The sequence below is a fragment of the Kitasatospora sp. NPDC085464 genome, from assembly GCF_044541955.1.
Taxonomy (GTDB): domain Bacteria; phylum Actinomycetota; class Actinomycetes; order Streptomycetales; family Streptomycetaceae; genus Kitasatospora.
In genome coordinates this window covers 55208-109347 of record NZ_JBITTM010000014.1, presented here as the reverse complement: position 1 = coordinate 109347, position 54140 = coordinate 55208, and the positions used below count along the sequence as shown (strand labels likewise).

The 54140-nt window shown below is 72.7% G+C and carries 54 protein-coding genes and 4 pseudogenes (2 of these 58 running past the window's edge); 34 read left to right on the top strand and 24 right to left on the bottom strand.

Annotated elements, in window-relative coordinates; all coding sequences use genetic code 11:
* On the bottom strand, positions 1-268 hold the 5' end (the start) of the coding sequence (locus ACIGG8_RS14860) for a LysR family transcriptional regulator ArgP (protein WP_350520801.1). The gene continues 644 nt to the left of window position 1, outside the view; 268 of the gene's 912 nt are visible here — the first part of the coding sequence; it begins with the start codon at positions 266-268; the stop codon falls past the left edge of the window.
* 67 nt (positions 269-335) lie between these two features.
* Between ACIGG8_RS14860 and ACIGG8_RS14855 the strand changes: the two genes are divergently transcribed.
* The gene (locus ACIGG8_RS14855) at positions 336-947 is read left to right on the top strand and encodes a LysE/ArgO family amino acid transporter (RefSeq protein WP_396548178.1); all 612 of its coding nucleotides are present in this window, start codon (positions 336-338) and stop codon (positions 945-947) included.
* A 60-nt stretch (positions 948-1007) separates the two neighbouring features.
* Here ACIGG8_RS14855 and ACIGG8_RS14850 read toward each other — a convergent pair whose 3' ends face one another.
* Positions 1008-1862: a helix-turn-helix transcriptional regulator gene (locus ACIGG8_RS14850; protein ID WP_396548176.1), complete on the bottom strand. Its 855-nt coding sequence runs from the start codon at positions 1860-1862 to the stop codon at positions 1008-1010.
* A gap of 163 nt (positions 1863-2025) precedes the next feature.
* Between ACIGG8_RS14850 and ACIGG8_RS14845 the strand changes: the two genes are divergently transcribed.
* Together ACIGG8_RS14845 and ACIGG8_RS14840 are read left to right on the top strand one after the other, a co-directional pair.
* The gene (locus ACIGG8_RS14845) at positions 2026-2397 is read left to right on the top strand and encodes a VOC family protein (RefSeq protein ID WP_396548175.1); all 372 of its coding nucleotides are present in this window, start codon (positions 2026-2028) and stop codon (positions 2395-2397) included.
* 183 nt (positions 2398-2580) lie between these two features.
* The gene (locus tag ACIGG8_RS14840) at positions 2581-3216 is read left to right on the top strand and encodes a hypothetical protein (RefSeq protein ID WP_396548174.1); all 636 of its coding nucleotides are present in this window, start codon (positions 2581-2583) and stop codon (positions 3214-3216) included.
* 49 nt (positions 3217-3265) lie between these two features.
* Here ACIGG8_RS14840 and ACIGG8_RS14835 read toward each other — a convergent pair whose 3' ends face one another.
* The 3 genes from ACIGG8_RS14835 to ACIGG8_RS14825 form a co-directional block, all read right to left on the bottom strand.
* The gene (locus tag ACIGG8_RS14835; protein WP_396548173.1) at positions 3266-3703 is read right to left on the bottom strand and encodes a hypothetical protein; all 438 of its coding nucleotides are present in this window, start codon (positions 3701-3703) and stop codon (positions 3266-3268) included.
* Between the two features lie 81 nt (positions 3704-3784).
* Positions 3785-3976 (bottom strand): hypothetical protein, encoded by a 192-nt coding sequence (locus ACIGG8_RS14830; protein WP_396548172.1) that lies wholly within the window; start codon positions 3974-3976, stop codon positions 3785-3787.
* A gap of 353 nt (positions 3977-4329) precedes the next feature.
* A complete protein-coding gene (locus tag ACIGG8_RS14825) occupies positions 4330-5382 on the bottom strand; it encodes a medium chain dehydrogenase/reductase family protein (protein WP_396548170.1) in 1053 nt (350 codons plus the stop codon).
* Positions 5383-5503: 121 nt separating this feature from the next.
* On the opposite strand from ACIGG8_RS14825, the gene ACIGG8_RS14820 reads away from it, so the two are divergent.
* Positions 5504-6160: a TetR/AcrR family transcriptional regulator gene (locus ACIGG8_RS14820; protein WP_396548168.1), complete on the top strand. Its 657-nt coding sequence runs from the start codon at positions 5504-5506 to the stop codon at positions 6158-6160.
* Between the two features lie 258 nt (positions 6161-6418).
* Here ACIGG8_RS14820 and ACIGG8_RS14815 read toward each other — a convergent pair whose 3' ends face one another.
* Together ACIGG8_RS14815 and ACIGG8_RS14810 are read right to left on the bottom strand one after the other, a co-directional pair.
* Positions 6419-7804, bottom strand: a complete 1386-nt coding sequence (locus ACIGG8_RS14815) for a histidine-type phosphatase (protein ID WP_396548166.1) — start codon at positions 7802-7804, stop codon at positions 6419-6421.
* A gap of 349 nt (positions 7805-8153) precedes the next feature.
* Positions 8154-9137 carry a DMT family transporter gene (locus tag ACIGG8_RS14810; RefSeq protein WP_396548165.1) on the bottom strand — a complete coding sequence of 328 codons (984 nt, stop codon included), beginning with the start codon at positions 9135-9137 and terminating at the stop codon, positions 8154-8156.
* Between the two features lie 261 nt (positions 9138-9398).
* Here ACIGG8_RS14810 and ACIGG8_RS14805 point away from each other — a divergent pair, with 261 nt between their 5' ends.
* Positions 9399-10235 (top strand): alpha/beta fold hydrolase, encoded by an 837-nt coding sequence (locus ACIGG8_RS14805; protein ID WP_396548163.1) that lies wholly within the window; start codon positions 9399-9401, stop codon positions 10233-10235.
* A 1-nt stretch (position 10236) separates the two neighbouring features.
* Positions 10237-10398 (top strand): SUKH-4 family immunity protein, encoded by a 162-nt coding sequence (locus ACIGG8_RS14800; protein ID WP_396548280.1) that lies wholly within the window; start codon positions 10237-10239, stop codon positions 10396-10398.
* Between the two features lie 41 nt (positions 10399-10439).
* Here ACIGG8_RS14800 and ACIGG8_RS14795 read toward each other — a convergent pair whose 3' ends face one another.
* Positions 10440-11138, bottom strand: a complete 699-nt coding sequence (locus tag ACIGG8_RS14795) for a TetR/AcrR family transcriptional regulator (protein WP_396548161.1) — start codon at positions 11136-11138, stop codon at positions 10440-10442.
* A gap of 173 nt (positions 11139-11311) precedes the next feature.
* Here ACIGG8_RS14795 and ACIGG8_RS14790 point away from each other — a divergent pair, with 173 nt between their 5' ends.
* Positions 11312-12322, top strand: coding sequence for a hypothetical protein (locus tag ACIGG8_RS14790; RefSeq protein ID WP_396548278.1), 1011 nt, complete (start codon positions 11312-11314; stop codon positions 12320-12322).
* Positions 12323-12454: 132 nt separating this feature from the next.
* Here ACIGG8_RS14790 and ACIGG8_RS14785 read toward each other — a convergent pair whose 3' ends face one another.
* The 3 genes from ACIGG8_RS14785 to ACIGG8_RS14775 form a co-directional block, all read right to left on the bottom strand.
* Positions 12455-13219, bottom strand: a complete 765-nt coding sequence (locus tag ACIGG8_RS14785; RefSeq protein WP_396548159.1) for an SDR family NAD(P)-dependent oxidoreductase — start codon at positions 13217-13219, stop codon at positions 12455-12457.
* Between the two features lie 84 nt (positions 13220-13303).
* The gene (locus tag ACIGG8_RS14780) at positions 13304-14056 is read right to left on the bottom strand and encodes a hypothetical protein (protein WP_396548157.1); all 753 of its coding nucleotides are present in this window, start codon (positions 14054-14056) and stop codon (positions 13304-13306) included.
* 148 nt (positions 14057-14204) lie between these two features.
* Positions 14205-14741, bottom strand: coding sequence for a DUF1877 family protein (locus ACIGG8_RS14775; protein ID WP_396548156.1), 537 nt, complete (start codon positions 14739-14741; stop codon positions 14205-14207).
* A 1330-nt stretch (positions 14742-16071) separates the two neighbouring features.
* Here ACIGG8_RS14775 and ACIGG8_RS14770 point away from each other — a divergent pair.
* From ACIGG8_RS14770 to ACIGG8_RS14760, 3 genes are read left to right on the top strand one after another with little or no spacing between them, the layout of a single operon-like run.
* A complete protein-coding gene (locus ACIGG8_RS14770; protein WP_396548154.1) occupies positions 16072-17175 on the top strand; it encodes a bifunctional DNA primase/polymerase in 1104 nt (367 codons plus the stop codon).
* The gene (locus ACIGG8_RS14765; RefSeq protein WP_396548153.1) at positions 17172-18857 is read left to right on the top strand and encodes a phage/plasmid primase, P4 family; all 1686 of its coding nucleotides are present in this window, start codon (positions 17172-17174) and stop codon (positions 18855-18857) included. Before ACIGG8_RS14770 ends, ACIGG8_RS14765 begins: the two co-directional genes overlap by 4 nt.
* Positions 18854-19258: a DUF6009 family protein gene (locus tag ACIGG8_RS14760; RefSeq protein ID WP_030240262.1), complete on the top strand. Its 405-nt coding sequence runs from the start codon at positions 18854-18856 to the stop codon at positions 19256-19258. The genes ACIGG8_RS14765 and ACIGG8_RS14760 overlap by 4 nt, the downstream gene beginning before the upstream one ends.
* A 120-nt stretch (positions 19259-19378) precedes the next feature.
* Here the strand turns inward: ACIGG8_RS14760 and ACIGG8_RS14755 are convergent, their stop codons facing one another.
* Together ACIGG8_RS14755 and ACIGG8_RS14750 are read right to left on the bottom strand one after the other, a co-directional pair.
* Positions 19379-20071 (bottom strand): hypothetical protein, encoded by a 693-nt coding sequence (locus ACIGG8_RS14755; protein ID WP_396548151.1) that lies wholly within the window; start codon positions 20069-20071, stop codon positions 19379-19381.
* 210 nt (positions 20072-20281) lie between these two features.
* Positions 20282-20899, bottom strand: a complete 618-nt coding sequence (locus ACIGG8_RS14750) for a TetR family transcriptional regulator (RefSeq protein ID WP_396548150.1) — start codon at positions 20897-20899, stop codon at positions 20282-20284.
* Between the two features lie 154 nt (positions 20900-21053).
* On the opposite strand from ACIGG8_RS14750, the gene ACIGG8_RS14745 reads away from it, so the two are divergent.
* Together ACIGG8_RS14745 and ACIGG8_RS14740 are read left to right on the top strand one after the other, a co-directional pair.
* Complete coding sequence (locus ACIGG8_RS14745; RefSeq protein ID WP_396548148.1) at positions 21054-21914, top strand: enoyl-CoA hydratase/isomerase family protein; 861 nt, start codon at positions 21054-21056, stop codon at positions 21912-21914.
* A gap of 23 nt (positions 21915-21937) precedes the next feature.
* Complete coding sequence (locus ACIGG8_RS14740; protein ID WP_396548146.1) at positions 21938-22117, top strand: DUF6210 family protein; 180 nt, start codon at positions 21938-21940, stop codon at positions 22115-22117.
* 60 nt (positions 22118-22177) lie between these two features.
* Here ACIGG8_RS14740 and ACIGG8_RS14735 read toward each other — a convergent pair whose 3' ends face one another.
* The 3 genes from ACIGG8_RS14735 to ACIGG8_RS14725 form a co-directional block, all read right to left on the bottom strand.
* Positions 22178-22825, bottom strand: coding sequence for a hypothetical protein (locus tag ACIGG8_RS14735; protein WP_396548145.1), 648 nt, complete (start codon positions 22823-22825; stop codon positions 22178-22180).
* Between the two features lie 119 nt (positions 22826-22944).
* The gene (locus ACIGG8_RS14730; RefSeq protein WP_396548277.1) at positions 22945-23484 is read right to left on the bottom strand and encodes a hypothetical protein; all 540 of its coding nucleotides are present in this window, start codon (positions 23482-23484) and stop codon (positions 22945-22947) included.
* Between the two features lie 679 nt (positions 23485-24163).
* On the bottom strand, positions 24164-24721 hold the full coding sequence (locus ACIGG8_RS14725; protein ID WP_396548143.1) for a hypothetical protein: 558 nt from the start codon (positions 24719-24721) through the stop codon (positions 24164-24166).
* Between the two features lie 1476 nt (positions 24722-26197).
* Between ACIGG8_RS14725 and ACIGG8_RS14720 the strand changes: the two genes are divergently transcribed.
* The 3 genes from ACIGG8_RS14720 (at position 26198) to ACIGG8_RS14710 (ending at position 27877) form a co-directional block, all read left to right on the top strand.
* The gene (locus ACIGG8_RS14720) at positions 26198-26512 is read left to right on the top strand and encodes an ArsR/SmtB family transcription factor (protein WP_396548141.1); all 315 of its coding nucleotides are present in this window, start codon (positions 26198-26200) and stop codon (positions 26510-26512) included.
* Entirely contained in the window at positions 26509-26916 is a 408-nt protein-coding gene (locus ACIGG8_RS14715; RefSeq protein ID WP_396548139.1) for an SRPBCC domain-containing protein, read from the top strand. The genes ACIGG8_RS14720 and ACIGG8_RS14715 overlap by 4 nt, the downstream gene beginning before the upstream one ends.
* Positions 26917-27298: 382 nt before the next feature.
* Positions 27299-27877: a DUF6939 family protein gene (locus ACIGG8_RS14710; RefSeq protein WP_396548138.1), complete on the top strand. Its 579-nt coding sequence runs from the start codon at positions 27299-27301 to the stop codon at positions 27875-27877.
* Between the two features lie 690 nt (positions 27878-28567).
* Here ACIGG8_RS14710 and ACIGG8_RS14705 read toward each other — a convergent pair.
* Positions 28568-28816 (bottom strand): annotated as a pseudogene (locus ACIGG8_RS14705) (ATP-binding protein); the annotation flags it as partial.
* 338 nt (positions 28817-29154) lie between these two features.
* Between ACIGG8_RS14705 and ACIGG8_RS14700 the strand changes: the two are divergent.
* The 13 genes and pseudogenes from ACIGG8_RS14700 to ACIGG8_RS14640 all read left to right on the top strand — a co-directional run bounded on the left by ACIGG8_RS14700 (position 29155) and on the right by ACIGG8_RS14640 (position 44724).
* A complete protein-coding gene (locus ACIGG8_RS14700; protein WP_396548137.1) occupies positions 29155-29733 on the top strand; it encodes a hypothetical protein in 579 nt (192 codons plus the stop codon).
* 54 nt (positions 29734-29787) lie between these two features.
* Positions 29788-29925, top strand: a pseudogene (locus tag ACIGG8_RS14695) (IS5/IS1182 family transposase); the annotation flags it as partial.
* A gap of 691 nt (positions 29926-30616) precedes the next feature.
* Complete coding sequence (locus tag ACIGG8_RS14690; protein WP_396548135.1) at positions 30617-31123, top strand: hypothetical protein; 507 nt, start codon at positions 30617-30619, stop codon at positions 31121-31123.
* A gap of 225 nt (positions 31124-31348) precedes the next feature.
* Positions 31349-31728: pseudogene (locus tag ACIGG8_RS14685) on the top strand (diguanylate cyclase); the annotation flags it as partial.
* Positions 31729-31855: 127 nt separating this feature from the next.
* Positions 31856-32977: a serine hydrolase domain-containing protein gene (locus ACIGG8_RS14680; protein ID WP_396548133.1), complete on the top strand. Its 1122-nt coding sequence runs from the start codon at positions 31856-31858 to the stop codon at positions 32975-32977.
* 201 nt (positions 32978-33178) lie between these two features.
* Complete coding sequence (locus tag ACIGG8_RS14675; protein WP_396548132.1) at positions 33179-33961, top strand: MerR family transcriptional regulator; 783 nt, start codon at positions 33179-33181, stop codon at positions 33959-33961.
* Positions 33962-34162: 201 nt separating this feature from the next.
* Positions 34163-34753 carry a DNA-binding protein gene (locus ACIGG8_RS14670; RefSeq protein WP_396548130.1) on the top strand — a complete coding sequence of 197 codons (591 nt, stop codon included), beginning with the start codon at positions 34163-34165 and terminating at the stop codon, positions 34751-34753.
* 7 nt (positions 34754-34760) lie between these two features.
* Positions 34761-37109, top strand: a complete 2349-nt coding sequence (locus ACIGG8_RS14665) for a hypothetical protein (RefSeq protein WP_396548128.1) — start codon at positions 34761-34763, stop codon at positions 37107-37109.
* Positions 37106-37804: a helix-turn-helix domain containing protein gene (locus tag ACIGG8_RS14660; RefSeq protein ID WP_396548127.1), complete on the top strand. Its 699-nt coding sequence runs from the start codon at positions 37106-37108 to the stop codon at positions 37802-37804. The genes ACIGG8_RS14665 and ACIGG8_RS14660 overlap by 4 nt, the downstream gene beginning before the upstream one ends.
* 448 nt (positions 37805-38252) lie before the next feature.
* Positions 38253-39773, top strand: coding sequence for a condensation domain-containing protein (locus ACIGG8_RS14655; RefSeq protein WP_396548125.1), 1521 nt, complete (start codon positions 38253-38255; stop codon positions 39771-39773).
* Positions 39774-39775: 2 nt separating this feature from the next.
* Positions 39776-41302, top strand: coding sequence for a condensation domain-containing protein (locus tag ACIGG8_RS14650; protein ID WP_396548123.1), 1527 nt, complete (start codon positions 39776-39778; stop codon positions 41300-41302).
* A 111-nt stretch (positions 41303-41413) separates the two neighbouring features.
* The gene (locus ACIGG8_RS14645; protein WP_350520366.1) at positions 41414-42163 is read left to right on the top strand and encodes a VOC family protein; all 750 of its coding nucleotides are present in this window, start codon (positions 41414-41416) and stop codon (positions 42161-42163) included.
* Between the two features lie 56 nt (positions 42164-42219).
* The gene (locus ACIGG8_RS14640; RefSeq protein ID WP_396548122.1) at positions 42220-44724 is read left to right on the top strand and encodes a Helicase associated domain protein; all 2505 of its coding nucleotides are present in this window, start codon (positions 42220-42222) and stop codon (positions 44722-44724) included.
* On the opposite strand, the gene ACIGG8_RS14635 is transcribed toward ACIGG8_RS14640, so the two are convergent.
* Positions 44691-45413: a GntR family transcriptional regulator gene (locus ACIGG8_RS14635; protein WP_396548121.1), complete on the bottom strand. Its 723-nt coding sequence runs from the start codon at positions 45411-45413 to the stop codon at positions 44691-44693. The genes ACIGG8_RS14640 and ACIGG8_RS14635 overlap by 34 nt on opposite strands.
* 47 nt (positions 45414-45460) lie before the next feature.
* Here ACIGG8_RS14635 and ACIGG8_RS14630 point away from each other — a divergent pair, with 47 nt between their 5' ends.
* From ACIGG8_RS14630 to ACIGG8_RS14620, 3 genes are all read left to right on the top strand, one after another.
* Positions 45461-45904, top strand: a complete 444-nt coding sequence (locus ACIGG8_RS14630; protein WP_396548119.1) for a VOC family protein — start codon at positions 45461-45463, stop codon at positions 45902-45904.
* A complete protein-coding gene (locus tag ACIGG8_RS14625; protein WP_396548117.1) occupies positions 45901-46662 on the top strand; it encodes an SDR family NAD(P)-dependent oxidoreductase in 762 nt (253 codons plus the stop codon). Before ACIGG8_RS14630 ends, ACIGG8_RS14625 begins: the two co-directional genes overlap by 4 nt.
* 395 nt (positions 46663-47057) lie before the next feature.
* Positions 47058-47807 carry a hypothetical protein gene (locus ACIGG8_RS14620; RefSeq protein ID WP_396548115.1) on the top strand — a complete coding sequence of 250 codons (750 nt, stop codon included), beginning with the start codon at positions 47058-47060 and terminating at the stop codon, positions 47805-47807.
* Between the two features lie 111 nt (positions 47808-47918).
* Here ACIGG8_RS14620 and ACIGG8_RS14615 read toward each other — a convergent pair whose 3' ends face one another.
* Together ACIGG8_RS14615 and ACIGG8_RS14610 are read right to left on the bottom strand one after the other, a co-directional pair.
* Entirely contained in the window at positions 47919-48764 is an 846-nt protein-coding gene (locus ACIGG8_RS14615; protein ID WP_396548113.1) for an RNA polymerase sigma factor, read from the bottom strand.
* 348 nt (positions 48765-49112) lie between these two features.
* Positions 49113-49880, bottom strand: coding sequence for a hypothetical protein (locus ACIGG8_RS14610; RefSeq protein WP_396548111.1), 768 nt, complete (start codon positions 49878-49880; stop codon positions 49113-49115).
* 293 nt (positions 49881-50173) lie between these two features.
* Between ACIGG8_RS14610 and ACIGG8_RS14605 the strand changes: the two genes are divergently transcribed.
* Positions 50174-51262: a VWA domain-containing protein gene (locus tag ACIGG8_RS14605; protein ID WP_396548109.1), complete on the top strand. Its 1089-nt coding sequence runs from the start codon at positions 50174-50176 to the stop codon at positions 51260-51262.
* Here the strand turns inward: ACIGG8_RS14605 and ACIGG8_RS14600 are convergent.
* Both ACIGG8_RS14600 and ACIGG8_RS14595 read right to left on the bottom strand, forming a co-directional pair.
* Entirely contained in the window at positions 51259-51795 is a 537-nt protein-coding gene (locus ACIGG8_RS14600) for an alpha/beta fold hydrolase (protein WP_396548107.1), read from the bottom strand. The genes ACIGG8_RS14605 and ACIGG8_RS14600 overlap by 4 nt on opposite strands.
* A gap of 170 nt (positions 51796-51965) precedes the next feature.
* The gene (locus ACIGG8_RS14595) at positions 51966-52430 is read right to left on the bottom strand and encodes a class I SAM-dependent methyltransferase (protein ID WP_396548106.1); all 465 of its coding nucleotides are present in this window, start codon (positions 52428-52430) and stop codon (positions 51966-51968) included.
* Positions 52431-52929: 499 nt separating this feature from the next.
* Between ACIGG8_RS14595 and ACIGG8_RS14590 the strand changes: the two genes are divergently transcribed.
* Complete coding sequence (locus tag ACIGG8_RS14590; RefSeq protein ID WP_396548104.1) at positions 52930-53352, top strand: hypothetical protein; 423 nt, start codon at positions 52930-52932, stop codon at positions 53350-53352.
* Positions 53353-53433: 81 nt separating this feature from the next.
* Here ACIGG8_RS14590 and ACIGG8_RS14585 read toward each other — a convergent pair whose 3' ends face one another.
* Complete coding sequence (locus ACIGG8_RS14585) at positions 53434-53577, bottom strand: hypothetical protein (RefSeq protein WP_396548102.1); 144 nt, start codon at positions 53575-53577, stop codon at positions 53434-53436.
* Positions 53578-53707: 130 nt separating this feature from the next.
* Between ACIGG8_RS14585 and ACIGG8_RS14580 the strand changes: the two are divergent.
* A pseudogene (locus tag ACIGG8_RS14580) lies at positions 53708-54046 on the top strand (DUF6000 family protein); the annotation flags it as partial.
* Positions 54047-54136: 90 nt separating this feature from the next.
* Here the strand turns inward: ACIGG8_RS14580 and ACIGG8_RS14575 are convergent.
* Positions 54137-54140 carry the end of a hypothetical protein gene (locus ACIGG8_RS14575; RefSeq protein WP_396548100.1) on the bottom strand. It continues 305 nt past the right edge of the window, so only the last 4 of its 309 coding nucleotides appear in the window; its start codon lies beyond the right edge, outside the window; it ends in the stop codon at positions 54137-54139.

Below are 54140 nucleotides of genomic sequence, written 5' to 3'. Positions count from 1 at the left end.
CCCCGGGCATCCCGAGTTCGTCGAGCGCGTCGCCCTCCAACCGGTCGAGCTGACGGGCGTAGCGCACCACGACCTGCCCCGACTCGGTCGCCTTGACCGGCCGCGAGCGGGTCAGCAGGACCCGCCCGGTGCGCTGCTCCAGTGCCTTGATCCGCTGGCTCACCGCCGAGGGCGTCACGTGCAGGGCCGCCGCGGCGGCGTCGAAGGTGCCCTCGTCGACGACCGCGAGCAGGGTCCGGACCAGGTCGTGGGGCAGCTCAGCCTTCATGACAGCTAAGGATACGTAAAAATGTTTAGCTGGCCTTGTGATGTGCCGATTGCCTACGGTGTCGGCCATGGGAAGCACGTTCACCGCCACGGCCGCAGGTTTCGGGGCCGGTCTGTCACTCATCGTCGCCATCGGGGGGCAGAACGCCTTCGTCCTGCGCCAGGGCGTCCGCCGGGAGGCGGTCCTGCCGGTGGTCGCGATCTGCGCGACCTCCGACGCCGTACTGATCGCCTGCGGCGTCGGCGGGCTCGGCGCGCTGATCACGGCGTGGCCGGCGGCGCTGACGGCGGTGCGCGCGGTCGGCGTCGTCTTCCTGTTCTGCTACGCGGTGATCGCCGCGCGCCGCGCCTTCCGGGCCTCCAGCCTGGAGGCCGGCGGACCGACCGTCCACTCCGGGCGCCGCGCGGTGCTCACCTGCCTCGCGATGACCTGGCTCAACCCGCACGTCTACCTCGACACGGTGCTCCTGCTCGGCGCCATCGCCGCCACCCACGGCACACTGCGCTGGGAGTTCGCGCTCGGCGCCGCACTGGCCAGCGTGTGCTGGTTCACTGCGCTGGGCTTCGGCGCCCGTCTGCTCACCGGCTTCTTCCGCCGCGCCTCCTCGTGGCGCGTCCTGGACGCCCTCGTCGCGACGACGATGCTGTTCACCGGCCTGTCGCTGGCCGCGGGCGCCTGACAGCGTCTCCGCTGCGCGCGCGTCGCACGCGGTCAGGTGCGCGCAGTCGGTCGCACGCGGTCAGACGCCCGCGGCAGCCAGGAGCCGGCGCAGCCTCGCCGGGGTGTGGCCCAGGTACTGGCGCATGGTCCGGGTCAGATGGGCCTGGTCGGCGTAGCCGAGTTCGGCGGCGAGGGCGCCGAGGCCCTTCTCGCCGGCCTCCAGGCGGTCGAGCGCTCGGCCGATCCGGACACGGTGGCGGTAGCGGGTCACCGAGACGCCGAGCTCGCGGGGGAACGCCCGGCTCAGGCGGTACGGCGAGACACCGAGCAACTCGGCCAGCGGGAGCAGCGCGTTCGAGGCCGGGTGTCCTTCGACGATCGCCTCGCGGGCGGCCGCCACCAGGCGCCGGTCGTGTTCGGGCGACGCGCGGCCGAGCGGGGTCGGTCCGGCCGCGGTACGGCCGATGGCCGTCGAGAGCAGGGTCAGCAGTTCCTCGGCGAGCGCGTAGTCGACGTCGCCCGAGCGGGCGGTGGCGATGAGGCGCCGGTGGGCCAGGTCGAGCCGCGGGTCGACGTAGAGCGCCTGCCCGGCTCGTCCGGCTCCGGCACCCACGCCCGTACCGGCACCGGCACGGTGACCCTCACCGGCCAGGGAGCGCCACAGCTCCGGCGTGACGCTGATCGCGGTGCAGTGGTCGCCGCCGTCGGGGTGGGCGAAGCTCTCCTCCTCGCCCGGCACGCCCACGTAGGCCACCGTCGCGTCGAGGTCGGCGGCGACGCCGGCGGCTCTCCGGCGGAACCGGCCGCGGCGCACCAGCACCACGCGGTAGTCGCTGCGGACTTCCGGCGCCGACCACCGGGTGTGGTCGGCGCGGCAGGCCACCGCGCTGATGCCGAAGTCGGGCCGGGTGGCGAGGGGAACGGCTGTGAGCACGTCGCCGACGCTACCCGGCGGGTCTGACAAACCCCCGGCCCCCGCAAGGATGTTCAAGACCGGGACCGGCCGTGACGGGCACGCTGACGGAGTGCGAGGGGCCGGGCCGGAAGGCCAGGACCGCTCGCGCCCCATTCAGTTCGGATACCGAGGAGTCATCGGCATGCCCGTTCTCAAGCAGCTCAGCACGATCGTCATCGACTGCGCCGATCCGGTCGCGCTCGCCGCGTTCTACCAGAAGGCCACCGGGTGGGAGATCACCCACAGCGACCAGGACTTCGCCTCGCTCGGCGACGGCACCCCGGTCCGACTCGCCTTCGTCCGGGTCGACGGCTACCGGGCGCCGGGCTGGCCCGGCGGCGCCGCGCACGTGCACCTCGACTTCACCGTCGCCGACGTGCACCGCGCGGCCGAGGAACTGCTCGCCTTCGGTGCGTCCCGGCCGGAGTTCCAGCCGGGTGAGGACGAGTGGATCGTCCTCACGGACCCCGAGGGCCACCCGTTCTGCCTCACCCCCGTCACCGGCGACGCATGAGCCCGTCCGGAGAGGAGAGCGGATTCTGATCCCGTCCGCCCTCGTCCAGGCCTGAAGGCCTACGGCCTGCGCCTGCGGCCTTCGGTCGTGCGCCGGGCTCGCGTGCCGTACCCCGGCCGCGAGCCCGCGCCGGGTCGGCCCGGGGAGGGGTGGATGTCAGGGACGGGTACTACCGTCCCGGGCATGGGATTCACCAGTATCTGGGCGATCAGCAGCCACCAGGACGCCTTCATCGCCGACCTCGCACCCCGGCTGCTGCCCGCGATGGAAGCGGACCGCACCGAGCCCCACGTCCAACGGCGATGGAAGTGGTGGCAGCAGGCTCCGCTGCCCGACCACCGTACGTGGTACGGCAGTTCGGGGCACCCGGCGGCGGATGACGCTGCCGTCCGGTCGTTCCTGGACCTCACCGTCCCGGGGCGTCACGTCGACGACCTGTGCTCCGGCACCGTCGATCCGGACTTCTCCGCCATCGAGAACGTGTGGACGGACCGTTCGGACGAGAATATCTTCGTCTCGGTCAATTCCAAGGACTACGCGGTCCAGTCGTTCTTCCATGCCATCGGCCCGGCCCGCGCCGCGCTCCTGCCGGGCTGGTGCGGCAACTTCCTCCTCACCTCGGCCGAGGTCCGCCGGACCCTGCCCGACGTGGAGCGCGCCCTCACCTTCACCGACACGGAACGCGCCGCTGCGGACGCCCGGAACTGGCTGGGCTACCTCCCCCGAGAGGAGTGCGTCCTGGACGGCCCGCTGCGGCTGTGGCGCAGCGCCGCCGCGAGCGGTCTCGGCCTGTGCGGGCTGGCCGTTCACATCTCCTGACCTGCCGCCGGCGCCGGAGGTTCGGCGACGCGGCCGCGCGGCGACTTCGTCAGTCGCCACCCAGCAGATCGCGCAGTCCCTCCTCGAAGTCCGGGAGCGCGTACCGCTCCGTGCCGCGGCCCGGCACTTCGAGCTTCTTCAGCTGCCCGCCGACGACGTGGGACACCAGGGGTGCGGGCAGCGCCTCCGGCCAGAGGCCGGTCCGCTTCCCTTCGGAGAGCACCCGGCGGAATGCCCCGGTGGATCCCCGGAGGCTCCGACCGTTCGCCTTCAACTCGTCCGCAGCACACTCGCCGTCGCCTTCGACGACCTGGAGCAGGATCTGCTGCGCACGGGGCGGCAGACGCTCGTAGTACGAACGGGCCCGTTCCGGAGTCCAGCGCTCGTCGGCCACGGCGGTCACGACGGCGGCCGGCATGGCGGCCAGGGCAAGCAGCTTCTCCAGCGCCTCGGGGGTCGGATTCTCCACGGTGATCGTGATCTTCATGGCGGACACAGTGGCAGCTCGAAGCATTGAGCACAAATAACCTCGCAAACGCGCTGCAGACAAGAAGCGGTCGGCGCGGCGTCAGGATCGGTCGTCTTCGAACAGCGGGTCGAGCGGCTCGCCGTCGTACCCGACGACGAGGCACGTCGCCGCGACCGGCCCCCGGGACAGCTCGGCGAGCCGGGCGAGGGCCGCCGCCTCGGAGGGCAGCGCGGCGGGATCGAGACCGAGCACCCGGGCCGCGCGCTCGCGCCGCCGGTCAAGGTCGGGCACGTCCTCCCGGTAGTCGTCGGCGACAGCGCGGAGCCCGTCGGCCGTCCGCCCGGGGGCATCCCGCCACCACGGTGCCACGAGACACAGCTCCACCAACCGGTACCGCCGCCTGCGGTCGTGGATCCGTTCACCCGGCCACCGTAACCGAGGGCACCGGCAACGCCACCGGCGGCCGTAGCGGCAACGGCAGAGGCATCGGCAGCGGCAGCGGCCTCGGCAGCGATCATTGCGGCGGCCTGCCACCGGATCGCCTCGCCCGGGAGCGGCGGGCTCCCCCATCGGTGGGCGAACGCCGCCCGCGCCCGGGGGGAGATCGGCCCGGGCTGGCGGCGGGTGGCGGCCAGTCACCCGGGTCACTCGCCGGGGACGATGACGACCTTGCCGGTGACCGTGCGGGACTCGGCGAGTTCCAGGGCGGCGGCCGCGTCGGCGAGGGGGATGCGGGCGGCGATCTGCGGGGTGAGGACGCCGTCGGCGAGCAGGCGGAGCACCTGGGTGAGGTCCTCGCTGAGGCGGCGGCGGAAGGTCGCGGGGCGGCGCCGGCCGGCCCAGATGTTGAAGAAGTGCGCGCTCCGGCCGTTGGGCAGGTAGTTCCAGAGGAGGAGCCGCGCGAAGACCTTCAGGACGGGCAGTCGCGAGTTGCCCGTCTCGTCCTTGGTCGCGGCGGTGCCGTAGGACACGAGCGTTCCGCCGCGGCGCAGCAGCTGCCAGGACTGCACCAGGCCGGGGCCGCCGACGTGGTCGAACACCGCGTCGACGCCCTGCGGCGCGAGCCGGCGGATCCGGGCGTACATGTCCGGGTCGCGGTAGTCGACGGGGGTGGCGCCGAGGACGCGGACGGCGTCGTGGTGGCGCGCGGAGGCGGTGCCGATCACGGTGATGCCGGCGTGCCGGGCCAGCTGGACGAGGGTGGAGCCGACGCCGCCGTTGGCGCCCAGGACGACGACGGTGCCGCCGGGGCGGACGGCGGCGAGGCGGTGCAGCATCTGCCAGGCCGTGATGCCGTTGACGACCACGGTCTCCGCCGCGTCCGCGGCCACGCCGTCCGGGACCGGCACCAGGTCCGCGGCCTCGATCAACAGGTGGCTGGCCCAGGAGCCGGTCTTGGTGACCGCGGCGAACCGGCGGCCGGTCAGCGCCGGGTCCACTCCGGGGCCGGTGGCGGTGACCGTGCCGACGACGTCGTAGCCGGGCACGAAGGGGAAGGGCGGCTGGTCGTAGTACTTGCCGCGGCGCATCTGCTGTTCGGCGAACGAGACGCCGGTCGCGTCCATCCGCAGGACGACCTGGCCGGTGGCGGGAGCGGGCAGCGGGCGGGTGCGGACCTGCAGGCCGTTCGGCTCGACCACGCCGGGCAGGACGACCTCGGTCGCGACGGTGGTGGAGGTGGAAGTGGTGCCGGTCATGGCGGGCTCCTCGGGGCGGGACGGGCTGTCGGCCGTTGTGCCTACGGCCGTAAAGTTACACACGTAAGACTACGGCCGCAAGGCTTCACGCCCGTAAGCTTCACGGCGTAAGGTGACAGGCGTGAACGAAACCAGCACAACGGAAACGGCCGCACCCAAACCGGCCCGTGCGCGCAACCGCCGCGGCGAGGGCGGGCGCCTGCGCGAAGAGATCATCACGGCCGCGGTCGCGCTCCTCGACGAGAACGGCGACGAGCGCGCCATCACCCTGCGGTCGGTCGCCCGGCGGGTCGGGATCGCCGCCCCGTCCATCTACCCGCACTTCCCCGACCAGCCGGCCATCCTCCTGGCCGTGGTGCAACGCGAGTTCGCCGAACTGGAGCGCCATCTGCGCGCCGCCGCCCAGGACACCGAGGGCGACCCCCGGCAGCGGCTGCGCGCGCTCTGCGACGCCTACCTGGACTACGCCCGGACGAACCCCGGGCGGTACCGGACCATGTTCGGTGGCCTCTGGACACCGACCCTCGGCGAGAGCTCCATCACCGAGGCGGACCTGACCGCGCTCGGCGCGGAAGCCCTGGAGGTCTTCGCCACGGCCATCGGCGACTGCGTCGCCGCAGGTCAGGCCACCAGTACCGACCTGTCCAGCGACGCGGTCGCGCTGTGGCTGGGCCTGCACGGCCTCGCCCACCAGCGCGCGGTCACCCGCGCCTTTCCCTGGCCGGCGGACATCGCCGACCGGCTCGTCTCCGGCCTCGCGCACCTGAAGGACGGGTAGCACGGCACCCCGGCGCGTGCGGGGTGGGGGCGTGTCGCGCGGCCACCCCGCACGCACCGCCGAGCCGCCCGCTCCGCCGCACCGCACGCACCGCCGCCCCGTGACCTCGGCGTCCCGTGACCTCGGCGTCCAAGGCCCCGGGGCGACCTGCGCACCTGTCACAAGGCAGGTCCCCTGAGGACCGATCCGCACACCCGCCGAACGCACCTCCGGCCGGGGCCGTACAGGGCACGGACCCGGCCGGAGGCCCCGAGGGCGTCAGCCGTGCACGAGGCAGTGCTTCAGCTCGTCGAGCTCGTAGAAGTAACTACCCTTGGCGACCGGCTCGCAGGACGACGCGAAGGCCGTCTCCTTCTCGTTGTAGAGCATGCGCACCAGGTAGGTGGCCGGCCGCCCCTCGGAGGTCGTGTTCGCGAACAGGTCCCACTGGATGTTCGCGGCCATCGGCGAGACCTCCGCTCCGCGCCACGGGTTGTTCCCGTACGCGTACGGCTGCCCGGGTTCGGCGGGCTCGGTGCTGCCGGGCAGTCCCATCAGAGCCGCGAGCGGTTCGATCTCCTCGGCGTGGGTGAAGCGCAGCACCGCGCCGTTGCCGTTGGTGCCGTCGGCCTTGGCCTGGGCCTGGGCGAGGAGGTCGTCGAGGAGGACCCCGGCCATCCGGTAGGTGATCGTGCGTCCGCTGAACGCGGGGCCCTTCTGGTAGAACTCCTCGGCGTCGTCGAGGTAGGCGAGCCATTGGGCGTCGCGGCGGGCCAGGAACGGGGTGAGGTCCACGTCCGGCGCCTCGACGTTCAGGTCGGGCGCCGCGCTGTAGAGCTGGTACAGCGAACGGGCGAAGGCGACCTGCTCCGCGCCGGACAGCGCAGCGGCGAAGTCGTCCCGGAACAGGCGCGCCACGACCCGGTGCGCCGTTTCGGCGGTGCGCGGGTCACCGTCGATCCCGGCGAGGACCTCGGCCAGCTGCGGATCACTCTTCACGTACGCCTGGTAGTCGGCGTTCTGCGGCTGCTTGTGGAAGTACAGCAGGTTCTTGTCGGTGACCGGCGCCTTGATCAGGCCCGCCAGTGCCGGGTCGCCGGAGGCCAGAGCGCCGGTGAACGCATCAGCGCTCGCCACGGTGCGCGCCACCCCCGACGTCTCCACCGCGATGGGCTCGTGCCGGGCGGCGATGTCCGCGAACAGGCTCGGCAACCGCTGCTCCAGGCGCAGCGCGGTCTGCCGGTGCTCCTCCGCTCCGCGGGCGGAGAGGTTGCCGTAGCCGAGCGCGGCGGCCACGGTCAGCAGCGACTGCACCTGCGGGCCCAGCTGCGCACCGAGGCCGGTGAGGGCGCCCCGGTCCTGCGCCTTGCGCAGGACGGCGAGCACGGCGTCGCCGTCGCCGCTGTCCGTCATGGCGCGGGAGCCGTGGCGGGCGACGTTCTCGGTGAAGACCGGCACGAAGCCCTTCGGTGCCTTCTGGTAGTGGCCGGGCCTGCCCTGCGGGGCGTACGGGGTCTTGGTCCCGTAGACGTCGCGCCCGGCGTGCGACGGACCGGTGTGCGACGGACCGGACCGATCCCGCGCGGAGGCGGTGCCGGCGGTGAACAGCACGCCGGCGGCGAGGCAGACGGTCATGGTGGCGGACAGGGGGGCGGTGCGCTTCACGGCGGCCCTTCGGGTCGGGGCGGGCTACCTGTCGGTAGCTGTGGTCTGCCGCAAGGTGGCATGGCCACGCAAAGCCCTGCCGACGCCGCGTCATGGCCCCGGTGAAGGACGGCTGAACGCTCACCACCGGACCGCCGGACCGGTGCGCGGCCGCCGGGTCGCCTCGGGGCGCGTGCGCGCGGTGCGCCGGAACCGTCGGCCCCGGCGCACCGCATCGCCCTCATCCCGCCGGGCGAGCGGTCAACGCTGACCGGTCAGCGGTCGGCAACCGGTCAGCGAGCGCTGGACAGCTGTTCGACGCCCAGTCGATGCCCGGTCGATGCCCGGTCGATGCCCGGTCGATGCCCGGTCAGAAGTTCGCCTCCCGCCGCGATTCGGCGACCGCGAGGCCGGCGATGGCCGTGAGCATCAGCACCGTGCCGACGACCGTGGCCGCGGTGAGCCGCTCGCCGAGGAGCAGGACGGCGAGCACCGCCGCGCCGACCGGCTCGATGAGCATCACCACCGACGCCGTGGCAGCCCGGACGGCACCCGCCCCCACGAAGTACAGCGGGTAGGCGACCGCCGTCGTCACGGTGGCGACGTAGAGCATCAGCAGCACGACCTGGCCCGGGTGGGCGGTGTGCGGCATCAGGCCCTCGGCACAGGCGAAGGGCAGCAGGACCGCCGCGCCGACGGCGAAGGACCCCACCGTGAGGGTGTACGGGTCCTCGCCGTCGCCGTGCCGTCCGGTCCACCGGCCGAGGACGTTGGACACGGTGAACCCGGCGGCGGACAGCAGGGCCATCCCCACGCCGACGGGGTGGACGACGGCGGTCCCGTTGCCCAGCACCAGGACGGCGAGGCCGGTCAGCGCGCCGTCGACCGCGAGCAGTCCGGCGGGCCCGGTGCGCTCGCCCAGGAACAGGCGCCCGGCCGCCGCCGTGAGCACCGGGGCCGCCCCGAGCGTGACGATGGTGCCGACCGCGAGCCCGGTGTCCTGCACGGCGGCGAAGTAGGCGGTCTGAAAGACCGCCAGGCCGATGCCGGTGCCCGTGAACAGCAGCACGCGGCGGCCCGAGGGCCACGGAGTCCGGCGCGCTCCGCGGGCGGGCCGCACGGCACGAGCCGGCCGGAGGGCCCGGGCGGGCCGCACGGCGCGGGCCGCCAGCAGCAGCGCCACGCCGGTCAGGAGCCGCCAGAACGAGACGGCCACGGGTCCGAAGTCACTGGACCGGTAGACGATGTCCACGGCGGCTCCGGTGGTGCCCCAGGTGAGGCCGGCGAACGCCAGGCAGGCGAGGCCGCGGCGCACGGAGCGTGACGCCGTCGTGGTGGCAGGGGTCGGTGCCACAGCAGTTTTCGACACGGAGGAATCTCCAGACGGAGCAGATGGTCGTGGTCTCGCGTCTGCGGGGCACGACCGATCAGCGCGTACCGGCCCACGGCCGACCTACGCGCCGGTGTCGACGGCGACCCGCCTCAGAGGGCGGGCGGCGAGAGAACTGCTGCGAAAGACATGGTCCCCACCGTACGCCACCCGGGCGGAGCCCCCTGTGCGACTCCGGGCGCTGTACCCTTCCCGTCGAGAAGTCACGGGGGGCGAGGGGCGCCGATGGAGCACGCGGCCGAGCACGGGACCGAACATGGAACCGAGCACAGGACAGAACACGCGACGGCGCCCGACGGGGTCCGGATCGCCTACCAGGTCCGAGGCGCGGGGGCGCCGCTCGTCCTGCTGGCCGGCCAGGCGAACAACCACCACTGGTGGGACGGGGTGCGCGACGACTTCCACGCCGCCCGCAGCACCGTCACCCTCGACTACCGCGGCACGGGCGGGAGCGACAAGCCCGACCGGCCCTACAGCACCGAGGGCTTCGCGCGGGACGTGATCGCCGTGCTCGACGAACTCGGCGTCGACCGGGCCGACGTCTACGGCACGTCCATGGGCGGGCGCGTGGCCCAGCAGCTCGCCGCCCGCCACCCCGAACGGGTGGGCGCCCTGGTGCTCGGCTGCACCTCCCCCGGAGGCCCGCACGGCGTCGCACGCGACAACGATGTGCGCAGGTCACTGGCGCAACCCGAACCGGCGGCCGCCCGGCAGGCCCTCCTGGAACTCATGTACACCCCGGACTGGCTCGCGGACCATCCGGGCCCCCACCGGACGCTCGGTGACCCGGGCATGCCCGCCCATGCCCGGCGCCACCACCTGGCGGCCAGCAACCGGCACGACGCGTGGGACCTCCTGCCGCGCATCGGCGCACCCACCCTCGTCGTGCACGGAACCGACGACCGGCTCAACCCCACGGCCAACGCGCCCCTGCTCGCCGACCGGATCCCCGGCGCCCGACTGCACCTGGTCCCCGGCGCACGGCACGCCTACTTCGAGGAGTTCCGCGCCCTCGCGAGCCCGCTCGTCCTGGACTTCCTCACCACCGCGCGGCCGGCCTGAGATCCGGACCGGCCGGAGCGAGGACGACGCAGCCTACGAGGACTACGCCGCCGACCTCCTGGTCCGGGCCCGGCAACAGGATCCGGCCGCGTTCAGCGACGAGGACGGTTGGTGGTCCCGGGTGTTCGAGGAGGTCGAGCTGGGCGTGCTGGGCCCCGAATGACGGGACCGACTCTCACTTCTTGAGCCACCGACTCGTCGCCGTCAGGGCCGGGCGCCTCGCTCGGCGGCGTCGAACGCGGGGGCGAGCGGGGCCAGTGCGGCCCGCAGCTGGTCGGGCAGTGCGCCGGTGGGGACGACCAACCCTCCGGTGCCGAGAGTCCCGGCGGACTCCGCCGCCTCCGCTGCCTCTGCGGTCCCGGCGGTCCCGGTCGGCCGGAGCCAGCCTTCCAGCGCGATGCGTACCGCCACGGCCACGCTCGCCGCGAGGACGCGGGCCGTGTGCACTCCCGTGTCACCGAGGCGTTCGGCGATCACCGCCGTGAGCGGGGCCTCGATGCCGGCGGTGGTGTCGAGGAACGCTTCGCGCAGCGCGGTCCGGGCGGTGATCAGCAGCAGCGCCCGGGGTTCGAGCTCGCCGGTGGTCGTGTACTGCTCGACCACGGCTTCGGTGACGGCGTCGGCCAGGCGCACGCCCGCGGGCCGGGCCGCGACCGCCGACGCGATCCTCACCTCCCGGTCCGAGGTGACGGCGGAGACGATCGCCTGCTCGCGGCTGGCGAAGTAGTTGTTGTAGGTGCGCGGTGAGACCCCGGCGGCCTCGGCGATGTCCTCGACCCGCACCTGGTCCGGTCCGCGCTCCACGGCCAGGCGCAGGGCCGCTTCGCGTAGCGCCGTGCGCGTGGCCTGCTTCTTCCGCTCCCGCAGCCCTGCCGGTGGTGGTGCTGGTGGTGGTGTCGTCACGGGTGCCAGCATCCCACACTGATTGCGCGCACGCACTCTTACGCACGCGCAATCTTGCGTGCAAGCAATCTTGCGTGTGCGCAATTTTTCTGTCAGCCTCGACCCGACCGACGCCCCAGCCGACGCCCGGCCGGGGCCCCGACGGAGAGGACGACACCGTGCGAGCACGAGGAATGACCTACGACACCGGATTCGTCGTTCACGGCCGGACATCCCGCGAACACGTCGACCCCGCCGTGGTCCGGCGCGAACTCGCGATCATCCGCGACGACCTGCACTGCAACGCGGTCCAGATCATCGGCGGCGACCCGGACCGACTGGAGTCGGCCGCCCGCGCCGCCGCGGAGCTCGGCCTGGAGGTCTGGTTCTCGCCCTATCCGCTGGAACTGGACCCGGAACGGATCCTCGCGCTCCTCCGCGACTGCGCGGAGCGCGCGGAACGGCTCCGACAGCAGGGGGCCACGGTCGTGTTCGTCGCAGGGGTCGAGCTGAGCGTGATGAACCGCGGGTTCCTGCCCGGCGGGAGCCCCGAGGAACGGGTCGAGCAGCTGATGGGCCGACCCGAGCGGCGGGCGGACGCGATGCGCGAGCTCGGCGTGCGCCTCAACGCGTTCCTCCGCGAGGCCGCGGCCACGGTCCGCGAGCGCTTCGGGGGCAGGCTCACCTATGCCTCCATCCAGTTCGAGCAGGTCGACTGGGCCCCCTTCGACATCGCGACGTTCGAGCTGCTCCGCTCCGCCGAGGTCGCCGACCGGTTCCGGGAGGCGGTGCGCATCCTGGCGCAGGGGCCGAAGCCGCTCGCCATCACCGGGTTCGGCACCGCTGCCTACCGCGGCGCGGGAGACCGCGGCGGGCGAGTACTGGAGGTGGTCGAGCACGACCCGGAGACCAAGGCACCCACCCGACTGAACGGCGTCTACGAGCGCGACGAGGCCGGCCAGGCGACTTACCTGAGCGAACTGCTGGAGATCTTCCAGACCGAGGGCGTGGACAGCGCGTTCGTCTTCCTCTTCGCCCTGCCCGGTTACCCGCACCGCCCGGACGGCGATCCCAGGGACGATCTGGACCGGGCCGGCCTCGGCATCGTCAAACTCCTCGAAGGACGCCGGGGGCAGACCTATCCCGACATGGCATGGGAACCCAAGGCCGCCTTCGCAGCAGTGGCACAGCGGTACCGGAGGTGACGCCCCGGCCGTGGACCGCGACCTGAGGCGCTGTCACCCGCCGAGGCCGGGCTCGGCGGACGCCGCTGCCGCACACGGGCGGTGTCCTCGGCGCCGGGGACACCGCCCGCGCGACGGGGACGTTGGAGGTCGTCACAGGCCGACGCCCCCGGTGACGTCGATCCTGGCGCCGGTGATCCAGCGGGCGTCGTCGGAGGCGAGGAAGGCGACGGCGTCGGCGATGTCCGGCACCCGGCCGATCCGGCCGAGCGCGGTCAGGCCGATGTTGCGCTCCAGGTTCGCCGGGTCGGCCAGCACCTCGGCGGTCATGTCGGTGCTGGTGAATCCGACGACGACGGAGTTCACCGTGATCCCGCGCGGGCCGAGGTGCTTGGCCAGGGTGCGGCTGAACACGTCGAGCGCGCCCTTGGTGAGCGGGTACGCGATCCCGTGGGCGGAGGCGAGCCGGGTGGAGACCGAGGAGATCGTGATGATCCGGCCGCCGTCGCGCAGCCGTGGCAGCAGCCGCTGGGTGAGGAAGAACGGTGCCTTGACGTTGACCGCGACCATCCGATCGAACTCCTCCGGGGTGAGGACCTCGATCGGTCGCCCCATGAGGTTGAGTGCCGCGTTGTGCACGAGGACGTCGATCGTCGATCCCCCGTGCGCGCGCAGTCCGGCCTCCAGCCCGGTCACGAGGGTGTCCACGTCGCCGGGGACGCCCAGTTCGGCGCCCACGACGAACGCCCGGCCTCCGGCGGCGGCGATGCTCGCGACGGTCTCCTCGGCCGCCGACGCGTTGCTGCCGTAGTGCACGGCGACCAGGGCGCCGTCCCGGGCCAGACGTTGGGCGATGCCGCGTCCGATGCCCCGGCTGCTGCCGGTGACCAGTGCGGTCTTCCCGCTGAGGTCTCCCATGCCCGCTCCTCGATCGTGGCCGGTGACGTCCTCCCGACAGGATAGTAAGGCTAGGCTCACCTAACTAGACTCGGTCCGGTGACATCAGCCCGGACCCACCGGCCGACGGGACGGAGCCGACGACACCGGGCCGACCGCACCGGGGCCGTTGGCGGAGGCGTACTCGTCCGCGACGGTGAACACGCTGGCGCAGCGCGGGCATTCGGCCCTGCCGAAGAGGTGGGCGATCCCGTCGGCGAGCTGCGACTCCCCGTCGCGGAGGGCGGTCTCGTACATCCACCGCCCCACGCCCGAGAGCTCCTCGCGGAGCGCCGGCCGCAGGTCGCGCCGGTCCACGTCCCCCAGGTTCCAGTCCCGGATCGCCGAGTAGCGGCCGTGGTCCCCGATCGCGACGGTCACCGTCACGGCGCAGTGCGGGCAGGCCACGTCGTAGAAGTCATCGGTGAAGTCGGCCAGGTCGGCGCTCCAGTGGAACTGCTGCTCGGCCGCGAGCAGGGCGCGGTAGCTCGCGAGGTAGTCGGCCGGCCGTGACCGCAGATGCCGGTCCAGCAGTTCGCGGAACTCGGCGATCGCATCGGCGCACTCCGCCAACAGGTCGTCGCAGCCGTGGTGTCCTGCTGCGCGGCACAGGATGGTCCCGGCCAGGGCACGCGCCCGTGCGCTCCCGGAGGCGAGGCGCACCAGGCGCGGAAAAGCGGCGAAGCTGGCGGGGTAGAGGAGGTCGTCTTCGAGGCACAGGCGGAAGCCCAACTCCTGCCACGCCTCGGCGTCGTCCTCACGCTCCACCCGTTCCAGCAGCCCGGGGACCCGGTCGACCTCGCCGTGACAGTCGTACATCCCCGCCCGGTTCACGAAGTGGCCATGGGGAGGAGCCGATCCTCCGGGAAGGGCCCGGGCCGACATCCGGCGCTCATCGATTTTCCGCGGAAAATCCCACCGCTCAGCGTGCCGCTGCCGCTGCTGCCGCACGGCCGCGGGGGCCGGGTCACGTGGACTCGAACTTGATCACGGCGTCGCCGACGGCTGCGGCCCCGGCGAAGAAGCCCTTCAACTCGCGCAGGTCGGCCGCCAGGGCCGAGGACCACTTCTCGCTCCACGGGGTGGCGGAGCCGAGCGACACGACCTCCGCTGCCAGGGCTGCATCGGAAGCGGCCAGCAGGTCGTCAATGTCCACGCCGTCCAGGAAGGCCGATGCCGTCCGCACCTCGTCCGGTCTGAGCACCAGGACCTTCCACTCGCGGAACCCGTCGCTGCCAGGGTCTCCCCCGGACTCGACCCGTTCCTCACCACCGAACACCGGGAACTGCGCCGCCGCCGGATCCGTACCCGCGCCACCGGGCGCCCCGGTCAGGGCGACGTGCATCAGGTAGCCGTTGCGCTCCACGCCCAGCACCGCACCGGCTTCGCGCAGAGGCCCGAACTCGCTGTCGAACCAGTGCGGCACCAACGCGACGAGCCCCTTCGGCGACAGCTCGGCCAGGGACCGCTCGGCCACCCGCCGCCAGAAGAAGTCCACGCTCATCCCCCGCACTCCGCCCCGTTCCGCACCGGTGTGCCCGTCGGCACCCGTCGTACCGAGAGGCTAGATGCGACCACTGACAATCCGGTCCCGCGCCCGAGCCGGGGCCACACCCGTCGTCACCCCGTACCGTTCATCGACGCTGCATCCGCCCCTCCCGGTTGCAGGACGACTCGACGCCCCGGCAGCTTTCGCGCCGTGGCCGGAGGCCACGGCCGGCAACACCGGCCCCTCCCGGACAGCGACCGAGTCCGCGAGCGCGGAAGGCTCCCGGTTCCGATCGCCCACGGTCAGCACCACCACGCCCATCTGCAGAGGTCCTCACGTCGTCGGGTCGGTGACCCTCGCCCAGCGGCATCCGCCGGAACAACGACCGGGGGGCGGGAAGGTCACGCGTGTCCCGGAGGATTTCTTCGGTCGCTGCACCGGGCGGCAGCGACCGAACCGCGACGAGCAGGTCCCAGCCGGGGCGGTCGCTGCTCGGTCGCTGGTCCGTCACTGCGCTTTTCAATCCGCGGCCAGAGTCGCTTCGGTCGCTGTCGGCGTCAGATGCGCGGTGCCTCGGGGGCAAGAGGCCTGGTGGGAGGGGCGTTCCCGGCACTTCCATCATCGGGCGGTGGCGGAGCGACCGAAGCTACGGAAGCGATCGAAGCGACCGAAGCGACTCAACGAAGGAACTCTTTCTGAAGCAGGGGGGGCACCCCACCAAAGAGGGCCCCAGGGGCGGCCGAGCCGTTTCCCACCGGCAGCGAGCGACCGAAGCGACTCAAGCGACCGAACTTCAGACCTTCCTGCGCTTCAGGCACGGTCCTGGCAGGCGCGACACGCCGAGCGACCGGGCGGGAGAGACTCGGTAGCTTTGGTCGCTGAGCTTCAGTCGCTGAATAAAACCCCAGGTCAGAGGCGCTACACTCACCCCAACAGCGACCGAAGCGACTCAAGCTTGGGTATATGAAGACATTCCCGTGTGCGTGTGCGCGTTATAGACCCGGGCTTCAGTCGCTTCAGTCGCTGTTGGGCTTGGAAAACGGCTTTGACCTGCGGAAACGTCAGCGGACCGAAAACAGCGACCGAAGTGACTCGGTCGCTCCCCCGAGGTTGGGTAGCTGAGTTTCCCCGCAAGGGCCGCCACTCCGGGTGCGTACGTGCTCGCTCGGATAGTCTGTGTGAGCTATCTTCTGGACTTCAGTCGCTTCAGTCGCTGATCTGGCGCTCACCAGTGCCCTGACCTGGCTTTTTGCCCTCAGCGACTAACCGAGCGACTCAAATCCGGGCAGCTACCGAGCGACTGGAGCTGCTGAAGCAGCTACTGAACCAAGGGGGAGGGACCAGCGTGACGGCGCCGCAGGCCGTGGGGAGCGACCGAACGGGCCGCCAGCCTGATGCGCTGGCTGTTGCCCGCTGGTGCGCAGCTCAGGGCTGGCCGGTCCATCCGCTGGCGCCCGGGCGCAAGACCCCGCCCGCCAACTGTCAGAGCTGCCAGGAGTCCCCGCACTCCCCCGGCGACTGTGCCTGCCCCCGCTTCGGTCGCTGGTGCCACGGCTTCCACGCCGCCACCGTCGACCAGGACGTCATCACCGCCTGGTGGCGGACCAACCCGGACTTCGGTACCGGTGTCGCCTGCGGCCCCTCGGGCCTGGTCGTCGTCGACGTCGACAGCCACCCCGGTACCGTCCCCGCCCGGGACCGGATCCTTCCCGGCATCCCCATCCACGAGCACGTCGACCTCGACGGCCTGGAGAACGGCTACCACACGCTCGCCCTGCTCGCCGCTCTCCGCAGCTCCCCCGATCCCGCAGAGGACACCTCCACACTGCGCGTCCGTACGCCCTCCGGCGGCCTGCACATCTGGTACCTGGACGACGAGCACCGGGGCTTCACCTGCTCCACCGGCTCCTCCACCGGACGGGCCCTCGCCTGGCAGGTCGACATCAGAGCTCATGGCGGCTACATCGTCGCCCCCGGCACCACCACGAGTGCCGGCACCTACACCCCCCTGCCCGGCGCCATGACCCCCGCACCCCTCCCCCGGTGGCTCGCCGAGGAGCTCGTCCGCACCGGGCACCTCAAGGAGAGGCCGGAGACCCGTCCGGCCGCGCCGCCCCCCGTGCCCGACCGTGCCCGTCAGGCCGTCGTGGCCGCGGGCGGCGGGAAGCGCGGAGCCGAACGGGTCCTCGACACCGTCCTGCAGGAGGTGACCGACTGTGCCACCACGCCCGAGGGCGCCGGTTTCACCGGCAAGCTCAACCGCGCCGCCTACACCGTCGGAGGCCTCGTCTCCGCCGGACACCTGACCCACACCGCCGCCGAGCAGCTGCTCCTCGATGCCGCTCGCACCGCCCGTCCCGCCCAGGACAGGCAAAGCTCCGCCGTCATCCGTTCCGGCCTCGCCGCCGGCGCCCGGCAGCCCCTGCACATCGGGAAGGCCCGCGGATGACCGACAGCACCCGCAAGAGGACGGTCTTCGACCCCGTGGCCGCAGCCCAGCAGATCCTGGCGTACCCGCCGGTCCCCGGTCCCTCGCAGGCCCCCTGGCACGGCGCCGCCGTCCAGGACAGCCTGCTCGACGACCCCGCCGAGACCGCCCAGTCACCGGTGCCGCCGGGGCAGTCCGAGCAGTCCGAGCAGTCCGAGCTGCCCTTCCACGGGGCCCCCGCGCGGACCGCAGCGGCGCCGCAGGCCGCCCAGGCAGCCCGAACGGCCAAGGCCGCTGCGGGCCCGCAGGCGAGCCCGCACGGCCTGCTGCCCGACTCCCTCTCCGACCGCGGCAACGCCAAGCTCTTCGTCCACCTCTACGGACGCGACTACCGCCACGTCCCCGGCATCGGCTGGTACCGCTGGTCCACCCACCGTTGGCAGCTCGACGAGGACGACACCGTCCTGTGGGCCGCCGGGGAGATGGCCGAGAGCATCTCCACCCACGACCCGCGCGGCCTCTACACCAACACCGACCTGCGCCGGCACCGCCGTCGCGCCCTGTCGACCTCCGGCATGAACGCCATGCTCGCCCAGGCGAAGTCCGCCCCCGGCATGGTCCTCAACGCCGCCCTCCTGGACGCCGACGCCTACGCCCTGTGCACCCCCGGCGGCGTCGTCGACCTGCGCACCGGCGCCATCGTCCCGCCCGACCCCAAGGTGCACCACCACTCCCGGTCCACCACCCTCGCCCCCGCCCGGATGCCCACCCCGCGCTGGAACCGCTTCCTCACCGACACCTTCGGCGACGACAAGGAAGGCCGCCAGACCCGCGACTTCCTGCACCTGCTGCTCGGCTACTCCATCAGCGGCGACGTCGGTGCCCAGGTCATGCCCTTCCTCTACGGGCAGGGCAAGAACGGCAAGTCCGTCCTGCTCGACGTCATGATCCAGCTGCTCGGCGACTACGCGGACGCGGCCCCGCCCGGCTTCCTCATGGCCAAGACCTTCGACGGCCACCCCACCGACCTCGCCGAGCTCCACGGCCGCCGCATCATCGTGTGCTCCGAGCTCAAGCCCGGCGACCGCTTCGACGAGGCCCGGGTCAAGCTGCTCACCGGCGGCGACAAGATCAAGGCCCGCCGGATGCGCCAGGACTTCTTCTCCTTCGAGCCCACCCACAAGCTCTGGCTGCTCGGCAACCACCGCCCCGAGGTGGGCACCGGCGGCTTCGCCTTCTGGCGCCGCATGCGCCTGATCCCGTTCGAACGGGTCGTCCCCGAGGAACGCAAGATCGACAACCTGGCGCACGTCCTCGTCGCCGAGGAGGGCCCCGGCATCCTCGCCTGGCTCATCGACGGCGCCCGACGCTACTTCGCCGGCGAGAAGGACCTCGCGGGTCCCCAGCGCGTCCAGGTCGCCACCACCGCGTACGCGGAGACCGAGGACCACGTCGGCCGCTTCCTCAAGGAGGCATGCATCACAGGCGAGGGCATGCGCGCCGAACAATCCCAGCTCTTCGGCGCCTACACCCGTTGGTGCGGCTTCGAAGGGGCCAATCCCGTATCCGGGCGTGCCTTCGCCGCACGAGTCCGCGAGACACTGGGTATGACCTCTCCCAAGGAGATGGTCCTGTCCAACAGCCGCAAGTACTACCCGGGCATCGGCCTGATCACCGACGACACAGAGGAGCAGAACGCGTGAGCGCGCTGATCGACCCGGCCGAGCTCGCCCACGAAACCGACCTCGTCTGGCTGGAGGACACCTCCGACCTCGACTACGTCCGCCAGTCGCTGGACCGCCTCACCACGCGCCGCGGCCGCCCCGCCTACCACCGCGACGGTCGCATGGTCGGCTACGCGATCCTCGGCCCCGACGCCAAGTCCTCGCGGGCCTCCGGCACCTTCCGCCGGCGCGTCTTCTGGCTGCTGCCCCACGACCGCGACCAGGACCCGGACGGCCTGTACTCCACCGGCGCCCCGTCGGAGGCCGTCGACCCGCGCACCGTCGCCCCCGGGGTCAAGGGCTACAAGACCGAGCGCTCCGAGGGCGGCCCGGCCTCGCCGGCCATGCTGGAGCTGGGGATAACGCTTCCGAAGGCCTGAGGCGCGCGGGCGTGACGCCCGGGCCCGGGCCCGGGCTAAGGCCCGAGTCCGAGTCCGAGGCCGAGGCCGAGGCCTGATCGTGGGGCCGACCGCTGCATCCGGTGCGTTCGGCCCGGGTGGCTAGCGGTTCTCGCGCTGCGGCTCCTCCGGGAGGACCGCCTGGCCTGCCAGAAGGCTCTCCAGGAATTGGCTGTGCCGGGCGGGCGCGCTGGTCCGGGCCTCCAGGGGCCGGGTGCGGAGCACCTGGGTCGGCTGCTCGGCCCGCTCGGCCCGCTCGGCCCGCTCGGCCCGCTCGGCCCGCTCGGCCCGCAGAGCCCGGTTGGCCCGTTCGGCCCGTACTGCCTGCTCGGACCTCATGACGCCGAGGGCGTCGGCGAGGCCGGTCATCGACTGGTGAAGCTCGGCCCGGTCGGGGCGCACGGCGTCCGGCGCCGGCGTGTGCGCGTGCGCGGTGGAGCCGGCCTCCGTACCGCCCCGGTCGGCTTTCGCCGTCACCGTCGTGGCCCCTGCCGTCCTGCCGTCCGTGCCCGTGGCCGCGCCCGTGACTGTGACCGCGGCCGGTGCCTCGCGCTTCGCCACCCCACACCTCATCGCGGTGCGGGCCTCCGCCGTGCGTCCCCCTGTCGTGCGTCCCCCTGCGGTGCGGGCCTCCCCGGTGCGCACCGCGGCCGTGTGCGCTGCCGCGGACTCCGCGCGCAGGCGGCCCACCTCGGCCTCCAGCGCGGCCAGCCGTGCCCGCAGTTCGTCCAGCTCGCCCTGCTCGCCCATCTTCTCCACTGCCCAGAACCCTCCCCGGCCGCCGTCCACGGCCATTGACGTGCGGCTTCAGCCTAGAGGTCGCGCAGATGGGTGCTGTGGGGGCGCCGCACGGCTGCGTGTGGACACCGTCCGCTTCGGCCGGATCGACACCCCACTCCCGCACTCGCGGCCGGGGCTGGACTCCGACGACGCGATCACCGCCGCCGGGTCGATCACTCCTTTCGGCCGCTTCGGCACCGCTGAGGAGGCCGCCGCTTCGGCCCTCTACAACGGAGCGTCCGTCTGCCGGTGTGCCGGGGTCGAGAAGGCGGCGAACGCAGCGTCCAGCAGTTCGCCGAGGTCCTCTTGGCCGTCGCTCGCAGCCCATTGCCCGAGGACGATCCACAGGATTTCGAGCGCCGCCGCTACGCGAACGGTGGCGATGACCGATGACCCGTCGGTCGAGGAGGTTGTCCTCTGCAGTCGGGCGACGATCTCCGGTCGCCATTCAGCCTGCTTCTCGCGGAGGCGTGCGCACAGGGCCGGGGTCTGCTCGATGAGGCCGAGGATCGTCACGAGTTGCTGAACGTCGCCCACGAGGAACCTCACGGCTGACTCCAGGGCGTTGCGCAGCCTGCTCCAGTCGTCCTGGTTGGCCCGCTCGGCATCGAGCGCGTCAGTGATGACGCCACCGACAGGGTCGAAGACGAACAGCACCACGTCTTCCTTGGTGCCGAAGTAGCGCAGGAAGGTGCTCCGCGACACTCCGGCGGCTTCGGAGAGGTCGGCGAAGGTGACCTGGTCGAAGCCCGTGAGGCAGAACCGGTTGAACGCGACGCGGGCCAGCTCTGCTCGCACCGCGTGGCGGCTGATCTCACGGGTACCGACTGGTGCTGCACTCATGGGGACGAGTGTACTCCGACACACTTGTTTGCTTATTCGGACACAGGTTCCTAATCTGATACTCAGTGTCAGTCGTGATGCTGAGATTCGCGACACTGTCCCCAGCCGGCGGCCCGGTCACGGACCGTCCCTTACCGCGATACGGAGCCACCTCATGAGCTACGAAGACCTTCCCGCCCTGACGATCGACGTCTCGGACGGGGTCGCGACCGTGACAATCGATCACCCGCCGCTCAATCTGATGGACGCGGTCCTCCTGCCGTCACTCCGGGCATTCGTCGCACGTGTGCGGGACGACGCCGACGTCCGCGTCATCGTCTTCGAGAGCGCTGACCCGGAGTTCTTCGTTGCACACGGTGACATGGCGTACCTCACCGACCCTGACGCGCTGCCTGCAGCCACTCGCGCTGCGATCGCGGCCGCGCCGGGCTCGACCGTCCCGGAAGGCCTGAACATCCTCCAGGCGATGAGCGAGGAGGTCCGCTCGCTGCCGCAGGTCACCATCGGCAAGCTGGCGGGCTTCGCGCGCGGCGCGGGCAACGAGTTCTTCATGTACCTGGACATGCGATTCGCGGCGATCGGCAAGTCGGGGCAGGGGCAGCCGGAGTCCTTGATGGGGATCCTCCCCGGAGGCGGCGGCACGGTGAACATGACGCGCCTGGCAGGAAGGGCCCGCACGCTGGAGCTCATCCTCGGCGCCGAACTCGTGGGTGCGGAGCTCGCGGAACGGTACGGCCTGATCAACCGTGCCCTGCCCGCCGCAGAACTCGATTCCTTCGTCGACACCCTCGCCCGACGGATCGCCGGCCTCCGGCCGGAGGTCATCTCCATCACGAAGGCTGCGGTCGACGCGGTCGCGCCGCCGATTCCGCATGCGGCGTACGCCGTTGAGAACGAGGGCCTGTTCGCGGCGTTCGGCGATGAGGTCACCGAGCTCGCCCACAAGCTGCTCGCCGCTGGTATCCAGACCCGCGAGGGCGAACGGGACCACGAGCGCATCGCCAACAGCATCTGAGTGCCCAAGCTCTCGCCATCCGTGTGCAGAGGCCTCGTGGGAAGAGTTCCTCAGCCATTGCCGGCACGCGCGTTGTCGAGTGGTCAGGTCGACCACCCTGGCTGCAGTTGGACGAGAGCCGGATCGGCGAGGCCGACGAGGCCTGGGTACCGGTGATCACGCCGGACGGCCCCGGGGTCCTGGTGTGGCTCAACTCGGACTGAGCGCGGGGATCGGCTGCGGTGTTCACTCCAGGGCAGGGATCAGCGTCCGGGGCATGGGGATCAGCGCCGAGGACCAGGGTCACCCCGTCGGCTGCGCCAGGGCTTGGTGCGCGGCGTCGCGTACGTTCTCGTCCTCATCGGCGGTGAGCCGAAGACGGTGCCGAGGGTCGTCATCGCGTGGGCGCGTATCGCAGGGTTCGGGTCGCGGGCCGCGTCGGCGATCAGCCCGAAGTACGTGTCTCCGCCGAAGTCGATGACGGCCAGACTCCAGAGACCCACCATCCGTGTCCCGGGGTCGTCGGAGGCGGCGCACTCCAGTGACAGCCTGAGCGAGGTCTCGGGCCAAGCCGTGAACAGGTTGAGGACGTCGAGCTGCAGTGTGGCTTCGTCGTCGTTGCGATCGGTCACCATCGCACGCAGCAGGGCGGGCAGGGCATCCTGGCCACAGGCACCCGCCAGGGCGTGGGCGATCCGGTCCCGGGCGAAGGAGTCGCCGGCATCGACGTGACGGGCGAGGCGTCGCTCCAGTTCCGGTCGAAGGAACGCGGCGGCCGGTGTGCGCAGCTGCTCCACCAGCTGCTCGCACCGACGGCGGGCGTCGTGCCCGCGCTCGGCATCCGTGGCAAGCCGCGCATCCAACTCGCTCAGCGCGCGCTCCAGCGCCGCACGTTCCGTTGCCGTGTTCCCCGTCCCGCCGGTGCCTGTCATGCGCCTCACCCTACGGGCGGGTGGTGAGGGCCTTCGGTCCGGATGACGGTGACCGACCATGGCGGGGACGCTCCCGCGGGGAGGAGTGACCTGTGGGGGTGACCTGTCGGGGCGAGCTGTCAGGGCGTCACGCGTGCCCAGTCCGCGAGGAGTGAGAAGTCGTCCGCCGTCATTCCGGTCTTCGGATCGATGCGATGGAGGAGCGCCGGGCCGTGGTGGTGGGCCCGGACCCAGCCGCGGTCCGCGTCCGTGATCTGGTCGTCGACCCAGGCGAACGGGCGGCCCTGGGCCCAGGCCACGATCTCCGGTGTCTTCCAGAACACGCCCCCTCCGGGCTGGGGACGCGGATCGGGCCAGGTGATGACCGGCAGGGTGGGAAGCCCCAGGAGGGGTGAGAGGAAGGTGTTGGCCTCCTCCTCCCACGTCGTCGCCCAGACCAGGTCGTACGGCAGGGCGGTGAGCGCCGGCCCGTGATCCGGGTTGAGCCAGACCCGCAGTGGCTTCGGCGGCTTGTTCGGAAGGCCCCACTCCCGGAGCCTGCGCCGCTCGGCCGCCTCCCACTGCGGGGTCATCAGCCGGTGCGTCTCGTAGCCCTGGGGCCTCCGGTACGGCTTCGCCGCGGTCGGATTCAGTGGACCGTCGACGTCCATCAGCAGCATCGGCCGCATCAGCCACCCCCGGATGATCGTCCCCGTACGGTAGCGGTCGAGCGGCGGAGGGCCCAGCGATTTTCCGGCCCCGCCGACTGCCGGCCGGGGCAATGGCCGGTGCCGCGCCGCGTGCGCTCCGGGCTGCGATTGCTCGGGGCTGCGATTCGCCGGACCTCTCCCCCGCTGAGTACCGCGGATCGGCCGGACGATTTTCCGCGGAAAATTCGGATCCCGCGCTCCCTCGGATCCAACCGAGGGACGGGACAGGTGGAGGCCCGCGGGACTGACAGCCGGGGGCGCGGCGTCCTGTCCGTGATCGGGGAGGAGCTGCTGCAGCCGCCACCGGATCGGCTCGCAGGCACGGGACGCACAGCGTCGCTGATCCAGCGGGGCTGGTGCGTTCGGCGATGTCGATGGGCTCAGGATTTTCCGCGGAAAATTTCGTGGCGCGGAGAACGCGGAGAAGACGGAGAACGCGGAGAACGCCGGGAGCGCGGACAGTCCGGCGCTACGGGGTGTCCGCGACGCGCCGCCTCACGGTCGGACAACCGCCCTCGATGCGGCATCCCGACGGTCCCGGATTTTCCGCAGAAAATTTCCGAGCCGGGGTCGCCGGGTCCCACGGGTCGATGACAGGGCGCTGGTCGCCCCGGTTGTTCCTGTCCTCTCCCCGGGCACAGCGCGGAGGTCAGGACAACGGTTGCCCGCCGCGGCCGGTCTTACTGACGCCACGTGGTGAGAACGTCATCGGGCCGATCCAGCCTCGGCGGACGAGAACAACCTGGGAGGGCAGCGGGGTCACCGGGTCGAGCGCCCTCCCCCGGGACCAGTTCTCGAAGAGGCCCTGGGTGGAGTCGACGGCGGACACCACCATGGTCACCTGAAGGCCCCCGTCGTCCCAGGTGTTCCACAGCGCCCAACCCTCCGGCCGTGCGTCGACACCGATTCGCGCGCACGCCTCCTCGTAGTCCTCGTCCATCCCGGCCAGCATGACTCCGGGCTTCAGCCCCGTGGCGCCGACGAGCCTGACCAGGGGACGATCCTGCTCCGTACAGCCGTCGCCTTCGAAGTGGTAGCTACGCAGGACGCGGGCGAGCGCGTTGACGCTGCGTTGGAGAGACGTCGCATCGTCCGGATCAGGGGCGAACGAGAGCCAGTCCTCGTTGGACGCCTCGACGGTGACACGGTAGGCGAGACGCTCGATCTCCCGAAGGTAGTCCAGTTCGCTGAGCTCAGGTGTGGTCATGCCGCGCAGTCTCGCACCGGGAGACTCCCCGTCGACACGCGCTTTTCCCCCGCCGGCAGCGGCCTTGGCTGCTGCCCTTGCCTGGGTTGGACGGCCTGGAGGTTGTGCAGGCGGGCGATGCCGAGCACTTCGTGGTGGAGGCCCTCGCCCTTGAGGCGCCCGCGGCGGAACAACAATCGCGCAGGACTCCCAGGGCTTCATCTGGGCGAGAACGTGCTCAGCGCGAGCTCGGACCTGCTTGTGCTCGGTTGTGCGCGGCCCGGCGTTCGGTGGGCTCGCCGCCTTGGGCCCGCGGCGCGGGATGAGCAGGCCGGTTCCCTAGTAGCCGCCGTCGGCGGGCGTCGTGGTTTTGCCGATGGTGGCTGCGGTACGACCTGCACGGCGCGGTTCGGCCCGCACGCTGTCGGCCTCCTCACTAGCCTGACGGGATGCATGAGAGTGGACCACCGCTGCTTGGGGACGTCTATCCCCGGCTGGTGTCGTTCGTGGAGGCGGCGCTGATCGCTGAAGGGGAATCCGCCCTGGCCGGGGCCGTCGGGCGGTTGCGCTTTCACGGGTGGTGCGGTTGTCGTCCGACCTGCACCTACCTCCGAACGGCTCCGGCTTCCCGTGCCGACAGCTCATGGCTTCATCTCGACGACGACGATGCGCCTCGCGTCTGGCTTCAGTTCGACCGGGACCACACGTCGTTCGCCGGGATGGAGATCTGCGAGTTCGACCTGGGGCCTGTCCCAGCGCTCGACTCGAACCGCCCTTCCGGGCTGGGGTAACCCCTCGGTGATGTGACCACGATCCGCGCGGAGAATTTTCCGCGGAAAATTCTGGACCGTCCGGGGCCGGTCTTCGAGTTGTGGATCAGTGGGCAGGCGCCCGGTCGGCGGGTCATCCGTGGTGGACCGGGCGCGTCGGCAGGATTGTCTGGACAGGCCTCGGTCGGGCCGCGTTCCGGTGCGCGCGCACGCCTGCAGGCCGGCGCCCCCATTGCTCGCACCGGGTCGGCGCGGCCGGTTCGCCCCGCTCCCCCGCCGGCGTCGGCGCTTCGACCGGCTTTTGAATGGTCCCGATTTTCTGCGGAAAATTCTCCGCGCGGCTTGGGGTCACTCCCCGCGGGCGCTGTGGCTCCCCCGGCGTCCGGATGTCGGTCGGAGGAGGAGCGGGTGCGCTTCGCGCGCGCCTCGAAACTCAGTGAGTCCGGCAGCCGCCAGGACCCATCGAATTTTCCGCGGAAAATCGACGACCCCATGCGGGGAGTGGGCCAGGGCGCCACCGCGGTCGTACCTGTGGTTCTGCCGCATCGCGCCGCCGGGCCGGGCCGGGGCGAGGGTGGGGTGGCGGCGGCAGCGGGTTTGCCGCTGCCTCATGCCCCTGATGCCCACCTCCCCGGAGCCGAGAGGACGGCCCCTGCCGCCAGGGCGCGCGGAGGGATCGCGTCGGACAACGTTGACGCATCGGAAATCTCCGACGTAAATTGGCGGCATGCCTACCGACGTGTTCGGCGTACTGGCGAACCCCGTGCGCCGCAAGCTGCTCGAACACCTGCGGGAGGGGCCGCGCTCCACGGGTGAGCTGGCCGCACTGTTCGAGCTCGGACGGCCGGCGGTCTCCGAGCATCTTGCGGTGCTACGCGGCGCCGGACTTGTCCGCGAGGAACCGCGCGGTCGCCACCGGTACTACCACCTCGAAGCGGCTCGGCTGGCCGAAGTCGGTGAGTGGCTGCACCCGTTTGAGCACTACTGGAACCAGCGCCTGACCGCGCTGGCAGATTTTCTGGATGAGGAGAGCACCCCGTGACCGAGGACACCGAGATCCGCTGCGAGAAGTTCCTGGCCCACCCACCGGCGGCGGTGTGGGCCGCACTGACCGATCCAGCCCTGCACGCCCGCTGGTGGGCCGCAGGCGACATCAAGCCGCTGGTGGGTCACCGGTTCACCCTCGACATGGGCCCCTGGGGTGCCCAGCCGTGCGAGGTGACCGCCGTGGAGCCAGAGCGGCTACTGCGCTACCGCTTCGCCGAAGGATCGCTCGACACGTCGATCACCTGGCGGCTTGAGCCGGAGGGCAAGGGCACCCGCCTCTTCCTGGAGCACGCCGGCTTCGATCTCGATTCACCGATGGGCAGGCAGGCGTACCAGGGCATGGGCGAGGGCTGGCCGCACGTCCTGGACCGACTCGACTCGGTCCTGGCCGACGCCTGATCCCGGCATCCGAAGCACGCTCCCGGCCGGATGTTCGCCCGGACCTCGGGGGCATCCGTCGCAGCAGCGGCCTTCATGGCTCACGGCTCTCGGCGGTCACTCCGGGGCGGTTCGGCCGGCGCCGAGTCCGCTCGGGCCGGGCAGCTCGCCAGGGGCACGAATTTTCCGCGGAAAATTTCCGGGCTTTGATCCCGGGCTGATCCGGCGCACGAGTGGCGGGGTGTCTGGGCTCATGAGCCCTGTCCGCCTCGCGTCGGACGGCCGCCGGACTCCGTGCGTCGGCTGCTCGTCGACGGCGCCCGGCGCCTCGGGCGGACGGGATGTCAGTGGCATCGGGGATGCTCGGTGGTTGATGTCATCGAACCAGGGGAGGGGCCTCCAGATGCCGATCCGAATTGCCAGCCGTCGCCGTACGACGGCGTCACTGATGGCCGCCTTCCCCGGCGCGGAGATCATCGACGTGACCTCCAAGGCGCCGGAGCCGTGGGTGCGGCTGAGCCCCTTCTACCCGCACGGCGGCATCCCGGTTCCCTTCAGCGAGGGGTTGACCAGCCAGTCGGTGGAGGGAATCTGGCAGGCCCTCAAGGTCTTCCAGGACTCCGACGTCGACCCCGCGAGGCTCGCGATCACCACGATGAAGGGGCTGAAGCGGACGGTGAGTCGATACGGCCCCGTCCATGGCCACCGAGCCGGCCTGCACGGCGACCGGCTGCTGCCCTATGAAACGGCTCGCCGCCGGATCTACCTGCCGGCCTACCGGTGGATCCTGGAGCACCGAGTCGCCGACCTGGTCGAGCTGATCAGGAACAAGGAGGACGTCGTCCTCCTCGACTACACCACCAACGGGGATGTCACCGACCCCAGCAGCCCGCTCTCACACGCCGCACTCATCCAGCTGTACGTGGAAGGGCGCTGGCCGAGCGAGGACGATGCCGAGGTTCGTGGCGCCGACGGTGCGTGAAATGGCTTGAGGATTCCGAGGCGGGGGCGGTGCTCATGCGATGTGCAGAGCACCGTGCAGCCGTGGCCGGGATCCGCTGAGCGCGGTCGGCGGCGGCACCGGTCGCGCGTTCGGCGATACTGCCGGGCCGAGGTCGGACCCGATCGGCTCACCGATTTTCCGCAGAAAATTCCGGGGAGGTCTGCGGACGGTTGGAGCCGGGTGCTGGGGGAGTGCCCCCACGGCGACGCCGGCAGCCCGGTACTCCCGTCGCGAGAAGCCGGACTTCCGACGGCCGCGAATTTTCCGCGGAAAATTCTGTGGCGCCTCCGGCACGTGGAGACCAACGGCGACGGCGGGGATGCTCGGCGGCGGGGCAGCGGACTGACTGCGGGGGAGAGGCTCGTGGCGATGTCACGCCGGCTCGGCTGGAGTGAGTCCCGGTCTCTGGACCGACCTGTTCCACCGCTGGCGGGGACCGGGTTCGAGGGCCGCCCAGGGGTCTCCGAATTTTCCGCGGAAAATTCGGAGACCTGGGATGGGTCTGAGGGGGTGCTGCCCGGAGCCGCCCCGGTGGGGCTGCCACCCGGCCGGGCTTCGGCTTCGCAACCGCGCGCTGCGGTGCCGACCGGCGGGCGGCCGATCAGTGGCGACGACAGGACGGTGGTGCGGGCACACGCGGTACGGCTGCGTTGTCGTGGGCCGCAGCACTCACGCGAACGACAGCCACCGGTCGGCGGCCCACTCCCGCCAACCCACCCAGCCGGGCGGCGGGCCGGAGACCTCGACCTCGTGGCCCTCCAGCTCCACCGCGTCGGGCTCCTCAAAAAGCGCCCGCCCGTGCAGGATGTCGGCCTCGGACATCGAGAACGTCTCCTCGGGGGTGGTCGCCCAGCGATGGGCGATACGGGCGCGTTGGGTCTCATCGTCCACAGGCAGGTAGACCATGCGGAAGCACGCACATCAGGAACAGCGTCGTCATCGCCAGACCGTGGCAGGGAAGCCGAACAGCCGGCGACTGCGTTATCCGCCCGCCCGATCACGGGCCGGCCGGCTTCCTCGGCGCCTGCGGTTGGCCGCTGGTCCTTCGGCTCGTCCGCTCGTTGCCTGTCAGGTCACCCCGCCCCACGACCAGAACAATGGCCCCACATGCGGGGCGGCCACCTGTTCCGCCGGACAGGCCCCGGCCGCCGGAGAGGGCGAGCAGGCAGTGTTGACTGATGGTCAGCCGACGAGCAGATCGTCCCGTGGCCGCTCACGGCAGCCCCGGACCAGACCGAGGACCAGGACACCGCTTCATGACTTCGAACCCGGACGCCCTCCGCGCCCGCGCCGCCGCTGTCTTCGACCTCGATGCCAGGTTGCCCGCGCAGGTTTTCCGGGGACTCGCCGACCCTGCGGTGTTCTGTGAGTTCGATCTGCTGCTCACCCCGGTCGCCTGGCCGGCGCTCGCGGCGCTGGCCAGGCTGCACGGCGACCGGCAGGTCGACCTGCTCGTCGTCGAAGCGGACGGCATGGCCGGGCCGGCACTGTCGCTGTCCGTCGAGGCCACCCCGGACGACTACTGGGCGGAGATCGGGTTCGATTCGGATCGGGAAGCCCTGGAGTCGATCACCATCGCGGCGCGCACCGTCGCACTCACCGGTCCGTCCGGCCGCTGGGGTTGTTGGGGCGAACGCGACCCGGAAGTCGCCGTCGTCCGAGGCTTCCCGGACGAGATCGCGCGGCAGGACTGGCACGTCCGGTACGGGCCGTGCGTCGACGCAGCCGGCGCGCTGGCGTCCTGGCTGCCGCTGGTCTTCCGCGGCCGGCCGATCCCCGACGCCTATGCCGCCGAGCTGACGGCCAACTACGGTGCACCGCCGCGGAGCAGCTAGGGCGTTTCTTTCCGATCATCGGATCGTTGGTCTGGTCGTGCCGTTGACTGAGCCCACAAGAAGCGCAACACCGTGGAGCGCTGCATCAACCGTCTGAAGAACTGGCGCGGCCTGGCCACCCGTTACAAGACCGCCACCGTCTTCCAGGCCGCACTCCACATCGCGGGCATCTTCGCCTGGTCCTCCCGCTGATCCAAAAGAAAGGACCCAGGGAGCATCTTGGCGATCATGTGAGCCAGGTGACGGCTTGCTCGGTACTGGTCGGGGGCCTGTCGTCGCGGGTGGCGGTGCCGCGCCGGCGCAGGTAGGCGCGGAAGGCTCGGGAGCTGTGGCCCTTGTCCGCGGTGACGCGCTCGGGTCAGGTGTGTACCGGGCCGGGGTCGGCACACACCTGGACGAGGGCGATCACCGTTTCGGCTTGGGTGCAGTCGTTGCGAGTGCCGGTCAGGCGGACAGCGGGCGCGAACCTCTCACCTCCGTCCGGCGCGGAGCAAGTTGACGCATGCATGAAGACTTTTGGTCCCAAGGTGGGCTTTGGAGCCCGAGAGCGGCCGATGTCGTCCGCGAAGGCGCGTTTTCGCGCCGAACGGTGCTTTGCGGTGGGCGCGTTGAACATAAAAGACGCAGTAAACGCTTGCTAGACATGAAGCATATCCGGACCCTCTCCGCGTCCGTCGGGGCGTGTGCTCCGCTCGGAAGGGCGGAGGGCGGTCGAAGCTCCCGGAGGACCGACGGTTCGCCGAGCTCGGTCGGCCCCGCGTGAGCGACGAGAGCTCCGGCGCCTCCGCTCGCCGGAGGCCGCAGAAACTCCGCCGCACGAATGTGCGCTCAGTCAGCACAATGGGGCCGAACCGCGAGAGTGGACGAGAGGACCCGGACACCCATGCTGAACCCGCTCGCTGCGCCGGACGCAGTGGAAGCCGCAGCGGAACCCCTGCTGGACCTGCTCCAGGACTGCGACCACGAGCCGTTCATCGAAATGCTTCACGTGGTCCCCGTGACCGGGACGGCATCCGGTCATGACCGGATGCAGAGTCTCGCTCAGGCCGTCTTCGACGCCGGGGGCTGGGGCAGCGGATACCAGGTGCCGGCACCGATACGCCCGTTCACATCACCCGGGGCCTGGCGGGACATTCTCCGTCGACAGGTGACCGAGGGGTTCATGCAGCCCGCCCGGAGGTGGCCGGCAGTCAACCTGCGCACGCCCGATGAGATCCGGCGGGCCGGCGAACTCGCCGATGGCGTCGCCGACCTCATCGAGGCACACCTGGGTCCCGCCCGAAGCTCCGGTGATGTCGGAGGCCCGCACTCGCACTACATCTGGTGGCGCAACCTGCTGTTGGTCAGCGACGGGTGGGCCACGATCCTGCATCTCGCACTCAGCGACTGACCCGACCGCCTCTCCGTCGGCGGCAACCCGCCGGCTTCCTGGGGTCGCGTCCGGACGCGCGGGGTGAGGTGTTCGAATACCGCAGCCCTCCCGGCCCCCTTGCGGGCCGGACGTGCTTGCCCGGCCCCCGGCCCCCTGGGATGGGCGACCGAAGGGCCTCTGAGGGGCTCTCAGGGGCTTTGGAGGGCTCTGGGGGCTCTGGGAGAAAGGGGCTGCTTCGGGGGAGAGGCTCGGCGCTTACTGGAGGCCCACGGCATCACCGGTGAGCCCGCCCAGCGGGTCCGGACCGCGATCGCCCTGCACACCACCCCGGAGATCCCGCTGCACATGCGCCCGAGATCGCGCTGGTCACCCGGGGTGTGGAACTGGACGTCCTGGGCATCGGCTACCACGCCGTCACGGACGGGCAGCGCGCCGCCGTGATCGCCGCCCACCCCCGCCCCGACTTCAAGAACCGCATCCTCGCGGCGTTCACCGACGGCATCAAGGACCGCCCGGACAGCACCTTCGGCACCGTCAAGGCGGACGTCCTCGCCCACTTCGTCCCCGGCTTCGAGCGCGGCGACTTCGTCGAGGTCATCCAGGGCTCCGCCTGGCCGGAGTGACACCAGTCGCTGCCCGGGCGCCGGGAGGTGTGAGCCGGATCACTGTTGAGGTTGACCCTGGGGCGGGGTGGAGGCTCGGGGCAGCGGCCCGGCGGGGAGTCGGGCACCACGGCTGTGAAGGAGCGACATGTCCACCACCTCGTCCGAGCAGGGGCAGGACCGTCCGGAGTTGCGGGAGGCGATCGAGGAGATCGTCCGGTCCGGCATCCTCGGGGTGCAGTTGCGGGTGAACGACGAGCGGGGCGAGTGGGTCGGCAGTGCCGGGGTGCGGGAGCCGGACGGGGGCGCGCAGGCGTCGGCGGACGGGCACTTCCGGATCGGCAGTGTCACCAAGAGCTTCGTGGCGACCGTCGTGCTGATGCTGGTCGCGGAGGGCAGGGTCGGCCTGGACGCGCCGGTCGACGGCTACCTGCCCGCGTTCGGGCTGGACCGTCGGATCACGGTGCGGATGCTGCTGCAGCACACCAGCGGGGTCTTCAGCCACACCGGCGAGCTCAGCGAGGACGGGACGGTCGTGCCGGGCGTGCCGTGGCGGGGCAGGGAGTGGGTGGACGGCCGGTTCCGCACCTACCGGCCCGAGGAGCTGGTGCGGTTGTCGCTGTCCAGGCCGGCCCGGTTCGCGCCGGGGACGGGCTGGAGCTACTCCAACACCAACTACGTGCTGGCGCGGCTGGTGATCGAGGCGGTCACCGGGCGGTCGTTCGCGGAGGAGCTGCGGCGGCTGGTCGTGGGCCCGCTGGGGCTGACCGGCACCGTGGCGCCGGGCAGCTCGCCGGAGGTGCCCGAGCCCCACAACCACGGCTACTACCGCTACGAGGACGCCGGGCGGGAGCGGACGGTGGACATCACCCGGCACGACCCGTCCTGGGTCGGGGCCGGCGGGGACATGATCTCGACCACCCGGGACCTGCACACGTACGTCTCCGCGCTGATGGGCGGCCGGCTCCTGCGGGCCGACCTGCTGGCCGAGATGCGCACCCCGGAGCCGACGATCGGCTACGGCCTGGGGCTGTTCACGCAGGACATGGGCCCGGGCGTCGGCACCGTCCACCACCACAACGGCGCCACCATCGGCTCTGCGGCGCTGATGTACGCCAGCCCCGACGGCCGCACGACCCTGACTGCCGGGCTGAACTACGTGGACGACGCCGACATGTCCCTCGCCCCGGCGTTCCGGGACGCCCAACAGCGGCTCGTCGGCGAGGTGTTCCGCGGCGGGCAGGCCGACCCGGCACGGCCGACGGGCTGAACTCCCGTACGGGGTACGGATGTCCGTACGGGGCACGGATGCCCGTACGCTTGCCCGTACGCTTCGAGGGGAGCGTTCCGCCCTCGCGCTCGGCCCTTCGGCCGCGCGCCGCCGAGGCCCCGACCGTCGCAGGCGAACCGGGGCCGCGCCGCGCAGGGCCGGCGCGGCCCCTCCACCACGAACCCGAGGCAGGTCGAGCAGATGGTGAACGGCGTCACGATCGGACAGGCGGCGGCCTTCGTCGGCGTCACGGTGAAGACACTGCGGCACTACCACCAGAACGGGCTGGTCGCCGAACCGCCCCGGGACACCTCCGGCTACCGGCGGTACGGGTCGGCCGAGTTGCTGCGGCTGGTACAGGTCCGCACGCTGGCGGCCGCCGGGGTGCCGCTGGCCGAGATCGGGCCCCTGCTCGACGCGGACGGCGACACCGGGGAGTTCGCCGCCGCCCTCGCCGACGTCGGGCGGCGGCTGACCGAGCGGATCGAGGAGCTGAGCGCGCGCCGCGACACGCTGTACCGGCTCGCCGAGGGCGACCGGGCCCTGCTGCCCGAACGCGCCTGCGCGCTGCTGGACCGGATGCCCGGCCTCGGCTTCGGCCTCGACTACGTGGACGCGCAGCGCGAGGCCCTGGTCCTGGCCCGGGCGATGGTGCCGGAGGGCTTCGACGGCTTCCTGTCCCGGCTCGAACACTGCCTCGACGACCCCGGGTACGTGGAACTGGTCAAACGCGGTTGCGAGGCCGAGGGCTGGGAGCCGGACGACCCCAGGATCGAGGAACTCGCCACCGCCATGGCCGACCACTACCTCGCCAACCCGGCACTGCTGGGCGACCCGGCCGACCGGCGGGCCTGGCGCGGGGCCGGCGCCCAGTACCGGCTGATCAACGACCACCGCGGCGACCAGGCACCCGTATCGGCCCGGCTGACCGCCCTCACCGAGGCCCGGCTCCGCGCGGCTGGCGTACCTGCTTTCCACCGGTGACGACGGGGGGACGCCCTCCTGCGGAGGGGGCGTCAGCCGTTCCGGTCGTGGGTGGAGGCGGAGCCGCAGGGTGCCTGCCAGGGGGAAGGTGCGGGGTGGACTAGTCTTTGGAGTCAGCTGCAGAGGCATGGGCGTGGAGGTCTGGGTGTGTTCGTGACGACCGGGCAGGCCGGGTCGGCGCTGGGGTGTTCCATTCCGACGGTGAAGAAGCTGATGGCCACCGGTGTGGTCCCCGGCGTGCGTGGAACGGGGCGGCAGGTGTTCCCGCTGGCCGCGCTGCAGGCCCTGCAGGACCGGCCGGTCGCGGACCTCGGCGGGCTCGGTACGGCCGAGGTGGCCGTGCTGCGGTCGGACGCGCTCAGGAGGGTGGACGAGCCGGGCCGGGAGTGGGTCGGCTTCGGGACGGCGCTGGACGACGCACAGCTGCTGGCCTCGCTGTCCGGCTGGTGGCGGTGCGATCCGGCCCGGGTCGCAGCCGGTGGGGTGCTGGCGGTGACGGTGACCGGGTTCGTCGTGGCGGTGCTGACCGGCCTGACGCCGTGGGAGTCCGACGGCGCCGCCGGCACCGCGGCCCGCTTCCGGTTCCCGGCGGCCCGTCTGGCGGGCCGCCTGACCGACCTCACCGCCCCGGCCAACGCCGTCGGCCCCGCCGACCCGCAGGACGTCCGCCTGGCCGATCTGCTGCTGGGCACCCGCCTGCGGTCGGTGTCCGGTGGCCCGATCGCCTACGTTCCCACCGCTTCGGTCGCTGCTTCGGTCGCTGCCGCAGTCGTCGCCGCGGAAGGGGAGTGACCCGCTGATGGACCGCAAGACGTACACCGCCGAGCTCGCCGGGCTGCGGGAGCTGCGGGCGGAGATCACCGCCGCGGAGAAGGCGGTCGCGGCTGCCCGGAAGGCACTGGACAAGCTCGCCGCCCAGCGCGCGCGCCGGGTCACCGGGCTCGCGGGGTTCGAGGGTGCGAAGGCCGACGCCATCGCCAAGGCCGCCGGCCTGACGCTCGGCGACGTGGTGCGGCTCGCCCCGGTGCTGGACCCGACCCCGTCCGCCGTCCGCGCCGTCCCGGAGCCCGTCCGCGCCGCCCCGGAGCCCGAGCAGGCCGCCGTCGTGGCCGAGCCGCAGCCGGATCAGCAGCCGCAACCGGAGCAACAGCCGCAACCGGAGCCGGATCAGCAGCCGCAGCCGGAAGCAGAGCCCGCGGTGGCCCCGGCGCTGACCCGCCCGGCGGCCCTCGCTGCCGAGCCCCCCGCCGCCACGAGCCCCGCCGCTACCGCACCCGCTACGGCGCCCGCTACCGCACCCGCCACACCACCCGCCACACCACCCGCCCCCACCTCCGCAACTACGTCGGGAGAATCCGCAGCCTCGGTCGCTCCGGTCGCTGCCGTCCCGCACTCGGTGCCCGACGTCGGGCCGCGCGAGCTGCCCACCGTCCCCGAAGGCCCCGCGGGGGCCCGGTTCGAGGCCGTGACCACCGGGCTGCTGTCCAAGCGACCGAACTTCGTCCAGCAGGCCCGCGCCACGGTGTTCCTGGACGCCGCCACCGGCGACCTCGCGGTGCGCGACCGGGTCGTGCGCCTCGACCTCGGCGCCCGTACGCCCGGTGAGATCCTGGACGCCGTCCTGGCCGCCGCCCCCGGCACCGAGCGCGTCTACATCACCGCCGGCGCCCCCTGGCACGACGGCGCCGAGCGGTACAGCACGCTGAAGGACGCCGTCGCCGCCTGGCTGAACACCCCCTCCGAGCGCTGGACCACTGCCGTCGGCGCCGGCCGCGACCGGCTCGCCGGGCACTTCGTGCACCAGCGCCAGCCCGTCGGCCGGTACGCCCCCGCCGCCGCGCCCGACGGCGACAGCACCGAGATCCGCTCGGTGGGGGAGTGGTTCGACCCCGACGGCGCCGACGTGGTGACGGTGCGCGAGGCGTTCAAGCTGCTGTGGCAGGCGCTGCGCCGGCACTGGGACGACGTCGTCCTGATGGGCTCGCCGAGCCAGACCGGACGGGACCTGTGGTCGCGCACCGTCCCGGTCAAGGGCCGGTTCGCCGGCGGCTACCCGGTGCTGTCCGAGGAGCTGCGCGGCCTGCTGCACGCGACCGCCGGCCAGGGCCGCACCGAGCTGATCCTGCCGCCGCGCGTCCCGGCCGAGCTGCCCGCGCTCGTCGAGTACGACCGCACCTTCGCCTACGCCAGGCACCTGTGGAAGTCCCCGGTCGGCACCCCGCAGCGGATCACCGCGCGGGCCTTCGCCACGATGACCGAGGCCGAGCAGACCAAGGCCCTGATGTCCTGCTCGCACTGGAACGTCCGCGTCACCGTCCCGGCCGGGTGGGAGCACGTCGGCCTGCTACCCGCCCCCGTCACCGGCGACCGCGCCTGGGTCTACCCGTCGGAGCCGGGTGCCACCTTCACGACCTGGGCGGGCGGGGCGGAGGTCCACCTCGCGCTCGCCAACCACCTCGGGCCGTGGCGGATCGAGGTCCTGGGCGGCCTGGTGTGGGAGGACGGCAAGCCGCTGGACGACTGGGGCAAGCGGCTGAAGGCCGCCTGGGCGGACCTGACCGGCCTGTCGAGGGCGCACGCCGACGAGCGGCAGCGCACCGCGGCCTACCTCGCCTCCCGCGCCGTCCGCGCCGTCCTGCTGTTCGGCCTCGGCGGCTTCGCGCAGCGCCCCCGCCTGGTGTCCGGCACCACACCGGTCGGCGAGACGCTGCCCGCCGGGGTGGAGATCCTCGGCCAGGACGGCGCCGTGGTGACGTGGCAGCGGCAGGCCGGGTTCTCCCGGGACCCGTACGCCCACCCCGAGTGGGCCGCCTTCGTGTGGTCGGGGGCGCGGGCCGCCCTGCTGGACATGAAGTACCGGCAGGGCAAGGAGGTCGTCGGCGTCGCCGGCGCCCTGCATGCCAGGCCCGGCACGGTCGTGTACTTCGGCACCGACGGCATCGCGCTGACGGAGCGCCAGCCGTGGCCGTACCGGGGCGAGCCCGGCGACTACCTGCTCAAGGGCCACCTGAGCGGCCCCGTCCCGCACCCGACCGGCCAGGAGCAGTACCTCCGGCTGCGCGCCCGGGGCCGCGCCGAACTCGCCGCCGCCCGCGCCGCCGAACCCGCCGCCCGTGCCGCCGAACCCGCCGCCGGAGGTGACCGGTGAGCCCGGCCGACCCGCAGCACCCCAACGAGGCCGCCCGCCTGACCCAGGAGCTCGTCGACCAGGGGTTCACCAAACGGCAGGTCGCCAGGATGCTCGGCCGCGACGCCTCGCTGGTGTCGCAGTTCTTCACCAAGGGCAAGGGCGCGGCGTTCGTCGACGCCCTGCGCCAGGTCGTACGGGCGGTGCGCGGGGGCGAGCGCGACACCGACGCGCTCACCGGGATCGCGCAGGAGAACGTCGAGCGCCGCCGCACCAGGACCGGGCAGCGGGCCCGCGTCCGGGGCAAGGACGTGGTCGGCGAGGAGGGCGGGTCGATGGCCGGCCGCGCCGGGCGGCAGGCCATCCGCTCCGGAGCATCCCACCTCGCCCCCGTCGTCCACGCCACCGGCCGGGCCGGCGGCCGCCTCGCCTTCACCGTACGGATGCGCGCCGACCAGTTCACCATGTCGGCCGGCTCGACCGAGGACTCGGCGGGCCTGCGCCGGGGGTTCGTCCCCCGCGCCGACGGCACCGAGGAACGCACGTACGGTTCCGCGAGCACCGGCGGCTTCGACGCCGCCGAGTGGTCCCGGCGGGTCGCCGCCCACCACGGGGACGTCACCGAGGCGATGCGGGCCTGGCTGGTCGAAACCGGCCGCGCCGTCGAGGACGCCGAGATCGGCTACCTGGAGGTCCGCGCCTGGGTGCCCGCGTAGCAGCCCGCCCGACCACAGCCGGGCTGCTACGCGAGCCCCCGTACCGGGCCCGGATCCTGGCCTGGATCCTGGCCGACCGGGGGCAGCACGAGGAGGCCGCCGCGTTGCGCGTACGGGCGGCGACGGCCGAGCGCATGCTCCGAGGTCGCACGAGCGGCGGCGAGCCGGCTCCGGCCCCGACGGAGTGGCGGCACCGGCGGAGCCGTTGTCCGCCCCTATCGTTGCCGCACCGACCGCCGACGCGGCGGTACGCGGTGGCCTCGGCTGCGTGGGCGTTCCCCGGTCCGCCCGCGTCGGGCCCCCGCCCCACCGGGCGGTCGTCGATCCCGTCGTGACGGATTTGTCCGGATGGGTGAACGGCCATGGGAGGAAAGGCCGTTCACGGCAGCCCCGCACTGTCGACCAACGGTGCGGACGAACGTCTGCGTGAACAGGAGCGTGAAGCACGGTGCTGGTGTTCCCGATCCGTGACTACCTGACCGAGCCCGGCGAACTCGTCGAGTTCCGGGCGTCCGCACCGGCGTCGGCGCTGGCGGGCGGCGGCGGGCCCGCCCATCCCGTCGGCGCCTGCGACGTCCAGGCCACCCATGTGCGGCGCTACCTCACGGCACCCGAAGAAGGGCACGGCTGGCTGGCGACCTTCTTCGACCTGCCGGGGCAGGTGGACGTCGGCGCGCTCGCCCGGGCCTGGCAGGCGTGGCTGCGCCGGCACGACGCGCTGCGGACCTGGTTCACCGCCGACGGCGCCGGCCTGACGCGCCGTCTGCTGCCCCCGCAGGCGGTGACGGTGCACCCGGTCGGCCTCGGCGTCCGCGCGAGCGGGGAAGCCGTCCGGACGTGGATGCATGAACGGTTCGCCGAGGCGATCAACCCGGTGACGTGGCCCGGCTTCGTGGCCGGCGCCGTGCTGCGCGACGAGAAGTCCACGCTGTTCTTCGCCGTCGACCACGCCCACACCGACGGCTGCTCGCTGGCACGGGTGTTCTCCGAGATCCGCGCCCTCTACACCGCCGAGACCGGTGGGGCGCCCGCCAGGCTGCCCGAGACCGGCAGCCACCTCGACTACTGCGTGGCCGAGGCCCGGCGCAACGCCGCGCTCGACCCGGCCCACCCCGTGGCCGCCCGGTGGGTCGACTTCCTGGGCCGGGGGCTGCCCGCCTCCTTCGCCCTGCCCCTGGGCGTCGACCCCGGAGGCAGGCACCCGTCCGTGTACGAAACCGTCGACCTGTTCGACCTCCCGCAGGCGGAGGCCTTCGCCCGGGCCTGCCGCCGCGGGGGAAGCAGCTTCGCCGCCGGGGCCGTCGGCGCGCTCGCCCTCGCCGAGCACGAACTCGCCGGCACCTCGCACTACCGGCGGCTGATGGTCGCCCACACGCGCGGCGAGCGCCGCTGGCACGCGGCGCAGGGCTGGTTCGTCAACCTGGTGCCCGTGGAGTTCCCGGTCCCGCGGGGCCGGTCCTTCGCCGCCACCGCCACGGCCGCCCACGACGCGCTCGGCCGCGCCCACGCCATGGCCGAGGTGTCACCCGCCCGCGTGCTCGAACTGCACCCGGCCGCGGCCCTCGCCCTCGGGAACACGGTGCCGCCGGTGCTCTCCTACGTCGACCTGCGGCACACCCCCGGCTCCCGGGACTGGACCGCCGCCCGGTTCGGCGTCCTCGGCTCCGGGGCGCCGGTCAGCGGTGTGTCCGTCTGGCTGTGGCGGCTGTGGCAGGGGCTGCGCCTGACCGTCGCCTACCCCGACAACCCGGTCGCGCGGGACAGCGTCCACCGCTACGTCCGGCACCTGCGCCGGATCCTGGACGCCGCCGTCGGCGAGCCGCAGGGCGCTGCCGCGTACGGGCCGCAGGGCACCGTGGAGCACGGGCCGCAGGACACCCCCGCGTACGGGCCGCAGGACACGCCGCCACCGGCCGTGGGCGTTCCCCGGGCGGCCGCGATGGAGCCGGCCCCGGTCGGCGGGGTGTGAGCGTGCACGTCCTCACGGTCGACGACTACCGGCCGCCCCCGGGCCGGCTGGTCGTCCTGGCGCCGACGGCCGCGACGGTCGCCGCGGCGGCGGGTGCCCGGGCGGCCGGCGAACCGCCGGGCGCCAACGAGCGGTTCCACCTCGCCTCCGCGCTGCACCGCCCACAGGCCCGCAACTGGCTCGCGTGCGCCTTCGACCTGCCGTTCCGGGCCGACCCCGCCGTGCTGGCCGCCGGCTTCACCCGCTTCGCCCGCCGCCACCCGACCCTGCGCAGCGGACTGCGGACGGGCCCCGACGACCGGGTGGAACGGTTCGCCGTCCCCGCGGACTCCCTCGCCTTCACCGTCGCCGAGGTGGGCGCCGGCGAGGAGCAGGACCACCTGGACCACCACGGCGTACGGGAGCGGCTCACCGCGCTCCTCGACCGGGCCTGCCGCCCGCTGGCCTGGCCCTCGTACGCCTGCGCGGCCGTCCTGCGCGAGGCGAGCACGACCGTCGTGTGCGGGTTCGACCACTGCCATGCCGACGCCCACTCCCTGGCGATCGCCGCCGAGGAGCTCACCGAGATCCTCCGCGCGCTGACCCGGGGCCGCACGCCCCGCCTCGCCCCGACCGCCGGACAGGCGGGCGGCCACCGCACCGTCCACCCGCCGGAGCCCGGCGGCCCCGCCCGCGCCCCCACCCGCGCCCGCGCGCTGGACGTCTGGGAGCAGTTCCTCGCCGAGGGCGACGGCGCCCTGCCGAGCTTCCCGCTGCCGCTCGGAACGGACCCCGGCGGGAGCGCGCCGCCCCAGCGCAGCGACCACCGCCGCCTCCTGGACGCAGCCGGGACGGCGGCGCTCGAACACCGCTGCCGGCAGGCCGACGGCACCCTGTTCACCGGCCTGCTCGCCGCCACCGCGCTGGCGGTCCGCGCCGCGGGCGCGCCCGCGCCCCTACGGCTGCTGGTGCCCCTGCACACCCGCCACCGACCGCAGACGGCCCGCTCGATCGGCTGGTTCACCACCGTCGCGCCGCTGACCCTCGACCTCGCCGGCGCCGGCACCCTCACCGCCGCGCTCCCCGCCGCCCGGGCGGCGTTCCGCCGCTCCCGGGAGACGGCCGGGCTGCCGCTGGGCGAGACGGTCGCCGCGCTCGGCGACCGGCTGCGACCCACCGGCGGGGACGTCTTCATGCTCTCCCACCTCGACTACCGCACGGTCAGCACGACAGGCGAGCCCCCGCGGGCGCGCAACCCGCACCACCTCAGCCGCGCCAGCGTCACCGACACCGTCCAGCTCTGGTTCTCCCGCACCCGCGACGGCCTGTTCCTGCGCACGCGCCACCCCGACACCGGCACCGCCGGCCGCACCGTCGCCCGCTTCCTCGACGGCATCCACCGCCACCTCACCGGCGCCGCCACCGGACTGCCGGTCCCCGGCCCGCTGCTCCCCGGCCCGCTGCTCCCCGGCCCGCTGCTCCCCGGTCCGCTGCTCCCCGGGCTGCCGCTCCCGGCGGGCGGCCCCGACGGCGGCGGATCGGACGCGTAGGGCCGTCTTCGAACCCCCGCCTGCGGGGACGCTCCCCGACGCGCCGTCCCCGCCCCCGCCGCCCTGCGGGCGGACGACGGGGGTCCGAGGGCGGGCCCTAGGATCGTCGGTATGGGACTTCGACCCGTTCTGGTGAACATCAAGGCCGTTGACGACACCGCCGTCGGCCGGTTCTGGGCGGAGGCGCTCGGCTGGAGCGTCTCCAGCGCGCAGCCCGGCGAGACCAACGTCGGCCGCGTCGGCATCGACTGGCGGGACCCGGAGCGGATCTGCGTCGACGTGGTCGCCGTCCCGGAGCCCAGGACGGCGGTGAAGAACCGGGTGCACCTCGACCTCGCCAGCACGTCCGCGGCCCACCAGGCGGAGCTGGTCGCCCGGCTGCGGGCGCTCGGGGCGACGCCCGTCGACGTGGGCCAGGGCGAGGTGCCGTGGACGGTGCTCGCCGATCCGGAGGGCAACGAGTTCTGCGTGCTGGAGCCCCGCGAGGTGTACCGGGACACCGGGCCGATCGCCGCGGTGGTGGTCGACTGCGCGGATCCGCGGGCCATGGCGCGGTTCTGGGGCGAGGCGCTGGAGTGGACCCTGCACGAGGTGACCGACGACAGTGCGGTGTTCCGCTCTGCCAAGGGGGTCGGCCCGTACCTGGAGTTCATCCGCACGCCCGACGTGAAGACCGTGCCGGACCGCGTCCACGTCGACCTGCTGCGCTACCCCGCCGACGATCACGAGGCGGAGTCGGCCCGGCTGCGGGCGCTCGGCGCCGACGACCTCGACATCGGCCAGGGCGACGTCCCGTGGCGGTGCCTGACCGATCCGGAGGGCCACGAGTTCTGCATCCTCGCCCGGTCGTCGTCGTCCTGAGGGATCCGCCCGGGCCGTCACAGAGCAACATCAGAGGAACAGGAGAGACCCGCGCCGTGGACACGCTGACGACCGCCGCCGCCACCGGGACCACCGTCCCGGGGCAGGCGCCCGGTGCCCCGGCGGTGAACCCGGTGCCCCTGCACTGGTTCCAGAAGGAGGCCACCTCCGCCGCCGTGAGGGCCGTGAAGGCGGGCGGCCGCGCGACGGTGGTGGCCGCGACCGGCTCCGGCAAGACGCTGATCGCGGCCGCGTGCGCGCGTCGACTGGCGGCCCGGGGGCGGGTGTTGGTGCTGGTGCCGACGATCGAGCTGCTGGAGCAGACGGCCGAGGCGTGGTCGCTGCGGGGCGGACGGCGCGGACTGGCGGTGGCGGCCTGCTCGCGGGAGGAGGCACTGGAGAGCGCGGAGGCGGGCGGCCGGGTCAGGGCCGAGGTGTCCACGCAGGCCGCGCGGATCGCGGACCTCGTCGCCTCGGCGGGCCCGGGGGAGCCGGTCACCGTGTACGCGACGTACGCCTCGCTGGAGCGGATCGTCCAGGCCCACCGGCAGTTCGGACTCGGGGCCTGGGACCTGGTGGTCGTCGACGAGGCGCACCGTACGGCCGGCTCCGAGGGCAAGGCGTGGGCGGCCGTCCACGACGACGAGCAGGTCCCCGTCGTCCGCCGGCTGTACTGCACCGCCACGCCGCGGATCGCCGACGACCGCACGGCGACGGCGGGCCTGGACGACGTCACCGGCGAGACCCTGCCCGCGCTCTGCTCGATGGACGACGAGCGGATCTACGGCCCGACCGTCTACACCTGGACCCTCGGGCAGGGCATCGAGCACGGCTTCCTCGCCGACTACCGGGTGCTGGTGCCGGTGGTCACGGACGAGGACCTGCGCGACCTGCTCAACCTGCCCGCCGTCGCCGACCTGCGCTCGCAGCGCACCAACGAGGAACTGCTGCGCCTGGCCCTGCAGATCGCGGTGCTTCGCGCGGTCGCGGACCTCCAGCTGCGCCGCGTGATCACCTTCCACTCCCGGGTGGCCGCGGCCCGCGAGTTCGCCGGCACCCTGGCGGGGGCGGCCGAGCTGCTCGGCGACGCGGACCGGCCGGAGCGGATCTGGGCGAAGGCGGTGGCCGGCACCGACCGGCTGCGGGAACGCCGGGCCGCGTTCGAGGAGTTCAAGGCGCACACCGGCGAACGGCTCGGCGAGGAGGGCGAGGAGTGCGGCATCCTCGCGAACTCCCGGCTGCTGTCGGAGGGCATCGACATCGCCGCGGTGGACGCGGTCTGCTTCGCCGACCCGAAGTCGAGCGTCATCGACATCGTGCAGGCGGTGGGCCGGGCGCTGCGCCAGTCCTACCGCCAGGGCAAGGTGTCGTGGGTGGTCATCCCGGTCTACCTGCCGACACCGGCGTCCGGAGACGACACGGCGGCCGCGGACCCGGCCGAGGTCCGCGACGCGGGGGAGGCGGTGAAGGCGGAGGCCGACGCCGAGATCGAGGCGAGTTCCTTCCGGACGATCTGGCGGGTCCTGCGGGCGCTGGCCGCGCACGACGCCCGGGTGGTGGGCCGGATCACCGAGCTGCGCGCCCACCGCGCCCAGCCGCAGCACACCGCAGCCGCAGCCGCAGCCGCAGCCGCCGCCACCGGCCCCGAGGGGGCCGTCGAGGGGGAGGCCGCTGAGCGGGCCGGCGTTGAGAGGGACGGCGTTGAGAGGGAGGGCGTTGAGAGGGAGGGCGTTGAGATGGAGGCCGTCGGGGCGGAGGCCGCCGCGGCGGAGCAGCGGCCCGTACCGCCGCCGCAGTCGCCGGTCGAGTGGCTGCGGATCGACGCCCGGCGCCACGCCGACACGATCCTGCGGGCCGTGAAGCTCCGGGTGTTCAACCCGCGGGCCGCCGAGTGGCAGCGCATGTACGCGGTGGCGGCGGTGTTCCACCTGGAGCACGGCCACCTCGACCCCACCGACCGGACCGCCCACGGGGGGCTGGTCTCCTGGCTCGCCCGGCAGCGCCACCTGCGCGGCCAGGGCCTGCTCGACCCCGCCCGGGTGTCCGAACTCGACGCGCTCGGCATGATCTGGTCGAAGCACGCGGGCGCCTGGGAACGCGGCTACGCGTACGCGAGGGCCTTCCAGCACCGGCACGGCCACCTGGCGATCCCGGCGACCGCCAAGCTGGACGGCTACGCGGTGGGCGCGTGGATGCGCCGCCAGCGCCGGGCCGAGAACCTGGCCGGGGAGCTGGGGGCGAAGCTCGACGCGCTGGACGGGCTGTGGCGGCTGGAGCCGGACTGGAACCGCTCGTACCGGCGCCTGCTCGTCTACCTGGAGGGCGGCGGCACCCTCACCGGGCCCGTCAACCGCACCGGCGGCCCCGCCGATCCGGCGTTCCGCCCCGGCACCTGGCTGCGCAAGCAGGACAGGGCCCGGACGGAGGGCAGGCTGACCGCCCGGCAGTCCGCGCTGCTGGACGCCCTCCCGCACGGCGCGCTCCCGCAGGGCGCTCTTCGGCACGGCGCGCTCCCGCACGGCGCCCTTCAGGGGGACGTCGGCGGCTCCGTGGGCGGCTGACCGGTCGTCGGCCGGTCAGCCAGCAGGGCCAACAGGCTGCGGCGGGCGGTGTCGACGTGTTCGGCGGCCAGCCGGTCGAGCTCCTGCTCGTCACCGCCCGCCCGCAGCAGCCGGGCGAGTTCGCGGTGCTCGTCGACGACCAGTGCGCGGTACCCGCCCTGGGCGAGCGAGACCCGCTGCAGCTGGAAGAGGAACACCTGGGACCGCACGGCCTGCCAGGCCGCGGTGAGGCGGCCGTTCCCGGCGGCCTCGTAGATCCGGTCGTGGAAGGCCATGTCGAGGGCGAGCAGCCGCGGGACCCCGGCGCCGGCGGCCAGTTCGGCGGCCATCTCGTCGACGAGCCGGTCGAGTCGGTCGAGCTGGGCCGGCGTCGCGCGGCGCATCGCGGTGACGGCGGCCAGCCGGTCGAGCGCGGCGCGGACGCGGTAGACCTCCTCGACGTCGACGGTGGTCGCCGCGACGACGGTGGTCGGCCGGTGCCAGCCGGTGCGGATCAGCCCCTCGCGCTGCAGCTGCGCGAGCCCTTCGCGCACGGCCCCGCGGCTCACGCCAAGCGTTTCGGCGAGCTCGACCTCGCGCAGCGGGGAGCCGGGCGGGTAGTGCCCGTCGAGGATCGCGTCGCGGACCCGGTCGGCGACCTCGTCGGCGAGCCCGCGCCGGACCGCCTTCCGCAGGGGTTCATCGTTCATGTCCGAATGTTGACATTGGATGGGTGCTGGGATCAAGGTGGGGAACCATGACTCGTCCCGCCTTTCATCTCGCCATCCCCGTCGACGACTTGGCCCGCGCCCGCGCGTTCTACGGCAGCGTGCTCGGCCTCCCCGAGGGCCGCTCGACCGACGGCTGGGTCGACTGGGACCTCCACGGCCACCAGCTGGTGACGCACCTCGTCGCCGGCTCCCGCACCGAGGCCGGCAGCTCCCGCCCCGAGCCCACCGGGCACGGCACCGTGGACGGCCGCCCCGTCCCCGTACCGCACTTCGGGCTGGTGCTGGACGTCGACGCCTTCCAGGTCCTCGCCCGGCGACTGACCGACGCCGGAACCGCGTTCGTCGTCGAGCCGTCCCTGCGCTTCGCCGGGCAGCCCGCCGAGCAGTGGACGATGTTCCTGCTCGACCCGGCCGGGAACGCCCTGGAGTTCAAGGCGTTCCGCGACGAGACCCGGATGTTCGCCCGATGAGGGGCGTCCTGGTGACCGGCGCCTCCCGGGGCATCGGCCGAGCGGTGGCGCAGGCGTTCGCCGCCCGGGGCGACCGCGTCGCCGTGCACTACGCGACGGACCGGCCCCAGGCCGAGCAGACCCTGGCCGCGCTGCCCGGCGAGGGGCACGTCCTGGTCGACGGCGACCTCGGCGACCCGTCCGCGGCCGAGCGCATCGCCGAGCACGCGGAAGCGGCGCTCGGCGGGGTCGACGTCCTGGTCAACAACGCCGCCGTGGCCACCTCGGCGGCGAACGCCCACCCGGTGGCCGAGGTGTCGTACGAGGACTGGCAGCGCGTCTGGCGGCGGATGGTCGACGTCAACCTGCTCGGCGCCGCGAACCTCGGCTACTGCGTGGCCCGCCACATGATCGCCCGCGGCGCACCCGGCCGGATCGTGCACATCGGCTCGCGGGGAGCCTTCCGCGGCGAGCCGGACCACCCCGCGTACGGCGCGAGCAAGGCCGCGCTGCACGCCCTCGGCCAGTCCCTGGCCGTCGCCCTGGCCCCGCACGGCATCTCGGTGACCTCGGTCGCCCCCGGGTTCACCGCCACCGACCGGGTCGCCGACCGCCTGGCCGGCCCGTCCGGGCAGGCCCTGCGCGCCCAGAGCCCGTTCGGCCGGGTCGGCACCCCGGAGGAGGTCGCCGCGGCCGTGCTCTACCTGGCCTCGCCCGAGGCCACCTGGGCCTCCGGCACCATCCTCGACCTCAACGGGGCGTCCCACCTCCGCCTGTGAAACGCCGGCGGGCCGGTGCGTCGCAGGGCCGCTGGAGGCCTGGTGGGGGTTGGTGCAGGGCCGGTGCGGGGTCGGTGTCGCCGAGCCGCCGGCGGGCCGGTGCGGGGCCGCTGTGGGGTCGGTGCGGGGCCGTCGGCGAGCTGCCCGGCCCCCGTTCCGGCACCATCGGGCGCCGTCCGCGTGCGGCATCGCCGCAGGCGCTGCGAAGCCGGTGACACCACTGCGCCGGCCGATGCCACCGCGAAGACGTCCCTCCTGGCCGCGTCGGCCGTTATACCGGACGGCGCCTGACGGCGGCCGGCTCCCGTGCCGCCGATCGTGCCGCCGCGGGACCCCGGTCCGGGCGGTGGCACGGGCGCCCGCCGCATACCGAACTGCCGGGGAGGAAAGACCAGTTGTCCCACAGCCCCGCGCGCGTCGCCGCGCAGACCACCACCGCGCTCGCCCTGCTCACCTGCCTCCTGATGGTCCGTCAGGAAGACCCGGCGGCGCCGCGGACACATGCACCACCACCCGCCACGACCGTCGGCCCCCAGCAGCCCGCCGGCCACGGCGGAGCCCTGCTGCGCGAACCGGACGACCGGACCGGCAGCCCGTCCGAGCAACCGGCCGCCCGACTGCGGGCCGCACCCCCGGAGGCCGAGCCCCGGCAGCCGAGCGGATTCGGCACCCTGACCTCCTGGCCGGCGTCGCTGCGCATGGCGGCGGCCGGGGTCGACGCCTCCCGCGCGGCCGAGGGCGCCGCGGTGGTCGCCATACCGGAGAGCGGAGAGGACGGCCAGGAATGGCTCGTCCGGCCCGCCCCCGACGGCGAGGTGACCGTCCGGTCCCCGCTGGCGAGCACGGACGACGACGCGGGCGGGCCCCTCCTGCTCACCGCCGACCCGGACGGCTCGGTCTACCTCTCCCGGGAACGGCCCGACGACGGACAGCAGGACGCCGGCCAGGGGTGGCGCGTCGAGGACGACCACGCGGCCCTGCGGCCCCCGGAGCTGGGCCCGTCAGACGGGCGGACCTCCCTCCGGCTGCGGCTCCACGCCCACCGGGGCGGCTGCCTCGTCGAGCGGGGCTACGGCGAGCGGCTCGCCGTCGGCGGCTGCGACGACCCCCGCGCCTGGTGGACCGCCGAGGGGCTGACGGGCTGACAGGCAGACGGGCTGACGGGCTGACGGGCTGACGGGCAGGCGGGCAGGCGGGCAGGCGGGCAGGCGGGCAGCGCCGGCCCGGGCAGGCCCTGCGGCCGGTGGAGAGCGCGGTCAGGGCGGTCCTCCTGCCCCTCGGGGTTCGCCGCCGCCCGCACGGCGCCCTTCCGGGCCGCCCGCGCCACCGCGGTTCTCGGGGGGCGCGCTCCGCCCGTCCTCCCGCACGGCGTCCCGTCCGTCCTCCCGCCCGTCTTCGTGCACGGCCGACGCCCGGACCGAGAACGCCACCAGGCCGACCAGCGACACGCCCCCCAGCACCGCACATGCCCACGGCGACCCGGCCTGGACGAGCACTCCGAGGACCCCGAAGGCGACACCCGTCGCCAGGACGAAGTCGATCGACACCGAGCCGCGGTCGCGGTCCGCGACCGTCATCGCCTCGTCCACGGTGTGCCCCAGGGCCGCCAGCTCGGCGACGCGTTTGCGCACGCGCAGGGCGTGGACGCGCGCGGTCGCCGGGCGGCAGCCCAGCTGCTCGGCGATCTCGGTGAAGTCCCAGCCCATGACGTACCGGAGGTAGGCCACCTGTTGCTGCCGCTGCTGCGGCATCCGCCGGATGAAGGCGGTGACCTCCCGCGCGGCGGCGAAGTCCTCGGCGTCGGCCGCCGGCGCGGCCGTGCTCCAGCGGACCGCCCCCTGCTCGGCGTGCTGCGCCGGTTCCCCGTGCGCCCGGCGCACCGCCGCCGGGACGCACCGGGCGACCCGGCGCCGGGCCACCGTGTAGAGCCAGGCCCAGGGGATCCTGACGGTCGCCCAGACGCGCAGCGCCTCCTCGAAGGTGTCCTGGACGACGGCCTCGACGTCGGCGTCCCGCTCGGACAGGCCCAGCTCCGCGGCCTGCCGGCGCGCCGCCCGCAGGAGCCGGCCGTGGTACAGCCGGTACGCCTCCTCGAACGGCATCGTGGGCTCCCCGCTCACCGGGCCCCGCCCGACGCCGGCCTGTCCGACGCCGGCCTGTCCGACGCTCGCTCGGCGCGGGCCGGCCGGGCGAGGGCGTCGGCGGGTTCCGGCACCGCGGGTACGGGGCCGTGGAGCAGCAGGGTCAGGGGATCCGTCATGCGGTGTGCCTTCCGGGGTCGGGCCGCCCTCGGCGGGCTCCCGGTCCGGGTGCCTGGGCGGCTGCCCGGAAGTGGCGTTCGCGGGCCCGGGCGTTTACCGTCCGGGCCGCGATGTCCCACCGGAGGCCGACCCGGGCGGGGGTCCGGCGCAGGCCCCCGCAGGCCGCCGCAGGCCGCCACGGGCATCTCCTCAGAACTGGATGTCGGGCGCCTGGAGGACGATGCGCAGGCTCTCGGCCGCGCGATCCACCCCGACCTCGTAGCGGAGCCAGACGTTCTGCAGGTTCTCGTCCGATCCGTCGGTCACCATCACCCACAGCAGCAGGCCCCAGGCCACCGCCGGGTCGTGGCCGTCCACCTGGCCCCCGAAGCCGACCGGGACGGCGACGCCGATCCGGGACGGCGGGTCCTGGCCGAAGTCCGGCGGGGCGAAGTCGGACGCGTCGTTGCCGGCCAGGACGACCGGGGTGTCGATGACCTTGAGCCAGTGGATCTCGACGCCCTCGACGATCCGTTCGAGCGCGACGGCCAGCCACTGGCGGACGGCCGTCTCCGGGTCGGTCAGCCAGCCCAGCGGCCCGTCGGGGTCGGTCGCACGGGTGAGGTCGTCCTGGGGCGGGCCGAAGTGCTCGTTCTCGACGGGCCCGCCGATGACGTTGCCGTCGCGGTCCACCTCCCACCAGCGCCGGATCGACTCGGGCGGCGCCCAGGTCTCCGTGGAGTACTCCCCGGCGACCTCGTAGATCCAGGATCCGCCCTGCCCGACCAGCTCCGGCGGCAGGCTCGGCAGCGCGTCCCGACGCACGCCCGGCGATACGTCCTGCGGTGCGTCCTGCGGTGCGTTCTCCGCTGCCTCCCGCGGGGGTGCGTCCTGCGGTTCCTCCCGCGGCGGCGCGTCCTGGTGCGTGTCCTGCGGCGCGGCTGCCCGGTCCCGGTTCTTGCGGCTGAAGATCCCCATCCCTGGCCCTTCCCCCCTCGACGCGTTCCCCCTGGCTTCCGGTGATTCTGCCCCAGGATCCGCTCCGCGGAGCGGAGTTCCCGGAATTCGCTTCCCGGGAGGTACCGCGGCGCGTCGTGGAAAGCACCTCGGAGAGTCGGATCCATTCGCCCGGCGGTCTCCGGATGACCGGGCGAACTCCCAGGTCAGGGCCGACTGTCAGTGCCTCGCCGTAGTGTGTAACCAACGTCGGAGGGGCGCGCTGGAAGGCGCCGGAAATGGCGTCGAAAAGCGTGTTGGAAAAGGGGAGAAGCATGTCCGCGAACAGGATCAAGCACAAGGTCAACCACGTTTCGCTCGTGGTCGACAAGTCCGGCTCGATGCGCCAGCACGAGGCACAGCTCATCCGCGTGGTGGACGAATTCGTGAAGGGCCTCCAGGAGGAGTCCGACCGGCTCGGCCACGAGACCCGGATCAGCCTCTACGCGTTCGACCACCAGGTGCACAACCTGGTCTGGGACATGGACGTCAAGCACCTGCCGTCCCTGCGCGGCCTCTACAAGGTCGACAACGGCGCGACGGCGCTGATCGAGGCGGCCGTGAAGTCGGTCGACGACCTGAAGAACATCTGGGAGGGTTACGGCGAGCACTCCTTCCTCCAGGTGGTCGTGACGGACGGCGAGGAGAATGCCTCCGGCTACTCGGAGGTCGGCTCGATGCACACCCGCATGGGCGGGGAGGGCAAGGTCGTCCTGAAGACCTGGATGGGCCGCATCAAGGGCGCGATGGACGACCTCCCCGAACACTGGACGTCGGCGATCCTCGTCCCGAACTCCCTGGCCAAGCGCACCGCGCAGGAGTACGGCTTCCCCGCGGGCAACATCGCGATCTGGGACGCGGACTCCACCAAGGGCGTCGAGGAGGCCATCGGCACCGTGAAGACGGCCGCCACCAGCTTCCTGCGCGGCCGCGAGAAGGGCGTACGCGGCACCCGGAACCTCTTCACCATGGGTCAGGACCTCAGCAGCGCCGACGTGACGGCCAGCCTCGACGCCCTGGACGCCGGCAAGTACATCCTGGTCCCGGTCGACGAGGCCATGCCGATCCGCGACTTCGTCACCGGTTCCGGGCACACCTACAAGACCGGCTGTGCCTACTACGAGCTGTCCAAGCGCGAGAAGATCCAGGGCCGCAAGCAGCTCGCCGTCGCCGAGAAGGACCCGGTCACCGGCCGCATGACGGGCAAGGTGTTCTCCGGCCCGGCGGCCCGCGCACTCCTCGGCCTGCCGGCCTCGGAGGTCGCGGTGAAGCCCGGCGACAACCCCTCGTACACCGTGTTCGTCCAGTCGACGTCCGTCAACCGCAAGCTCGTCCCGGGCACCAAGCTGCTGGTCATGCTCTAGGGTCCGACCGGCGCCGCGAGCCCCGAAGGCGGAAGGCCTCGGCAGTGGTCGTTGGCGAAGTTGTACGTGGTCGCCGCGTGCGGGGTGACGGCGGCGAAGCCGCCCTGGAAGAGGATGCGGCCGGAGACCGTGACGGAGTAGCGGTCGTAGACCGCCTTGGACTCCTCCTCGGTCAGGTTGTTGGTGAAGGCCGGGTTCTTCAGCACCTGGAAGGTCGCCTTGATCTCGCTGAACGGCAGCGCCTTCACGCCCTTCACCGCCGCGCCGTCGATGGAGACCCCGGCCGAGCCGTAGCCGGCGTCGAGGAGGAGCTGGACGAAGGCGCCGCCGAAGGAGTGGCCCATGATGATCGGCTTGGTGTCGAGCGCCTCGACGAACTCCGAGAGGTGGTCGAAGACCTCCCGTACGCCGAGCCCCGCCGGCGGGGACGGGTCCCTGCGGAGCGCGTCGACGCCTTCGGGGCCGGGCTGGATGCCCGGGTAGCCGGGCGTGAGCGGGGGCCGCGGCCCGAGGGAGAGTCGGCCAAGTGTCACCTGTTCACACTGCGGTTCGCCGAGCCCAGAACAGGACGTGGCCGCTCTTCCCTTCGGGCACGAACTCTTCGTGGACCACGTCAAGGCCGGCCTTCACGAGCCAGGAACGGTTCGTGGCGGCGTCCGCGTGGCTCCACCACATCGGGACCCCGCCGCCGAGCCAGTCCTCATCAGTCCCGGTCCAGGCCTGGTGCCCGGTGGTGCCCAGGAACCATCCCCCCCCCCGGCCGAAGCCAGGAAGCGATCCGCTCCAGCAGGGCGGGCTGTTCCTCCAACGGAATGTGGATCAGCGCATACAAACAGATCACAGCATCGAAGCTCTCCTGCGGAAGCTCCAGAGCCGTGGCGTCAGCCCGGATGAACTCGGCATCCGGCATCAGTTCCCGGGCCCTGCGGATCTGGACCTCGCTGATGTCGACACCAGTGACGCGGTGACCGGCCGTGACGAGCGAGCGGGCCACCGGAACACCGGTCCCACACCCGACATCCAAGACCGTGGCCGCATCCGGGATCCGGTCAAGCAACTGCCCGATCCACGAGCCGTACTTCGTCTCGCTGCCGAATGCGCGCTCATAGCGCTTCGACAGCAGGTCATACCCGCGCCGGACCAAGTCCTTGGGATCTTCTACGTCCACGCCGCCGCACGCTAGTGCCCGGAGGTCCCCAGCGCGACGCCTTTTCACCAGCTCCGTGGATGCGCGTCAACCCCGAAGGACTTCCGGAGAACGGCATCACACCCAGGGCGCGTTCGTCGAGCTGGGGCCGGGATCGCTGAGCGGCCAGGACGAGCTCGCAGCATCGCCAGGCTGGCGATACGGTGGTTAAGGCGGCTATGCCAACTACGGCCGAAGCGACGTGGCCGAGCTGCCCCAGTGCTCGATCTACCAAAACCCTGACATCGCCTTGGGTTTGACCGGATCAGCCCGCCACGTCGAATTTCCCTCATTCTCACGAGAGGGGACAGCGATGAACAGGCGAATGCCGGGCCGAAGAATTCTTCCGAGACTGGCAGCAATCCTGATCCTGTCCGGAGGTCTAATCCCTCTCTCGGCAACATCCGCCAGCGCCTACCCGCCAGCCGGCTGGTTCCAACTACGGACCACTGTACGAGACCAAATTGGTTCTGTTCGCGCCATGGATGTGCTGTCAGAAACGTTCCAGGTCGACGGAACCATTCGCTTGAACGGGCCCTCCATAACGGATCAGCAGCGCTGGAAAGTTCTGCTTGTGTCGGGCGATATAGGCGACGTCAAGCTCGAAAACAAGTTGACCGGGCAATGCATCAGCTACGCGAACACTGTTCATCCTGTGATCGTTCTGACCCCGTGCAACGGGCCACAGACCGTGTTCGAGTCGGTGGCGGTCGGGGGCGGCTGGGTATTCCAGAGCAAGGAGGAGTTCAGTGACCTCCCTCCATTCCCTGGATTTAAGGTCTGCCTGGAAGCCGAACCGGGGTTTGGCCCACACTTCGGCCACGTACTCATGCAAGCTTGCGACGTCGGAGCCCCGTACACAGCCCTCGAAACCTGGAATGCGGTACCGATTCCTTCGGATTGAGACCGCGTGAGCCCACGTCCCTTGTCGGCGGTGGCTACTGAACTTGATTGGGTGATGCCGGGGTTGGGCTTGCCCGGTCGCTTAGAGGCCGCGGACGAGTGCCGCCGACAGCGCAATCTCGGTCACCGCGAGCACGACGATGGCGAGCCCCGCGATACGGCCCCGGCGGGCGACCTCCTTGTACTGGGAGTGCCGGTAGACGCTCGGGTCCGAGTCCGGGGGCATGCCTGCCGGGAGCTTCCCCATCCACAGCCTGCTCGACGACCTCGGCGAATCGTACGACGAGCCCGACAAGTGAACGGTGCAGCCGAGAAATGCACTGGTCAGAGAGCTTTGCACAGGGCAGGATGCGGCCATGCGCTACGTCCACGAGGACCCCGAGCTGCAAGCTCTTGTCCACCGCTACGTCACGCCCGACCGGCGCTACCTCAAACTCGGCGGCAGCCTCGGTCGCATGACCGGGCCTGAGCGCACCAAGTTCACACGGGCGCTCGGCGAGGCCGCCGCCGACATCACCCCACGTGAGCTGACCGTCCTGCTTGAGGGCGGGTGGCGCGAGCGCAAGACTGCAGCCTGGCTCATCGCCGTCGCCCGCAGAACCGAGTTCCGCGAACGCCTCGGCGAACTGCTGCTTGCCAGCGAGGTCTGCTTTGCAGGCTCGGCCTACTCCGTCGTCCTCGCCAGCTTCGGCACCCCTGGTGAGCCAGCTGGCGTTCGCTTCGATGAACTCCCGCAGGGGCTTGGTCAGATGGAGTCGGACGTTGTCCCAGACCAGCTCACCAGGTCAG

Bases quoted from the DNA above. Each gene is read 5' to 3' on its own strand.
- ACIGG8_RS14855 (WP_396548178.1), top strand. From the start codon at position 336: ATGGGAAGCACGTTCACCGCCACGGCCGCAGGTTTCGGGGCCGGTCTG.
- ACIGG8_RS14845 (WP_396548175.1), top strand. From the start codon at position 2,026: ATGCCCGTTCTCAAGCAGCTCAGCACGATCGTCATCGACTGCGCCGAT.
- ACIGG8_RS14840 (WP_396548174.1), top strand. From the start codon at position 2,581: ATGGGATTCACCAGTATCTGGGCGATCAGCAGCCACCAGGACGCCTTC.
- ACIGG8_RS14835 (WP_396548173.1), bottom strand. From the start codon at position 3,703: ATGAAGATCACGATCACCGTGGAGAATCCGACCCCCGAGGCGCTGGAG.
- ACIGG8_RS14825 (WP_396548170.1), bottom strand. From the start codon at position 5,382: ATGACCGGCACCACTTCCACCTCCACCACCGTCGCGACCGAGGTCGTC.
- ACIGG8_RS14805 (WP_396548163.1), top strand. From the start codon at position 9,399: ATGGAGCACGCGGCCGAGCACGGGACCGAACATGGAACCGAGCACAGG.
- ACIGG8_RS14790 (WP_396548278.1), top strand. From the start codon at position 11,312: ATGACCTACGACACCGGATTCGTCGTTCACGGCCGGACATCCCGCGAA.
- ACIGG8_RS14785 (WP_396548159.1), bottom strand. From the start codon at position 13,219: ATGGGAGACCTCAGCGGGAAGACCGCACTGGTCACCGGCAGCAGCCGG.
- ACIGG8_RS14780 (WP_396548157.1), bottom strand. From the start codon at position 14,056: ATGTACGACTGTCACGGCGAGGTCGACCGGGTCCCCGGGCTGCTGGAA.
- ACIGG8_RS14775 (WP_396548156.1), bottom strand. From the start codon at position 14,741: ATGAGCGTGGACTTCTTCTGGCGGCGGGTGGCCGAGCGGTCCCTGGCC.
- ACIGG8_RS14765 (WP_396548153.1), top strand. From the start codon at position 17,172: ATGACCGACAGCACCCGCAAGAGGACGGTCTTCGACCCCGTGGCCGCA.
- ACIGG8_RS14755 (WP_396548151.1), bottom strand. From the start codon at position 20,071: ATGGCCGTGGACGGCGGCCGGGGAGGGTTCTGGGCAGTGGAGAAGATG.
- ACIGG8_RS14750 (WP_396548150.1), bottom strand. From the start codon at position 20,899: ATGAGTGCAGCACCAGTCGGTACCCGTGAGATCAGCCGCCACGCGGTG.
- ACIGG8_RS14745 (WP_396548148.1), top strand. From the start codon at position 21,054: ATGAGCTACGAAGACCTTCCCGCCCTGACGATCGACGTCTCGGACGGG.
- ACIGG8_RS14735 (WP_396548145.1), bottom strand. From the start codon at position 22,825: ATGACAGGCACCGGCGGGACGGGGAACACGGCAACGGAACGTGCGGCG.
- ACIGG8_RS14730 (WP_396548277.1), bottom strand. From the start codon at position 23,484: ATGCTGCTGATGGACGTCGACGGTCCACTGAATCCGACCGCGGCGAAG.
- ACIGG8_RS14725 (WP_396548143.1), bottom strand. From the start codon at position 24,721: ATGACCACACCTGAGCTCAGCGAACTGGACTACCTTCGGGAGATCGAG.
- ACIGG8_RS14720 (WP_396548141.1), top strand. From the start codon at position 26,198: ATGCCTACCGACGTGTTCGGCGTACTGGCGAACCCCGTGCGCCGCAAG.
- ACIGG8_RS14710 (WP_396548138.1), top strand. From the start codon at position 27,299: ATGCCGATCCGAATTGCCAGCCGTCGCCGTACGACGGCGTCACTGATG.
- ACIGG8_RS14700 (WP_396548137.1), top strand. From the start codon at position 29,155: ATGACTTCGAACCCGGACGCCCTCCGCGCCCGCGCCGCCGCTGTCTTC.
- ACIGG8_RS14690 (WP_396548135.1), top strand. From the start codon at position 30,617: ATGCTGAACCCGCTCGCTGCGCCGGACGCAGTGGAAGCCGCAGCGGAA.
- ACIGG8_RS14680 (WP_396548133.1), top strand. From the start codon at position 31,856: ATGTCCACCACCTCGTCCGAGCAGGGGCAGGACCGTCCGGAGTTGCGG.
- ACIGG8_RS14675 (WP_396548132.1), top strand. From the start codon at position 33,179: ATGGTGAACGGCGTCACGATCGGACAGGCGGCGGCCTTCGTCGGCGTC.
- ACIGG8_RS14665 (WP_396548128.1), top strand. From the start codon at position 34,761: ATGGACCGCAAGACGTACACCGCCGAGCTCGCCGGGCTGCGGGAGCTG.
- ACIGG8_RS14645 (WP_350520366.1), top strand. From the start codon at position 41,414: ATGGGACTTCGACCCGTTCTGGTGAACATCAAGGCCGTTGACGACACC.
- ACIGG8_RS14635 (WP_396548121.1), bottom strand. From the start codon at position 45,413: ATGAACGATGAACCCCTGCGGAAGGCGGTCCGGCGCGGGCTCGCCGAC.
- ACIGG8_RS14630 (WP_396548119.1), top strand. From the start codon at position 45,461: ATGACTCGTCCCGCCTTTCATCTCGCCATCCCCGTCGACGACTTGGCC.
- ACIGG8_RS14625 (WP_396548117.1), top strand. From the start codon at position 45,901: ATGAGGGGCGTCCTGGTGACCGGCGCCTCCCGGGGCATCGGCCGAGCG.
- ACIGG8_RS14615 (WP_396548113.1), bottom strand. From the start codon at position 48,764: ATGCCGTTCGAGGAGGCGTACCGGCTGTACCACGGCCGGCTCCTGCGG.
- ACIGG8_RS14610 (WP_396548111.1), bottom strand. From the start codon at position 49,880: ATGGGGATCTTCAGCCGCAAGAACCGGGACCGGGCAGCCGCGCCGCAG.
- ACIGG8_RS14605 (WP_396548109.1), top strand. From the start codon at position 50,174: ATGTCCGCGAACAGGATCAAGCACAAGGTCAACCACGTTTCGCTCGTG.
- ACIGG8_RS14590 (WP_396548104.1), top strand. From the start codon at position 52,930: ATGGATGTGCTGTCAGAAACGTTCCAGGTCGACGGAACCATTCGCTTG.
- ACIGG8_RS14585 (WP_396548102.1), bottom strand. From the start codon at position 53,577: ATGCCCCCGGACTCGGACCCGAGCGTCTACCGGCACTCCCAGTACAAG.